The organism is Campylobacter sp. B0100352/1, assembly GCF_020135855.1.
In the GTDB taxonomy this organism is placed as follows: domain Bacteria; phylum Campylobacterota; class Campylobacteria; order Campylobacterales; family Campylobacteraceae; genus Campylobacter_D; species Campylobacter_D taeniopygiae.
Genome location: NZ_JACHTP010000009.1, coordinates 1 through 57671, shown reverse-complemented (window position 1 = coordinate 57671; position 57671 = coordinate 1). Strand labels below are relative to the sequence as shown.

Here is a 57671-nt window from a genome sequence, read left to right as displayed (position 1 = left end):
GCTAAATCACTTGGTGGTGTGCTTTGCCCCCAAAGATAATAAGATAAAATTTCTATTCCATAATCGCCTTTTAAATTTAACGATGCCATTCATCCCTCCATTGCATATCATGAAATAATTGATAATATAATCCAGGAGGATCAAAGTCATAACGCATTTCAACTTCGCCACAATTTGTAATAGGATAATAGATATATTCATGATTGTTTTTATTATCTTTATTTTTCCAATATTCTACAGTGCCTTTTTTAAATTTAAAGTCATGGTCGTTTTCAATAAAATATTTTTGTATCATAAAGCAAAAACAGAATAACCAAATTTTGAATAATAGCCAGTATCGCCACCAACGACAATAAATCTAATATCATAAGGGATAAAAGTAAAATCACCTAACCTGTCTTCTAAGAGTAAAGAATATTTAAGTTCTAAATCATCTGTTAAAATTTTTTCCTCCTCAAAAGGCCTTACAATGCTAAAACCTTGCATCATTTTTTGCATATTTTCTTCTTGGCTTTTATTAAGATCAATTTGTTTTGCAATATCATCGATACCAAATTGTTTGCCGTTGCTGTAAAATTGACAATTTAAACCTTTCTTTGCTTTTTCTTTGCTTGAATAATAGCAATTAGTGATATCAAGCCAATCTCCATCTGCATTCATAACTAGTGGATCATGTGCTTGATTATAAAGTTTTTCAAGCCAATCTTTAGTAGCTCTTTCAAATAATTCATTTTGGCTTAATCTTCTACCTTCTTTTATACAATAACCCTCTTGATTAAGTGTTACTATAGGACGTAAAGTCACTTTTACATAACCATTTTTAATTTCAGTATAAAAAAGTATTTTATATACTATAAATAATATAGCTATAATCCAAACTATTTTTTTTAATTTTGTATTAAATAAGTAATTAAATCTATAAAAAAGTTTTTTCATTTATGTTCCTAAAATCTAAGCTATTTTATAATAATCCTTATAAACAATTCCTTTCTTAAGTTCTAATTTAATATTTAAACTTTCTTCTATATCGTGTATTTAATAAAGCTTGATTGTTTTGATTTAAGCTAGTAAAATTTTCGCAAAAATATAAAGCTTTTAATAAATAAGGTTCTGAGTTGATATTAATATTGTCTATTGTATCTTTTGGGCTCAATACTTTGTAATTATTTTGCAATTCAGTATTTTTATTATTAAGTATAGGAGTTTTTTTAAAGTCATAAAAAGGAAAATAATAATGCTTTAAATCTTTGACAATTTTGCCATTATAATATAATTGAATTTTTTGCATATTTTTAATTTGTGTTTTATGACAATGCGCTAAATTATAATAATATCTTTCGTTGGAAGTTAAACCCAAAGATAAATGAGTTTCAAATTCCCTTATAAAATCAATAATTTAACCAAGATTCTATTTTAGAATTAATCCACCAAAGAGCTACCATTGCTGTGCTAACAATAGCAATGCCTGCTAAAATTCCAAGTGTTGCACTACCAGTAAAAATGGCTATTGCCACAAACTTGGCTCGAAGCGTTACAAAAATAATTGGGTGAATTAAACGCTTTTAAATAATACCTTGTTAATTTTTCCTAATATAAATTTTATAATATCTCTTTTCATAAGTGCATTTTAATTCTCTTTTATCGCCTTTTAAAAGATAAATGCGTTCTGTTGGATAAGTAGATTTTTCATCATCCTGAAATCTGCGATTATAAAGGGTAATATAATTTTTTCCTTTAAACTCCATAACTCCATAGTATAAATAGCCTAGCATAGGACTTCCAAATTCAAATTTTAGTGGTTGTGAAATTTTATTGCTTGGCAAGGCATATAAACCAAATACTACAGCAACATTACTGTCAAGACTTCCTTGAAGAATACCTCGAGTACCCGTTCCATAAAAATGCAAATCATCCCCATAGATTTTATCACTTGCTTTATCTAGCTTACCATTTTTATATATCCAAAGTGCTTCATAATAATCCCCTGATATAAAAATCAAATTTTCGGGCACTCCATCATTGTTAATATCAATTTTTCTTTTATACATTTTAGTATTATCGAGAAAATAAAATTTTTCACCACCTTTGTGTTTGAAAGCTTTTGCTATTTCTTCTTTTATAATCTCTCCCTTTTCTGTGCAAAAATCTGTAGTCATACCATATCTACTACTTGTTCCAAAAGTACAAAAGCCTATGCTATATGGAGGATTGACAGAAGGAGGAACTTCTTGCCATTTGCTCTCATCAAATTCATCATCATGCTGTCTTGCATATTCACATAATTCTTTATTGTTAGAATCTAGCACCTTACCTAGAAGTTTAAGCAAGTCTGTAATGCGGTTTTCATAAGATTCTTCCAAAAACCAAAAGCGAAATCTATAAGTATCTTCTTCATCATAATCATATTGTAGAAAATCAGCTCTATCAATTTTATTTAAATTTTTAATAAATGCCCTTTGTGAATCTAAAAGATCTTTTAGTCTTTGCTCCTTATCAGGAAACTTAGAGACTTTTAACTCTTTTCTTAATTGTGTATAGACTTCACCCATATAGCGATCTAAATTTTGTAACTGCCCGCTTTTATCATTGCATATCATCTTTTCAACATTGCTTTTTGCTTTAGCACAATCAAAACTAGGTTTAGCTTCACTTGGAGATTGGGCATTAGCACCAATACCTAACATTAAACATAATCCTAAAACTATTGAAAACTTTTGCATGGATACTCCTTTAAATGTTATTAAAGATATTTAAATACTGCAATTAATTTGCATATTATATAAAACAATAAGAAAAATAATAAATTTAAACCAAGTAAATAATACTTCTCTTTTTTCACTAAAGGAATTTTATGCTTTTTTAAAATAAAAATTTTAAATATTAAAAGATAAATAAGAGAGCAGATATAAAAATTAAGGTTGTAAAAAATATAAAATCAAGTTCAGCTTTTAAATGAATATTATCATAAGATATTGCAATTGAAAAAATGATTCCGGTGCTAACACAGCAAATAATTCCATAAAAAACCAATAGATAATACTTTTTTCTTTGGATAAAATTTGCCTGATCTTAGGAAAAAATAAAGCAATGATAAAAGGTGCTAACCCTTTTAAAATTTCTTGAGGAAATGAGACGCAAATGATGAATGCAGCCCATAGACAACTAAAAATATAATCTCCCAGAGTTGTCATAATTGAACCTTAATTTTAAATTTATATATTTTATAAAAAATACATAAACTAAAATGATTTTATTTTTTTATAGTGATTTTATAAAGATGAAAGCTTAATTTTTATGATAAATCTAAATGAATGTTTTTGAAGTTTAATGGTGCGCTCAAGAGGATTCGAACCTCTGGCCTTTTGAACCGCAATCAAATGCTCTATCCAGCTGAGCTATGAGCGCATTTTTAAAGACGCTATTATATAATATTTTTCTTAAAAATAGGTTATTTGTTTGATTTTTTAGTAATTTTATCATCGAATTCCAATTCTTTTTTTCTTTTTTTATAATAAACAATAAGTCCAAGCACTAAAATCAAGCATATAAGTGTAAAAATATACCAAGTAGCATTTTTATTGCCGTTTAAAAATAACCCATTTGTATTCATTCCAAAAAAACCTACGATTAAATTTAGAGGCAAAAATATCGCAGAAAGGACGCTTAAAAAATATAAACTTTGATTAATCCTTTCATTTTTGATCGCATTTATAAATAAATGTAATTCGTTAAGTCTTGTTAGAATTTCTTTGCTATTTTTCAAAGCTATATTAGCGCCAAAAATCAATGGTCTTAAGGCTTTTTTATGCGGACTTGATTCAGCAAGTAAATTTAAAGCTTCATTAAATAGAGAAAGGTTTTTTAAATTTTTATTTATTTTTTGCTTTAAAATGAAACTTTTTTTAAAAAAATTTTTAATCAAATTGCCCTTTAAAAGGATATTTTCTTTATGCTCTATAATATTTTCAAAATGTGTATTCATCGCTTTATATTCATCCAAGTTAGCACGGATAATGTTTAGAAAATCATTAAGGTTGAAAATTTTAAATTCTGTATTTTCTAACTTGAAAATATATTCTTCCTCAAATCCAAAAACATGAATCTTTTCTTTATCTGTTTTGGAGTTTAATGAGGATAAAATTAAAATTTTTTGCCCTAGAAAATCCATATATAAAGTGTTGGAATTTTTACTTAAAAATTTAGCTAAATTATCATCATACTGCATTGTTTAACCTTTTAGAATAAAAATCTTTTCTAAATTTATTAAATTCGTTTTTTTGAATCGCCTCTCTCATTTGTTTTACCAAATCAAGATAATAATGCAAATTATGCAAACTTGCTAAGCGAAAAAAAGTTAGCTCCTTAGCTTTAAAAAGATGATTTAAATAAGCACGTGAGAAGGTGCGGCAAGTGTAGCATTGACAAGTTTTATCTATAGGATCGTGATCGTTAATAAATTCTGCTTTTTTGATATTAAATTTGCCAAAGCTAGTGAAAAAAGTTCCATTTCTAGCATTTCTTGTTGGCATAACACAATCAAACATATCTACCCCACGTGCAACATTTTCTACTAGATCTTCAGGGGTGCCAACGCCCATTAAATATCTAGGACGATTTTCGTCTAAAAAAGGATTTAAATTCTCTACAGTTTCATACATAAGAGCATTTTCCTCTCCGACACTAAGCCCTCCTATAGCTAGTCCATCAAATTCCATTTCATTTAAAGCTAAGGCGCAACGTTTTCTTTCTTCATAATCAGTTCCGCCTTGGATGATTCCAAAAATATTTTGATCTAAACCTATGTTTTGTTTTTGCATTTTTTTATGATATTCTATGGCTTCTTTTGCCCATAAAATAGTCCTATCAACAGAAATTTTAACCCTTTCTTTGGTTGCAGGTAGAGCAACTAGATCATCTAAGATCATCATAATATCTGATTTAAAAGTATATTGGATATCCAAAACACTTTTAGGAGTAAAAAGATGCTTGCTTCCATCAATATGACTTTTAAATTCTATACCTTCATTAAAATGTTTTGAATTTTTACTTAAAGAAAAAGCTTGAAAACCACCACTATCGGTTAAAAAACTTCTATCAAATTGAGTAAAACCATGCAAGCCTTTAAAATTTCTAATCACCTCCAAACCAGGACGCAAATACATATGATAAGTATTAGCAAGAATGATTTTTGCATCGAGTTCTTTTTTAAGATCGTTAGCATCAAGGCTTTTAACCGCACCCACTGTTCCAACAGGCATAAAAATAGGAGTTTCAAAGGTGCTATGTTCTGTAGTGATTTCACATACTCTAGCCATGCCATCTTTATACTTTAATTTAAATTCCATTTGATATAATTCCTTTTTTTGGAGATAAACACAATGAATCATATTTTAATTATAATTGATGGAATTTTAGCAAAGCATTTCTTAGAAAGGCTTTGTTTTGAAAAAGGTTTAGGGTATTTTTTTACTATCGTTTGCCAAGAAGAACTTAATATAAAGAGTGATTCTTTAGAATTATATCGTTTTGATCCTACCAGTACAGCACGTCTTGAAACGATTATGGGTAAAAACTTTAAACAAGCTTTTATTTACATGCAAGATGAATTTGAGGCGAAAAAAACTTATGAGGCTTTGCGTTTATTAGATATCAATTTAGAAATTGAAATTATGGATTTTTGGGGATTAAGCATCAGCGATTCTCATGTAAATTTAATCGATGCGAGAATGACTTTGAGTCGTAGATTGATGAATTTTTTTCCAGATATCGCTCTTACTGCCCAATGCGTAGGACTCGGAGAAGGGGAGATTATGGAGGTGAAAATTCCTTCAGGATCTATTTTTGCCTACAGACATATTAGATCTATTCAACAAAAAAGATGGCGTATAGTATTGATTTATAGAAATTCAAAAATTTATTTTGTGAAACCTAGCTTTGTTTTAGAACCTAATGATAGCATTTTAATCGTAGGAGATCCTGTTGTTCTTCAAACTATTTTTCACAATATCAGAGATAAAGCAGGGCAGTTTCCTATTCCTTTTGGAAGTAATATTTTTACCCTTATTGATATGAAAAATATGAGTGAAAAAACTCAAGAGAATTTGATCAATACAACCTTATATCTTGAAGAAAAAAGCAATGCAAAGAAAAGTTTTATAAGAGTGATAAATCCTAAAATGAGTCCTATATTTCATAAATTAAAAGAATTATTTTATGAAAAAGAAGGGGTGTTTTTTGATTATTTTAATACAGATTTTACCCATTTAGATGCTTTTTTGCAAAATAACGATATAGGGATGCTCATTACAGATTATAAACATTTTCAAAAAGAGAAAAAGAAATTTTTTGATTTAAAAATTCCTATACTAAAAATAGGAGAGTGTGAATTTAAAAACTTAAAAGAATCGGTGATTTTAAGTGCTAATGAAAGCGAACTTGAAAATAATGCCAATGTGATCACTGATTTTAGCAAACAGCTTGATTTTAATCTAACGCTTTATTATTACAATCCTAATTCTCAAAATATCAGCGATATGAAAGAGTATTTTAGCAGTTTATCTAAACTTTATGATAAAAATATTCAAATCATTCACAAAAGAGACGATAATCCGCTTTTAAATTTACAATACCGCAATGATTTATTGCAATTTGTAAGTTTTGAAAAAGAGCTTTTGGGCGGAAATTTTAGCAAAAGTTTAAGTACAAATTTAAACAGACATTATGCTAAAATGAAGCAAAATTATCAGCTTTTTATACCGGTTGAATAAAGCAATTTTAAGCAATAATTAGTCCTAATTTGATAAAATAGATTTAAGAATAAAACAAAAGTGAAAAAATGCAAATAAAAGTCAATTTAAAAGAAAATGCGTATCAAGTTTATATCGATGAATTAGAGAATTTAGAATTTGACACTAAGGTTTTTATACTTTCAAATCCTAAAATTTCAGGACTTCATCTAAAAAAATTACTCGATAAAATTAAAGCTAAAGAGATTTTTATCGCTACGATAAAGGATGGAGAAGAATATAAAAACTTAAACACCATAGAAGAAATTTTAAATCAAATGTTTAATTCTAAGCTTGATAGAAAAAGTATCCTAATAAGCTTTGGTGGCGGAGTGATCAGCGATATGGGAGGATTTGCAGCAAGTATTTATAAAAGAGGCATTGATTTTATCAATATCCCTACGACGCTTTTAGCCTGTGTTGATGCTGCTGTTGGCGGAAAAACTGGAATCAATAACTCTTTTGGAAAAAATCTTATAGGAACTTTTTATCAGCCAAAAGCTGTGTATTGTGAGAGTGAATTTTTAAGAACTTTAGGCGAAAGAGAACTTGCTGCTGGCATGGCAGAATTTATAAAAATGGCAGTGATATTTGATGAAAATTTACTAGCTTTCATAGAAAGTATAGATGAAAAAGCTTTTTTAAGCGCAAAATGTGAAAATGAAATTTTTTCCAAAATTATCGCTAAAAGCATAGAGCTTAAGGCTAAAGTTGTAGAACAAGATGAAAAAGAAAGCCATCTTAGAATGCTTTTAAATTATGGTCATACCTTTGCTCATGTTATAGAAAATTTAACTAATTATAGCGTATATTTGCACGGTGAAGCTGTGGCTATAGGTATGAATATGGCAAATCGTTTAGCCTTAAATTTAAAGCTTTTAAGCGAAAAAGAATGCGATAGAATCGAAAGACTTTTAAGAAAATTTAAACTACCAACGCATTATAAAATCGATAATGTCGATGCTTTTTATGAAGCTTTTTTCATGGATAAGAAAAATTCTAATCAAAAATTAAATTTCATTCTTGCCAATTCTTTAGGCAAAGGCTTGATTAAAAGCGATATTGATCTAAAAGATATCATTAAAACCTTAAAAGAATTCTCATGAAAAAAATCATTTTTCTAGCTTTATTTTTTACCATAGCCTTTGCAGACACCAATAGCACGATCGCTAAAGGCATCCAAGAAAAAATCAACACTTTAAATACCATCATTAATGCAAGTATTTGGAATGTAAGATATGAAAATTTTATGAAATATCAAAATATCAATGATGAAATTCTCATTCTAAATTTAGATCTTAAAAAAACCACAGATATACTCGCACAAGAAGAATTAAAACGTAAAATCAGCAATTTAAAAGAACAGCTTAATTTGTTAAAAGAATACAAAGATTTAAATTTTGCTCAAATTCTTAGCGCTCCAAATCATGTTGAAATTTTGCCAAAACTTACCAATCCTTTAGCCATAATCGGGGCTTTTTCTCATATTAAAAAAATAAAAGGAGAAAAAGAGGAATATTTGTCTAAATTTAACGAGTTTAAAAATTTAGTCGATAAGATCAAGGAGAAAAATTCAGAGCTTAAAGAATTGGTTGATTTTGATCCAAGTCCTAAAAATATACAAGCTTTAAAAGAATCCAATCAAAAATTAGAAGAATTTGATCAAATTTTAAATTTCATCAGTGCTTCTTATTCGGTGTATGAAAAAAAGATTGATGAGGAAATTTCAAGGGTTAGTTCTGAAATTAAGATCCAAACCTTAAGAGCGATTAACATTATCATTTCTATCGTTTTTGTTATTGCTATTTCATTTTTGCTTAAATATATCGCTAAAAAATACATTAAAGACAGCGAAAGATACTATACAGCAACTAAAATCATCAATTTTATCAATATCAATATCATCTTACTTATCTTGCTTTTTGCCTATATAGAAAATATAAGCTATCTTGTAACCATACTAGGATTTGCTTCTGCGGGTTTGGCAATTGCCATGAAAGATATGTTTATGTCTATGCTTGGATGGTGCGTGATTGTCTTTGGGGGTAGTTTTAGAGTAGGTGATCGTATTAAAGTTTTTCAAAATGACACAACTTATGTAGGTGATATCATAGATATTTCTTTTTTAAGAATCACTCTTTATGAAGAGCTTACTCTAGAAACTTATATGAAAAATCGCCGCAGTGGCCGTATTATCTTTATACCAAATAATTATGTTTTTACAAATTTATTGGCTAATTATACCCATCATGGTATGAAAACCATCCTTGATGGAATCGATATTAATATAAGTTTTGATAGCAACATCGAAAAAGCACAAGAAATAGTAGAAAAAATCGTGACTCATCATTCAAAAAAATACACAGAGCTTGCAAGAAAAAACATGCATCGTTTAAAAGATGAATACAGCATTAAAAATTCTAAAGTAGAACCTAGATTTTTTGTATTTTTTGAGCATTGGGGGATGAGAATTTCTGCTTGGTATATGACAAGCTCTTATGCAGCTTTAGTGCTTAGAAGCACAATCAGTAAAGAAATTATTAAAGAGTTTAAAAAACACAGCGATATTAAAATCGCTTATCCAGCACAAAATTTGTATGTGGATAAAATGGACTTAAACCACAAATTTAAAGATTTTCCCATAAAGGAATAAAGATTGAAAGAAAAAGTTTTTTTTAAAACCTTTGGATGCAGAACAAATATTTATGATACAGAGCTTTTAAAACGCTATGTAAAAGATTTTGAAATTACGAATGATGAAAAAGAAGCACAAATTGTAGTTGTCAATTCTTGCACGGTTACAAATGGAGCCGATAGCGGGATAAAATCGTATATTAATACCATGAAAAAACAAGGGATTAAAGTCATACTTACAGGTTGTGGGGCTGTAAGCAAGGGAAAGGAGCTTTTAGAACAAAAGCAAATTTTTGGAGTGCTAGGAGCGTCCAATAAAGATAAAATCAATGAATTTTTAAACGCAAAAACAAGTTTTTATGAGCTTGGAAATTTAAATTTTATTGATAAAGATATCGTTTGCGAGTATGAAAACCACACTAAAGCCTTTGTTAAAATTCAAGAAGGATGCGATTTTGCCTGTTCGTATTGTATCATTCCTAGTGTAAGGGGTAAATCAAGAAGTGTAGTAGAAAAAGATCTTTTAAAACAAGTGGAAATTCTTGCACAAAATGGTTATTCTGAAATCGTTTTAACAGGAACTAACATAGGATCTTATGGTATAAAAAATGGCACAACACTAGGAAAACTTTTGCAAAAAATGGGAAAAATTTCAGGGATAAAGCGTATAAGGCTTGGCAGTTTAGAACCAGCACAAATTGATGAAAGCTTTTTAGAAATTTTAGATGAAGCTTGGATTGAGAAGCATTTACATATCGCTTTGCAACACACAAGCGAAAAAATGCTACGCATCATGAGAAGACGTTCACATACTGATAATGATCTAAAACTTTTTAATCATATAGCAAGTAAAGGTTTTGCTCTAGGGACTGACTTTATAGTGGGTCATCCTGGAGAAAATGAATCTATATGGAAAGAAGCTTTAGATCATTTTAAAAATTTTCCACTCACTCACATACATGCTTTTATTTTTAGTCCTAGAAACAATACTCACTCAGCTACCATGAAAGAAGATCTTGTTAGTGGTGATGTGGCTAAAGAAAGATTAAATCTTTTAAAAGACATCGTAGAAAAAAATAACTATGAATTTAGAAAGAAAAATAAAGTTTCACTTGAAATTTTAGTTGAAACTCAAAAAGATGGTGTTTTTGAAGGTTATGATCAATTTTTTAATAAAATAAAAATAAAAAGCGATCAAGATATAGCTAAAGAATGGTTGCTAATAAACCGATATGAAGTGCAAGAAAAATATAATTTTTCAAATTTTGCAAGGCTGAAAAATGAAAAATAAAAAAATCATACTCATATCTTTTGTGATTTTGTGTGTTCTTTTTGGAATTTTATACATCAAAAACGAACCAAAATACATCGATGAAAGTCTTTATCAAAGTCTTTTGGATCAAAATTTAATCCAAAAAGCCATTATAGATAGTGAAGAAGTTTTGTTAAAAACTAAAGAAGGAAATTATGCCGTTATTAAAGATGGAATCGATTTAAAAACCCTTTTAGCTAAAGTTCCAGTAGAGATAAAAAAAGACAATACTTTATGGCTTATAAGTGTTTTTGTTTTTTTAATCATTTTATTTTTTTTAATCCTTTCTTTTTTAAGAAAAAAAGAAATGGCAAAATACCCAATTTCTACTAATAAAGCATCTAGTGCAAATCAAAATCCCCAACTAGAAAGTTCCAATATCAAGCCTGTGATTTCAAACATAACCTTTAAAGATGTTGCAGGTGTTGATGAGGTTAAAATGGAATTAAGCGAATTAGTAGATTTTTTGCAAAATTCTAAGAAATACAAAGAATTTGGCGTAAAAATGCCTAAAGGCGTTTTGATGGTTGGGCCTCCAGGGGTAGGAAAAACTCTCATAGCTAAAGCCGTTGCCGGAGAGGCGGGAGTTCCTTTTTTTTATCAAAGTGGCTCTAGTTTTGTAGAAATTTATGTTGGAATGGGTGCCAAAAGAGTTAGAGAGCTTTTTTCTAAGGCTAAGATGATGGCACCAAGCATTATTTTTATTGATGAAATTGATGCAGTAGGCAAAGCAAGAGGTGAGATGTCCAACGTTGAAAGGGATAGCACCTTAAATCAGCTTTTAACTCAAATGGATGGCTTTGAGGACAATAACGGCGTTATTGTTATAGCCGCTACCAATAAAATAGAACTCATGGATCCAGCTTTATTGCGTTCAGGGCGTTTTGATAGAAGAATTTTTTTATCTTTGCCCGATTTTAGGGATAGACTTAGAATTTTAAAAATTTACATGAAAGATAAAAATAACAATGTCGATTTAAGCAAAATCGCTAAAGCAAGCGTTGGTTTTAGTGGGGCAGGGCTTGAAACTTTAGTCAATGAAGCGGCGATCAATGCTTTAAGAAGAAATAGCACTTTAGTTGAAGAAAATGACTTTTACGAAGTTTTAAATAAAGTACTTGTGGGCAAAAAGAAAATTTTAACTTTTAACGATGAAGAAAAGAAAATTCAAGCTACTTATCAAGCGGCTAAGGCATTAAGTGCGTATTATTTTGATATAGGGTTTGAAAAATTTACGCTTATTGAGGATCGCTTTAAAGAATATGAAAAAAATATCAGATCCAAATCTGAACTTATCAATCGCATTAAAGTTTATTTAGCCGGTTCTAGAGCTATGAATTTAATCTACAATGAAAGCTACACAAACTCACAAAATGACTTTTTAAAGATCAAAGAATTACTAGAATATATGGTTAATTTTGATATGATAGAAGAGCCTAATTTGGAAGAATATAAAAAAGAAGTGGATGAATTCTTAAGCTCTATGAAAGAAAAAATTTTAAAATTATCAGAACTCCTACTTGATCAAGAAAAAATCGAATACAAAGATATCAAACTTTTTATGCAAATTTAATCTTCAAAATTAACAACACATTGAAATTTCTATATTTTCAATGTGTCTTTACATTAGTTAATAAAATATATTGTATAATACTAACTCATAAAACTTTAGTTATATAGACTAAATTAAATTAAGTAAATTTTTTTATATATATACTTGACAAAATAACACTCAAAGTTGTATAATACTCTTAGCAATTAAAAAAGAGAGTGCTAATTTAAAGAAAGGAAGTCATGAGAAATCACGATAAAAAAGGTTTGATTTTAGATTCTATTATCGAAACTTATTTATTAGATAATGTTCCTATAGGTTCTAATGAGCTTAATTTAAATTTATGCATTCCAGCATCGACTATACGTGTTTATTTGAAAAGATTGAGCGATGAAGGATTGATCACTCAACTTCATATAAGCAGCGGTAGAATTCCAACCGTTTTAACGATGCAAAATTATTGGCAAAATTTTTGGAAAGAAAAACAAAGTGAAATTAATATCACGAACGAGGTTTTTTTAAAAGAATTAAGCAAAGAATTTGAAATTTATTGCTTGGTTTATGGAGGTAGAAATTTAATCTTAAAAGAAATTTTTAATCTTAATACCAAATTTATAGTTTTGGATTTTGAAGAAGAAGAGCTTGTGATAAAATACACCAAAGAAGCTTGGGAATTTTTAAAAACTTTGATAGGTTTTGATCTTTTCAGTATAGAAAATATAGCTTTGAAAGTTTCTTTCATGGAGCTTGTAGAAAAGATCACTTGTTTAAGACAGAATTTGATTTATTATAGAAGTAATGAAGAAAGGGCTTACCAAATTTATCAAAACGATGAATTTGTTAAGCTCTTAGATTGCGGTGTGCATCATTATTTTAAAGACAGCTTAGAATTTGAACCTTTATTTAAAGAAGGTTTTATGGGACTTAAAGTAGATGGGCAATTTTTGGGCGAAGATGTAAATATTATCTTAGCGGGTAGTGTTTATACGGATTATAAAAAAATACTAAAACAAATAAAGGAGGCAGCGTGAGCGAACAAAAGCAAGAAATCGAAAACGAAAATTCACAAGAATGCGAAAATTTGCAAGAAGAAAATACATGCAATGAAGAAAATGAACAAGATAAATTGCAAAAAGAATTCGATGAATTAAAAGATAAATATATGCGTGCAAACGCTGAATTTGAAAATATTAAAAAAAGAATGGAAAAGGAAAAAATAACCGCAATGCTTTATGCTAATGAAGGCTTTGCGAAAGATTTGCTTGATGTTTTAGACGCTTTAGAGGCGGCTTTAAACGTTGAAGCAAAAGATGAAATCAGTTTAAAAATCAAAGAAGGAGTGCAAAATACTTTAGATTTGTTTGTTAAAAAACTTGAAAAAAATGGTATTAAAACCATAGAGGAAGTAAAAGACTTTGATCCAAATTTACACGAAGCGATGTTTCATGTAGATAGCGCGGATCATGAAAGCGGAGGTATTGTGCAGGTTTTACAAAAAGGATATAAAATTAACGATCGCGTGATACGTCCAACAAAAGTAAGTGTAGCAAAATAAATTACAATCGAAAGGATAAAAAATGAGTAAAGTTATAGGTATAGATTTAGGAACAACCAATTCTTGTGTTTCTGTTTATGAACGCGGAGAAAATAAAGTAATCCCAAACAAAGAAGGTAAAAACACAACTCCTTCAGTGGTTGCTTTTACAGATAAGGGGGAAATTTTAGTTGGAGATAGTGCAAAGCGTCAAGCTGTGACCAATCCTGAAAAAACTATATATTCTATAAAAAGAATTATGGGTTTGATGATCAATGAAGAAGCGGCCAAAGAAGCTAAAAGCAGACTTCCTTACCACATCACTGAAAGAAATGGAGCTTGTGCGATCGAGATCGCAGGAAAAATTTATACTCCACAAGAAATTTCAGCGAAAGTTTTGATGAAATTAAAAGAAGATGCGGAAGCTTTCTTGGGTGAAACTGTAGTGGATGCAGTTATCACTGTTCCTGCTTATTTTAATGACGCGCAAAGAAAGGCAACTAAAGAAGCTGGAACTATCGCAGGGCTTAACGTTTTAAGGATTATCAATGAGCCAACAGCTGCAGCTTTAGCGTATGGACTTGATAAAAAAGATAGCGAAAAAATCGTTGTTTATGATCTAGGTGGTGGTACATTTGACGTTACTGTGCTTGAAACAGGCGATAACGTAGTGGAAGTTTTATCAACCGGTGGTAATGCTTTCTTAGGTGGAGATGATTTTGATAATAAATTAATCGATTTTCTTGCAAGTGAATTTAAAAATGAAACAGGAATCGATCTTAAAAATGATGTAATGGCTTTACAACGTTTAAAAGAAGCAGCTGAAAATGCTAAAAAAGAACTCAGCTCAGCTAATGAAACTAATATCAACTTGCCATTTATCACAGCGGATGCAAGCGGCCCAAAACACTTAACAAAAACCATCACTAGAGCTAAATTTGAAAGTATGATTGAAGGTTTAGTAGCTGAAACCATCACTAAAATCAATGAAGTGGTTGATGATGCGGGGCTTAAAAAAGATGAAATTAAAGAAATCGTTATGGTAGGGGGATCTACTCGTGTTCCTTTAGTGCAAGAAGAAGTTAAAAAAGCTTTTGGAAAAGATCTTAACAAATCTGTAAATCCTGATGAAGTTGTGGCTATCGGTGCAGCGATCCAAGGTGCGGTTATAAAAGGTGATGTTAAAGACGTGCTTTTGCTTGATGTAACTCCACTTTCTTTAGGTATTGAAACTTTAGGCGGTGTGATGACTAAGATCATAGAAAAAGGCACAACTATCCCAACCAAAAAAGAACAAGTTTTCTCAACTGCAGAAGACAATCAAAGTGCCGTAACCATCAATGTTTTACAAGGTGAAAGAGAATTCAGCCGTGATAATAAATCTTTAGGAAATTTCAACCTTGAAGGAATTCCACCAGCACCACGTGGTATGCCACAAATTGAAGTAACTTTTGATATCGATGCAAATGGTATTTTAACCGTTTCTGCTAAAGATAAAGCAACAGGCAAAGCACAAGAAATCAAAATCACAGGTTCAAGCGGCTTGAGTGAAGAAGAAATCGATAAAATGGTAAAAGACGCAGAACTTCACAAAGAAGAAGACAAAAAACGCAAAGAAGCTGTAGATGCAAGAAATGCAGCTGATAGCTTAGCACATCAAGTTGAAAAATCTTTAAGCGAACTTGGAGAAAAAGTTCCAGAAGATGAAAAAGCAAATATTCAAAAAGCTTTAGATGAGTTAAGAGAGACTTTGAAAAATGAAAATTCAAGTAAAGAAGAAATTGAAAGCAAAATGAAAGCTTTAAGCGAAGTTTCTCACAAATTAGCTGAAAATATGTATAAAAAAGACGACGCACAAGCTAACGATAAAAAGAAAAAAGACGACGATGTTATCGACGCTGAAGTAGAATAATTCCTCCTTTTATCTTGATGCCAAGCTATTTTTAGCTTGGCTTTTAAAATTTAAATATTTTTTAAATAACTTTTAGCAAAATTTTTCTATAATTCTTTTTATTTTTAAGGAAAAATTTTATGGATACGGCTCGTTTTCAACCAATCATAAATTTTATATGGGGAGTGGCAGACGATCTGCTTCGTGATGTTTATGTTAAAGGAAAATATCGCGATATTATCTTGCCTATGACTGTTTTAAGAAGAGTAGATGCGGTTTTAGAACCTACAAAAGATAAGATTTTGGATCTTTACGAACAATTTAAAGATAAAATAGATAATCTTGATTTTTTAGGTAAGAGCAAAGGCAATGGCTTAGGCTTTTATAATTATTCTAAATTCACCTTACAAACTCTTTTAAACGATCCTAAAAATATAAGAGTAAATTTTGAAAATTACCTTGATGGTTTTAGTGAAAATATCCAAGATATCATTTCCAAATTTGAATTTAAAAATCAGCTAGATAGATTAGAAAATGCCAATATTCTTTTTGGTGTTATAGAAAGATTTTGCTCGCCTAAGATAAATTTATCTATAGCGCCTATATTAGATGCTCAAGGCAATGTTATCCAAGAAGGCTTAAGTAACCTTGGTATGGGATATGTTTTTGAAGAACTCATTCGTAGATTTAACGAAGAAAACAACGAAGAAGCAGGAGAGCACTTTACCCCAAGAGAAATTATAGATCTTATGACACATCTTGTATTTTTACCCGTAAAAGAACAAATCAACAAACCAGACAAGATTTTTCTCATCTATGACAATGCCTGCGGAAGTGGCGGAATGCTAACCGAATCAAAAGAATTCATCACAGATCCTCAAGGCCTCATACAATCTAAAGCAAAAATTTATCTCTATGGACAAGAGATCAACCCAGAAACTTACGCTATATGTAAAGCCGATATGCTGATAAAAGGCGAAGATCCTGACCATATCAAATACGGCTCAACCTTAAGCGATGATCAGCACAAAAAAACAAAATTTGATTTTATGCTGACCAATCCACCTTATGGAAAATCTTGGGAAAATGATCAAAAAATTCTAAGGGTTGAAAAGAAAGGCTCAAATTCAACTTGCGATGATCCTAGATTTAGTGTAGGTATCACAAGTAAAAGTGATGGGCAAATGATGTTTTTGCTAAATATGCTTAGCAAAATGAAATTTGATACTTCTATGGGTTCACGTATCGCTAGCGTGCATAATGGCAGCTCGCTTTTTAATTCCGATAGCGGTATGGTGGCTATTAGAAAACATATCATTGAAAATGATTATCTAGAGGCTATAGTCGCACTGCCTACAAATATGTTTTACAATACAGGAATTCCGACTTTTATTTGGATCCTTGCCAATAAAAAACCAAAACACAAAAGAGGTAAAATTCAGCTTATCAACGCAACAAGCCAAAAGTATTATTCTAAGATGAAAAAATCTCTAGGTTTAAAACAAAATGAGATGACAAAAGAACACTTAGAAAAAATCACCGAGTTATTTTTGGAAAACATCAGCAATGAAGACAGCAAAATTTTAGACAATATCGAATTCGGTTATACCAAAATCACCATAGAAAAGCCAAAAAGTATCGAAAATTTAGAGCTTGATGAAAGATTTGCAAAACTCAAAGATAAAGACAAAATTTTAGAAAAACTAAAAGAATTGGAAAAAAATCCTAAAGAATTTCAAAGTAAAGAAGAATTTATAAAATTTCTAGGCGTAAAACTCAAAAAAAGTGAAGAAAATTGTCTTATAGATAACGATAAAACCAACAATACAGAAAAAATTCCACTCAAGCAAGATATACGCGAGTATTATGAAAATGAAGTGAAACCTTATGTAAAAAATTCTTGGATCGCTTGGGAAAGTGCAAGCGTAGGGTATGAAATACTTTTTAACAAATATTTTTACACCTATACACCACCAAGAAGTTTGGACGAGATAGACAACGAACTAAGAGCCTTAGAAAAAGAAGTTCAGGAACTTTTAGGCGAGATCATGCAATGAAAAATTTCAAAAACAGCGGCATAGAATGGCTTGGCGAAATTCCAGAGCACTGGGAGGTGGTGAAAATAAAGCATATTTTTAATATTGGAAGAGGTCGTGTAATTTCTCAAGAAGAATTGGATGAAAATGGAAATTTTCCAGTTTATTCTTCTCAAACAACTAACAATGGAATATTAGGATATATAAAAACTTATGATTTTGATTGCGAACAAATAACTTGGACAACTGATGGTGTTAATGCAGGCACAATTTTTCTTAGAAATGGAAAATATAATTGCACAAATGTATGTGGAATATTAAAACCACGAAATAATGAAAATATGTCTTTTTTGACTTATGCTCTTCAAAATGTTACTCCTTATTATAAGCGTCCTGACACCAATGGAGCAAAAATTATGAATAATGAAATGGCCAATATACAAATAGTTTATCCACCATTAAAAGAGCAAGAGCAAATCGCAAATTTCTTAGATGAAAAATGCGAAAAAATAGCAAATTTCATAGAGAAAAAAGAAAAACTCCTCTCGCTTTTGCAAGAGCAAAAACAAGCCTTGATAAATGAAACCATTACCAAAGGGCTTGATAAAAATGTAAAATTCAAAAACAGCGGCATAGAATGGCTTGGCGAAATTCCAGAACATTGGGAAATGGTTAGACTTGGATTAATATTGAAAACAGGGAGCGGTACAACTCCAAATAGTAATAACGATAAATACTACAAAGAAGGAGAAATAGTTTGGATTAATTCTGGGGATTTAAATGACAGTTGTTTAAGAGATAGTAAAAGAAAAATAACTTCAGAAGCTCTTAATGATTACCCGATTTTAAAAATTTTTGATAAAAATTCTTTAATTATTGCAATGTATGGAGCAACTATTGGAAAAATAGCTATATTGAAAGTTAATGCTTGTGTTAATCAGGCTTGTTGTGTATTAGAAAAAAGCACTTGGTATGCAACTTCATATTTGTTTTATTGGTTTAAAGGGTGTAAAAAAGAACTCATTTCAATGGGTAGCGGAGGAGGGCAGCCAAATATTAGCCAAGATATAATAAAAAATCTTAAAATTCCTATATTACCATTAAAAGAGCAAGAGCAAATCGCAAATTTCTTAGATGAAAAATGCGAAAAAATCGACTCTCTTATAACAAAAATCAAAAAGCAAATCGAACTCATAAAAGAATACAAAACCACACTCATAAACGAAGCCGTCTGCGGCAGAATGGGAAAAAGCTAAATTAACTATAACTTGGAGGATAAATTATGAATAAATACACTAAGCCATATTTTAAAGGAAATGCTTTTAATTGTCCCCATTGTGGAGTATATGCAAGTATGGAATGGAGTAATTTTTCAGGAACAGGTGCTTTTGGTGCTATCAATATAAAACAAGTAGAAGGATATTCTTTTTTTGAATCGGCTTGTTGTAATTGTGAAAGGAGTATTATTTGGTATTTGGAGAATGAAAATCCGAAGATGTTTTTTCCAAAGGAAGTTGCTATTCCTCCTGAAGAAAATATGCCTGAAAATGTTAAAGAAATTTATGAAGAAGCATCTTTAATTTTACGTGATTCTCCTAGGGCTTCATGTGCTTTATTACGTTTAGCATTGCAAGAATTGATGAAATATCTTAAAGAAAATATTGAAATATACAATGGATTAAAAAATAGAAATATTGATGAAGATATTAAAGAAATTATCAATATTGGAAATTTTTATCAAGAGCAAAAAGAAACGCTTAAAGAAGCTATGGATTCTGTTAGATTGGTTGGAAATAAAGCTTCTCATCCTTCAGAATTAGATATTAATGATAATCCAGAAATTGCAAATATTCTTTTTGAAATGATTAATTTTATTGTAGAAGAAATTATTACAAAACCAAAAGAAATGAAAGAAAAATTAAATAAAATAAAAAGTGCTATCGATAAAAAAATAAATTAAGGAAAGATTTTAAATATGGAAAATAAACTATTAATTTATGATGAAGTTTTGCAACAAATAAAACAAACAAGTATTTATGATCTTAAAAAAGTAAGAGGGGAAATTTTTAATGCTTTGAAAGAACAGTTCAAATTAGAAAATGGAGATTGTAATATTGGGAGTAATGCCGATGGTTTTTTAAAGTCGACATTATGTAAGTACATTACAGAAAATACTAAAATTTATAAAGAATTAGAAAATATTATTTTTGGGAACAACAATGACTAATTACCAAGAAAAAGATTTTGAAGAATTTATAGAATCATACCTGATAAACCAAAATGGCTATATAAAAAGAAGCTCTCAAGATTATGATAAAAATTTAAGTCTTGATGTAGAGCTTTTTGAAAAATTTTTACAAGCTACGCAAAATAAAGCATTAGAAGAGCTTAAAAAGCGTTTGGGTGAAGACTATAAAAAAGAAATTTATAAGCGTGTTTCTTCACAAATTCAAAATAAAGGCATGCTTAAAGCTTTGCAAACTTATGTAGAGATCAAAGGGGTAAAAATCCATCTAGCCTTTTCAAAGCCAAATACCGATGCAAATGAGCAAAGTTTGTATAATTATACGCAAAATATTTTTTCGGTTGTTCGTCAGTTGTATTATAGCAATTACAATAAAAACTCACTTGATATGGTGATATTTTTAAACGGCCTACCCATCATCACCTTAGAACTTAAAAATTACCTTACCGGACAAAATGTATATGATGCTATCAATCAATACAAAAAAGATAGGGATCCAAAAGAGCCTATATTTAGTCATTCTATCATACATTTTGCCTTAGATAGTGATCTTTGTTATATGAGTACTAAGCTACAAAAAAATGCTACGAAATTTTTACCTTTCAATCGCGGATTAAATAATTCAAGCGGTAAAATAGGACTGCCAAGCGGAGCTGGTAACCCACCAAGCGAGGGGATGAAAACGGCATATTTATGGGAAGAGATCTTTAAAAAAGATACTTTAATGGATTTGTTTTTTAATTTTGTGCAAATTTTAAAAGATAAAGATACAGTAATATTTCCTCGATATCATCAATTTGATCTTGTTAAAAAACTGCTTAAAGATCTTAAAGAAAATGGAGTAGGAAAACGCTACTTGATCCAACACAGTGCAGGAAGTGGAAAGAGTAATTCTATAGCTTGGCTTGCACACAATCTTGTAAGCTTGCATAGAATGCAAAATGAGAAATTAAAAAATGTTTTTGATACTACCATAGTAGTAACCGATAGAAAGATTCTTGATCGACAAATTCAAGACACGATCAAAGCTTTTGAAAATAAAGAAGGTGTGGTAGAGGCGATCACGCAAGGAAGCAAACAGCTTAAAAATGCTTTAGAAGAGGGTAAAAAGATCATCATCACTACTATTCAAAAATTTCCATATATCTTAGATGAAGTCAAAGATTTTAAAGATAAAAATTTTGCCATTATCATCGATGAAGCACATTCTAGCCAAGGTGGAAAAAATACAGAAAAAATGTCAGAGGTTATCAGAAGCAAAAGTGCTGAAGAAAATGAGAATTTAGAAGATGAGATTATCGAGCTTATCAAAAGTAAAAAATTTCAACCTAACGCATCGTATTTTGCATTTACAGCGACACCAAAATCGACAACTTTAGAAATGTTTGGAAATGCTTGTATGGTTGATGGCGTTAAGCAATTTATCCCTTTTCATCTTTATCCTATGAAGCAAGCTATAGAAGAGAAGTTTATACTTGATGTGCTTAAAGGATACACCACTTATAAAAGTTACTATAAAATCGTATCAAATACAAATGAAAATCCAAAATACGATAAAAAACGAGCCAACGCAAAATTAAAAGCCTATGTGCAAGGCAATATCGAAGCCATAGAAGAAAAGTCAAAAATCATGATCGAGCATTTCTTTCAAAATAGCTTTAAAAAGATCGCAGCAAAAGCAAAGGCTATGGTTGTTACTAGCTCAAGAGAAAATGCTGTGAAGTATTATTTGACTTTTAAAAGGTATTTAAGCCAATATTATCCTCAATTTAAAGCCATAGTGGCTTTTTCTGGGGATTTAAATTTTGAAGGTGAAACTTATAGTGAAAGTTCTTTAAATGGTTTTTCAGAATCTATTTTAAAAGAAGAATTTAAAAAAGATGAGTATCGTTTTTTGATCGTTGCGCAAAAGTATCAAACCGGATTTGATGAACCGCTTTTGCATACAATGTATGTTGATAAAGCCTTAAGTGGAATCAGTGCCGTTCAAACCTTATCAAGACTTAATAGAATTTGCCAAAATAAATTCGATACTTTCGTTTTAGATTTTGTCAATACTCATGAAGATATAGAAAAATCTTTTAGTGTTTTTTATGAACAAACTTATTTATTTAAAGATATAGATAGTGAGGATAAAATTTACGATCTTAAAGCAGAGCTTAATAGCTATGAAATTTATACTCAAATAGAAATTGACGATTTTGCTAGTGCTATTTTAAGACGAGAAAGAGAAAATATCATCCATGCTAAATTAGATCAAATGATAATGCGTTTTAACGCAAAAGATGAAGAAGTAAAAATAGATTTTTACAATAAAGCAAAAAAATACATCAATGCCTATTCTTTTCTTGCACAAATTTTGCCTTATGAGGATAGTGAATTAGAAAAACTCAATATCTTGCTTAAAAAACTTATTTCTAAGATCATCTTGCCAAAAGCACAAGCTATGGGTGAAATTTTAGATAATGTGAGCTTAGAGGCTTATCGTATAGAGCTTGAAGCAACTAAAGATATCGTTTTAAAAGGCAATGGAGAGCTAAAGCCTAACACCCTTGATACTTCCAATAAACCCCAAAGTCAATTAGAAGAACTTCTTAATATCATAAAAGAATTCAATACCAAGCAAGGCGGTATAAATTTTGAAGAAGAAAATGAAAGAGCGGAAATTCTTTATAATATCAAAAATGAAATTATAGAAAATGAAGAAGATCGCAATTCTTTAAAATCTGCAGATATTCAAAATGCTCATGTTAGATTTAAAGAAATTTTTAATGATAAATTTCAGGAAGTCTTGTTTTTAAATTCGGTTTTTTTCAATGAAATTAACAATAACTCCAATTTCAAAGACAAGATTATAAATAAAATGTTTAATATGATCCGCGAAGAAATCAAAGAACATGTATCATAAATTTGATCTTTGTGATGGCAAAGAAAAACTCAAAGCTAAAAGAGTACAAGGCAAATACGAAATATTTCTCAATGAAAATGAAGAAAGTTATAAGAATTTCAAAGTTCCTTTTAAAGAGGTTTTAAAGTATTACTACCTTTACCCTAAAAATGCCATTGCCCCTTTTAAACTTCCTTTTTATAAGCCTAACTTAAGCGATTTTGATACTCCGCATATTACTTGGCTGGGGCATTCTTCGCTTTTTGTGAGTTTTAAAAAATATAAAATCTTAATCGATCCGATTTTCAATACTCACGCTTCGCCTTTTTCTTTTATTAATCGTGCTTTTAAAAATGCTCCTGTTTATAGTGCGGATGATTTTGGCGACATTTTTGCAGTGATCATCACGCATTCTCATTTTGATCATTTGGACGCAAAAAGCGTAAAAGCTTTAAAGCATAGAGCGAAATTTTTCATCACGCCTTTAAAAGTGGGAAATTATCTTAAAAGTTATGGAGTGAGTGAAAAAAAGATCATAGAGCTTGATTGGTGGGATGGGATAGAATTTGATGATTTAAACATCATTGCAACGCCTTCACAGCATAGCTCTAGCCGTGGAGATGGTAAAAATAAAACCCTTTGGGCGTCTTTTGTGATGGAATTTAAAAGCGTGGGTAAAAAGGTATTTTTTAGCGGCGATGGTGGGTATTTTACGCATTTTAAAAAAATCGGAGAATATTTTAAAGAATTTGATCTTGTTTGCCTTGAAAGCGGTCAATTTAACAAAGCTTGGCCTTTTTCGCATTCTTTTCCGGATCAAATTTTGCAAGAAGCAAAAGATCTCAATGCAAAGGCTTTGATGCCTATACATTGGGGAAGATTTTTAGCGGGAACTCATGCTTGGAATGAGGTTGTAGAATTTTTGTATAAAAATCTCGATATCGCCTTCATAACGCCTAAAATGGGAGAGGGCTATAAAATAGGCGATGAATTCAAGCAGGATTTTTGGTGGAGATAAAGGAGAAATGATGAAAATAACTCAATGGAATACGACAAATTTTCTTTCAAAGGAAGTTAAAATCAATGTTTTAATCGATGATGAAAGAAGTAAAGAAATACAAATTTTACTCGCTAAAGATAGCATTATGAAAGAACATAAAGCTCCATTTGCAATACATGTTCAAGTTTTAAGCGGCAAAATTTGGTTTGAAGTTCAAGGGCAAAAGTTGGAATTAAATACCTTAGATATGATCAGTTTAGAGGCTAATATCCCTCATTCTTTAGGCGGATTGGAAGATTCTATAATAAGACTTAGTTTGAGTAAATCAGATAATATCCAAAGGATAAATGCTATTCTTAAAAAACCTAAAGTGCAAATTTAACAAAATAAATTTTTATTAAATTTGCAATGAATTTAATCAATTGTAATTTTTTATAAATTTAGCGATTCTTTCTAGGCCTTTTTTGATCAAATCTTCACTCGTAGCATAAGAAATTCTAAAATATCCATCCATACCAAAACCAACCCCTGGAACGACGGCTACTTTTTCTTCTTCGAGTAATTTTTTGCAAAATTTCATAGAATCTTTTTCGATTTTTTGGATATTGATAAAAAGATAAAAAGCACCTTCAGGCTTATAAAAACTGATATTTGGAATTTTTTCTAAGATCTCTAAGGCTACGTTGCGACGTTTTTCAAAGGCTTGACGCATGGTTTCTATATCTTGATCGCATTCTCCAGTAAGTGCAGGAATGGCGGCGTATTGTATAACCGAGCAAATATTTGAAGTACTTTGCCCTTGCAATCTTTTAACAGCAGAAATTAATTCTTTATTTTTGCTAGCCATGTAACCAAATCTCCAGCCAGGCATAGCACCGCATTTACTAAGCCCATTAATCGTTACAGTGCGTTTTAAGGTGTCTTCATTTAAACTTGCAAATGCTGTAATTTCGGTATTATCATAAGAAAGTTTTTCATAAATTTCATCACTTAAAACCATGATATTTGTATTTTTTAGAATTTCAGCGATCTCTAAAAGTTCTTTTTTGCTATAAATTGAACCTATGGGATTTGATGGAGAATTTAGCATTAAAACTTTTGTTTTTGGAGTGATGGCTTTTTGAAGTTGTTCAGCGGTGATTTTAAAGCCATTTTTCTCCAAACCCTCTATAAATACGGGTTTTCCTTCTGCAAATTTAACCATCTCCGGATAACTAACCCAATAAGGCGTAGGAATGATAACTTCATCATCTTTTTCAACTAAACATTCTATGCATTGAAAAAGGGAATGTTTAGCACCGACATTAACAACAATTTCACTTGTTTCATAGTCTAAAGCATTGTCTTTTTTTAATTTAGTTTGAACAGCTTTTAAAACTTCTTTAATGCCAGGAACTGCCGTATATTTTCCACAACCTTTTTCAATAGCAGCAATAGCAGCATTCTTTATAGCTTTAGGGGTATCAAAATCAGGCTCTCCGGCTGAAAAACTGATGATATCTTCGCCTTTAGCTTTTAGTTCGTTTGCAAGAGAAGCTATGGCTAGAGTGATTGACTCTTCTAAAACTTGCGATCTTTTAGTTAGCATATATTTTTCCTTTTTTTTGTTTTTTATTTTATTCTATCTAAAAAATGTATGGTTTAAGACAAGAAGATAAAAAAATAAACAAAAAAAATAAAAAGCGTGAAAAATGGTAATACTTGGAAAAGAAAATTAAAATTTAATCCTCTTTTCCATCGATGCTTTTTAAATAGCCATTATCATTTAAAAATAAGTAAAGTTCTCCTAGAATATGCTTTTTTTGCTTTTCATTGACTAATTTTGAATTACTAATTCTTTCGTTGAGTATATCCATAATTTCATGGATATCATAATCAAGATCTTCAAGCGTATCAAGTATGGATTGAGCTTCGATAATCCCTTCGATTTCATAGCCTTTTTCATTAATGCTAATAATTGCTTCAGTAGGATGGGTAAAAAGATTGTGTTTCATTCCAAGCACTTCTTGATAAGCTCCTACAAGAAAAAAGCCTAAGAAATAATTTTCCTTTTCTACATCAATATCATGTAAAAATAAAGGTTTGTCTTTAGAGTATGAAATTTCCCCATCACTATCGCAAGTGATATCCCATATACTCGCACTTCTTGTTGGCTCTTTATCCAAATGATCAAGAGGCATGATAGGAAAATTTTGTTCTAATCCCCAAAAATCAGGTAAACTTTGAAAAAGTGAAAAATTCACCAAATATCTTTCTTGAACTTCATCTTGTATAGCAAATAAATCAGCAGGATTTTGCTTATCTCCTAAAAGTAAAATAGCTTTTTTAATGATTAGATGTGTTAAAATTTCAGCGTTGGATCTGTCTTGCAAATCCACATATCCTAAATCAAAAAGCGTTAAAATACTTTCTAAATGATCAATACTATCGTGCAAATATTCCAAAGCATTTGAAGGCTTAATGCTTTTGAAAAGATCGTATAATTCATCAATAAGCTTTGGATTTTTTTCTTTGAGTAAAAGTTTATCTTCAGAATACTCTTGAGAGAAAAGTTCTAAAACAGGAGCGATTAAAACAGCGTGATTTGCTGCGATAAAACGACCACTTTCTATAAAGATATCAGGTTCTAAATCGCTTTTTTGTTCTGCGATATTTTTAAGGATAAATACAACATCATTTGCATATTCTCTAAGTGTATAGTTTCTACTATTTTCATTTTTAAATTGAGAATACTCAACAGCCAAACCACCGCCAAGATTGATTGACTTTAAGTTTTTTGCCCCCATTTTTCTAAGCTCAGTATAGATATTTCCAACTTCGTTTAAGGCTTTTTTTAAAGGATGAATTTCAGTAATTTGAGAACCTAGGTGAAAATGTATCATGGTAAATTGATCTAGCAATTTATTTTTCTTAAGTAAATTAACAGCTTCTATAAGCTCGGTTGAAGTGAGTCCAAATTTGGAATTTATACCTCCGCTTTTCGCCCAAATTCCAACACCAGCAGAATGCAAACGCACTCTTAAGCCTATATTTGGCTTAGGCTTAAAGCGTTCTTTAGCTATATCAATGATCGCTTCAAGTTCATTAAGTCCTTCTATGGTTAAAGTGATATTGTGTCCCATTTCTGCTGCGATAAAACCTATATTGATAAGTTCTCTATCTTTAAAGCCATTTACGGTTATTGGAGCATCTTCATTGTTAAAGGCCATAGCTAAAAGAAGTTCAGCTTTGCTACCAGCTTCGAGTCCGTAATTGTATTTTTTTCCAAGTCTGACAAGATTTTTAACAAAACCAGGGTATTGATTGACTTTTAAAGGATAAACCGCGTTAAATTTGCCCTTGTAATTAAATTCCTTACGAGCTTTATTGAAACTTCCATAAATACTTTCGATTTGTTTTTGGATTAAATGCGGAAATCTTAAAAGCAAAGGTCCTTTATAACCATCATTTCTTAAATCTTTTACGATATCAATAATAGCGGGCTTTTTTTCATGATTGATACAAACTTTACCATTTTTAATAATAAAATTTTCATTCCCCCAAATATTAATCCCATAATCCATCATAAAAACTGCTCCAAATCTGAAATTTTAATGGTTTTTTCATCTTTATTTTCTAAATTTTTATAAAACAAGCTTTCATTTTTAAATTCATTTTCACCCATGCAAAGAAAAATTTTAACTCCAGCTTTATTGGCATTTTCTAAGTGTTTTGCGAGTTTTTTTGCATCATAGCTTAAAAGAACTTTGTAGTTTTTTCTAAGTTTAGTTGCGATTTTAAAAATTTTTGAAATATAAATTTCATCCAAAGAACAAAGATAAATTCCTTCTCTTTGTAATTTTTCTTCCTTTTGTTCTAAAATAGCCATAATTCTTTCTATACCCATGGCAAAACCTATGCCAAAACCGCTTTTTCCTCCTAAATATTCTATAAGTCTATCGTATCTTCCTCCGCCAGCAATGGCTGATTGTGCGCCGATTTCATCGCTTATAAATTCAAAAGCTGTTTTAGAATAATAATCCAAGCCTCTAACAAGCTTAGAATCTAAAGTGAAATCAATTCCATTTTCTTTTAAAATGCTTTGCAAATGATTAAAATCATCTAAACAGCATTGACATAAATTTTTTTCTAAAAGTGGAGCTTGATGAAGTAAATTTTGACATTGTTCATTTTTACAATCTAAAACGCGTATAGGATTTAAGCTTTTGCGTCTTTTGCAATCTTCACAAAATCCTTCTTGATTATCAAGATAATGAATAAGTTTTTCTCGGTAAGGTGGAAGGCATTTTGAGCAGCCTAAAGAATTAATAATGAGCTTAAATTTAATATCAAGGCGTGAAAAAATTTCAGCTAACATTAAAATAATACTCGCATCTTCATAAACACTGCTTATACCAAAACTTTCTACACCAAATTGATGAAATTCTCTTAAGCGTCCCTTTTGCGGCCTTTCATAGCGAAACATAGAACCATGATAAAACCAACGTTTAATGCTTATGTTTTTATCAAATTTCTTCTCGATATACGCACGAACTGCTCCAGCAGTCCCTTCAGGACGCATGCAAACTTCATTACCCCCCTTGTCTATAAATTCATACATTTCTTTGCCCACTATATCAGAACTTTCACCCACACTTCTTTTAAAAAGGATGCTTTGCTCTAAATGTGGCGTATTGATAAATTCAAAACCGTAATTATTGGCAACATCTTCGCAAACTTCAATAATTTTTTTATAGTATTTAGCACTTTGATCGGTTAGATCTTTCATTCCTTTAAGAGCATTAATCATTGCAAAAATTCCTTTATTTTGGTGTGTAATTCTTCTATACTTTTGTTTGCATCAAGCTTTAAAATTTCTATTTGAATTTTATTTTTTAAGAAGAATAAAATATTTTCTAGCTTATTTTGGACATTTAAAAAGTATTCTATCCCACGTTGTTCTATAGCATCTTGTTTTTTTTCTCCTAAGCGTTGCTTGATTAGTTTTTCATCCGCTTTTAAAAATATGATTTTTTGTGGAAAAAAATGATCAAGCGCAAAAGAATTAAGAGAAAAAAGCAATTCATTATCAAAATCAACCGCATAAGCCATGCCCGATATAAAACTTCTATCACTGATGATAAGTTTATCTTTATTTGGATGGATAACTTCTTCGTAATGTTGTGCGCGATCAGCTAAAAAAAGTAAAACTTCAGCTCTTTTTTTAAGATTTAAATTTTGATAAAGCAAGATATCTCTTAAAGATTTTCCTAAATCAGTTCCACCTGGTTCTAAGGTAAAAATAGCTTCTTTATAAATTTCTTTTAAGAGTGAAATTTGCGTACTTTTGCCAACGCAATCAATCCCTTCAAATGCTACATACAAGTTTTATCCTTTAAAAATGGCAAAATTTCCTTTGGAACTAAAGAGCTTACATCGCCTCCATGCGTGACTATAGAACGCACTATAGAGCTTGAAATAAAAGCATGTTTTAAGCTTGGCATTAAATAAATCGTTTCTATCTCATCCCAAAGAGCATGATTTGCGTATCCAATTTGTAATTCATATTCAAAATCACTCACAGCCCTAAGTCCGCGTATGATGGTATTGATCTTAAATTCTTTAGCTAAATCTACAAGCAAATTATCAAAGGTGATGATCTCTACATTTGAAATATCTTTTATTGCAAGTTCTGCTAATTTTTTACGCTTTTCTAAACTATAATAAGGTTTTTTATGATCGCTCTTTGCAATAGCTATAATGATTTTATCAAAGATTTTAAGAGCGCGTCTTACTACATCTAAATGTCCATTTGTAATAGGATCAAAAGTTCCAGGATATAAACAGGTCATTACAACTCCAAAAATTCAAAATATAATGAATTTAGCCTTAAAAAATAGTAAAAATTCTTAGCTTATTTCCATCTTTGATATAGCTTGTGAGAAATTTCTAATAAATCAAGCCATTTGCCGATGATAAAATTTTCCATCTCTTTTAAGTTTTTAGCCTTTGAATAGCTTGCAATAACAGGCGGAGCTATAATAACACCCATTTGACTTAATTTTGCCATGTGTTCTAGATTGATGGTAGAAAAAGGCATCTCTCTAACGCCTAAAATGAGTTTTTTTCTTTCTTTAAGTGCTACAGCAGCACAGCGAGTTAAGAGAGTGTCTGCTAAACCTGCATGAATTTTTGCCAAAGTGGAAATAGAGCAGGGCGCAATGATCGTTTTTTCTATCCCAAAAGAACCACTAGCGACACCAGCACTTAGATCGCTATCTGATAAAAAATAGGTATTTTTAAATTTTTCATCGCATATTTTTTTTAAATCTTTTTTGCTTTCAGCATGAAAGCTTAATTTTGCTCCTTCGCTAATAATACAATAAAGTTCGCATTTTTTTTCTAAATTTTCTAGCAAACTCAAGCCCAATGAAACACTGCTTGATCCTGAAATTCCTAATAAAATTTTCATTGGATAATCATCCTATTTTTTCCTATGACTATACCTTGCATCACTTTACCTTCTTTATTTTTTGCACGAATTCTTTCTCCTATGTTGGCACTTTGTAAGGCTGTAAGTTCTATGGAAACATCTATATTTCCATCTCTTAGTATTCCTATTATAGGATCATTTCTGCGGATTAATGCGAGGGTTTTAAACATATTTTCTTTTAAAATAGTATTTTTATTGATATTGTTTTTAGCGATGAGATTATTTGTATCTTCAACATCTAAAGCATTAGGCGGTACTTTATCAAAATCAAGCAAAACACTTCTATAATCAAGCGGACTTAATTTTTGTCCTCTTTTTATAGCTCTTTCGCTTTTTAAAACTTGTAAATTTCCTTGGACAAAATAGCGAAAAAATAAATTTTTTTGCAAATTTTGCGGAGTATTAAATTCTGCTCTTAAAAAGCCTTGAGATTGTTCAAAACGTCCATTAGCTATTCTTAAAAATTGATATTGATTAAAATCTTTAGGCAAAGAAGTGCTTCTTAAGTCAATTTGAGTGATGATGATTTTTGGAAAATTATTGGTGATTTCTTTAGCAAGGGCGAGTTTGATTTCTTCCAAATTCGCTCCTTTGCTTAGACTAATAAAAACTATAAGTATAAAAAATAGATTTTTCATCATATATTTTTATTAAAAAGTAGGTAAAACAGATCCATTATATTTGTTTAAAATAAACTGTTTTACTTTATCGCTTTGCAAAGCTTTAATCAAAGCTTTTATTTTAGGATCGTTTTCATGTCCAGCTTTAACAACTAAAATATTTGCATAGGGGCTGTTTTTATCTTCCATAAATATACTATCCTTAATAGGATTTAAATTAGCCGATAAAGCGTAATTAGAATTAATAACAGCAAAATCTACATCCCCTAAAGATCTTGGCAATTGTGCTGCTTTAAGTTCGATAAATTTTATTTTTTTTGGATTTTCTATAATGTCAAGTGGAGTTTTTAAGCCATTGTTTTTAAATTTTAAAGAGCATTTCTGTGCAATGATATCTAAGGCTCTGCTTTCATTTGTAGGATCATTAGGTATAGCGATACTTGATCCTTCTTTGATATTGTCTAAACTTTTATATTTTTTAGAATAAACAGCCATAGGTTCAAGATGGATGCTAGCTACCTTGACAAGATTAGTGCCTTTATTTTTGTTAAATTCTTCCAAATAAGGCGTGTGTTGAAAAAAATTCGCATCAACTTCACCACTATCTACAGCTAAATTAGGCAAAATATAGTCTGTGAATTCTTTAATGACGAGTTTATAACCTTCTTTTTCAAGATCGGGCTTGATTTGTTCTAGTATTTCAGCTTGAGGTACCGGTGTAGCAGCAACGCTGATAGTTTCTAGGGCATTGAGATTTAAAAACAAACCTAGCAAACTTGATATCAATAAAATTCTAATTTTCATTATTTTTTTCCTTTTTAGATAAATTAGATAAATAATTCATTTTTATATCTAATTTTTATTCATACTTTGCTTAAAAGTTATGAAATAATTTTTTCTTTTTTATAAAAGTAAAAATAAACAATACAATTAAGAAAAAGCAGATTATAAATTGAAAAATGCAGCTTTCTTCATTGTTTAGACTTGATACTATGCTTATGGTAAATAAAACAATCAAAGAAAAAATAATATTTAAGCTTTTGTCATTTTTTGACCAAGAATAAAAAAGATTGCCTAAAATTTGTATGATTTGAACTAAGATTAGTAAAATAATAACAGTTTGTATCATAATTTCTTTATTAAATCGTTCATATCCATAGCGAATAGCAATATCACCAAGTCCGCCACCTCCAACCGTTCCGGCTAAAGCTGAAAAGCCTATGGTAAAGATTAGAATTAGGGTTAAGCCATTGATGATATTAGGCAAAGATTCTACAAAAATAACTTTAAAGATAATTTGTGCATTGCTTGCCCCATAACTTTTAGCAGCTTCAATGATCCCTTTATCAACTTCTTTAAAAGCACTTTCTAAAGTTTTAGCCAAATAAGGAGCCACGCCAATAGCCAAAGGCACAATTGCCGCATCAGTTCCTATGCTCGTTCCAACAATGATTCTAGAAAGAGGCAATAAAATAACAATAAGGATCAAGAAAGGAAAGGCTCTTAAAATATTAATAATAAAATCTAAAATAGAATAAGCAAATTTATTTTGCTTAATACCATTTTTATCCCAAATTGCAAGCAATATCGCAGGGATAATAGCCAAAATAAAGCCAAAAAATACAGACATTAAACTCATATAGATAGTTTCATTTAGTGCGGGTTTTAAGATAAGATCATAATTTTGAGGAAAAGTAAGAATAGAATCTGTCACAACTTCTTTTATATCTTTCCAAGAAATTTCAGAAACAAATTGCGATATTCTACCCAAAAAAGCATTCAAGAAATTTTCTTCATTCATGATGCAAACTCCCACAATACACCGTTTTTTTCTATATAGTTAAGCACTTTATCTTTATCTTTATGATCGATATTGATCACTAAATTTCCTAAGGCTTTGCCGTTTAATTTTTCTATTTTTCCCCAAACTATATTAAAATCTATATTCAAAGTTCTAGCCATATGAGTAATGATTGTATTTTCAACCACTTCTTTAGGAAAGTATAATTTTATATTTAACCCATGTGAAGGTAAAAAGTCGCTTTCGCCTAAAAATTCTTTCATTTTTTGATTGGGTTTTAAGAAAAGCTCATCAATAGCGCCACTTCCTATAATCTTACCTTGTTCTAGTAAAAGCGCCTTTTGTGCTATATCTTTTACCACATCCATTTCATGAGTTACCAAAACCACAGTAATTCCAAATTCAGCATTGATTTTGCTGATAAGCTCTAAGATATTTTTAGTGGTATTAGGATCTAAAGCCGAAGTTGCTTCATCGCTGAGTAGAATTTTTGGATTTAAGGTTAAAGCTCTAGCAATGGCTACTCTTTGTTTTTGCCCTCCGCTTAATTCTTTTGGATAAGCGTTAAATTTATGCTTAAGACCTACAATTTCAAGCAAAGAATGCACTTTTTCATTGATTTCTTTTTCGCTCATGTATTCTTTGTTGAAAATTTTAGAATGAATTTTACATTGAGAAAAATGTGTTCTAAGTGGCATAGCGATATTTTCAAATATATTTTTTCTTTCCATGAGAGCAAAATTTTGAAATATCATTCCTATATCTTTTCTTAGCATTCTAAGTTTTTTAGGATCTTTTTGCTTTAAATCTTTAATCTCTTCACCTAAGACTTTTAAATTTCCTTTTTGATAATCTTCAAGTCCGTTGATGCATCTTAAAAGAGTTGATTTTCCAGCTCCACTATGCCCAACGATGGCATAAATTTCACCTTTGTTGATTTCTAGGGAAACATTATTGATGACAAGTTCTTTTCCGTAATATTTTTTTAAATTTTTTATCTTTATCAAATTTTAACCTCTTAAATTAGCAAGTTCGGCGGATATTTTTTCAAGTTGTATTTGCAAATTTGATAAAGAATTTTTATTTTGCTCTACGACTTCTTTAGGGGCGTTGGCTACAAATTTTTCATTACTAAGCATTGAATTTATCTTAGCGCTTTCTTTTTCAAGTTTGGCTTTTTGGTTTTCAAGTCTTGATATAATCCCGCTAAGATCGACATTATCAAGTGTGATAAAAATTTCTAAATTATCGCTGACATCGCAAATTGCTTTTTCTAATTTCTGATTTGTAAATTCTATATTTTCACATTTTGCTAAAGTTTTTATAAATACAATAGATGAGTTTAATTCTTTTTCAAAAATAGGATTGTTAAGCTTGATATAGGCTTTTTCTATTTTGGAATTTCCTAAATCAATAAGGCTTTTAGCTCTTCGTATGCTTACAATGCTTTCGATCAATAAAGAAAAGGTGTTTTCTATATCATTTTCATTTTGTAAAACGATTTTAGGATATTGCGCGATCATGATGGAAGGGCTAGTTTCTAAGCTTGTATTGCTAAGCTCGTGATATAAAAATTCGCTGATAAAAGGCATAAAAGGATTTAAGAGTTTTAACGCTTCTTTAAAAATACTTCCAAGCTCTTTTACGCTTGATTTTTCAGCTTTGCTAAGTTCTATTCCCCAATCGCAAAAATCATCCCAGAAAAATTTATAAATTGTATTTGCGGCATCATTAAAGCGATAATTGTCCAAATTTTCTCTAACATTTTTAACGCAATTTTGAAATTTTGAAAAAATGTATTTTGCAAGTTTTGATTCTAAACTAATGTGTTCTAAATCCTCAAATTTGCTTTCATTTAAAAGTAAATAATTTGCTGCATTTACGATTTTGTTAGTAAAGTTTCTAACTTGCAAAAGTTTATCGTTACTAAGTTTGATATCCCTTCCTTGTATGGCAAGTAAAGCTAAGGTAAAACGCAAAATATCCGCACTATATTCTTTAATGCTTTCATTAGGATCGATCACATTTCCAAGGCTTTTACTCATTTTTCTACCTTGTTCATCCTTAACAAGAGCATGCAAATAAATATCTTTAAAAGGTAAAGCGTTTAAAGCATTTGTGCTTTGAAACATCATTCTTGCTACCCAGAAAAACAAAATATCAAAGCCAGTTATCAATAAAGAATTAGGATAAAATTCTTTCAAATCTTCCTCAAACCAAATTTGATCTTTGCCCCAGTTTCCATTACCCCAGCCTAAAGTGCTCATAGCCCAAAGTCCAGAAGAAAACCAAGTGTCTAAAACATCCTCATCTTGTTTGAAATTTTTACTTTGGCATTTTGGGCAAATTTCAGGAGTATCTTCGCTCGCCCATTCATGCGTGCATTCGCAATAATACACAGGAATTTGATGTCCCCACCAAAGTTGTCTTGAAATGCACCAATCTTTTAAATCTTTCATCCAAGCGTTAAAGCTATTGATCCAATGATTTGGATAAAATTTACTTTCACCTAAAGCAACTTTTTCTATACTTTCTTTGGCGATTTCTTTTTTAACAAACCATTGTTTTGAAATATAAGGTTCAACGACATTGTTACAGCGATAACAATATCCTACTTGATTATTGTATTCTTCTATTTTTTCTATAAAGCCTAGTTCTTCAAGTTTAGCAACGATTTTCTCTCTTGCATCTAAACGCTCTAAACCTTGAAATTCTAAACAATGTTCGTTTAAGATACCTTTTTCATCAAAAACGGTTATAAAATCTAATTGATGTCTTAAACCAACTTCATAGTCGTTTATATCGTGTGCGGGAGTAACCTTGACCACTCCCGTTCCAAATTCTTTATCAACGTGAGTATCTGCTATAATCTTGATAGCTTTTTGAGTGAGCGGTAAAACCACTTCTTTTCCTATAAGTTTATTGTAGCGTTCATCCTCTGGATGGATCATAACCGCTGTATCACCAAAAAAGGTTTCTGGACGAGTGGTAGCTACGACTAAGTATTTATCACTATCTTTTAAAAAATATTTAATATGATAGAGTTTTCCTTTGTTTTCTTTGTATTCGACTTCAATATCGCTTAAAGCTCCATCATGAGTACACCAATTGATCATATAATTTCCACGAACGATAAGCTTTTTATTGTAAAGCTCAACAAAGGCTTTTTTAACGGCATTAACTAAACCTTCATCCATGGTAAAGCGTAAGCGACTCCAAGCTGGAGTTATGCCTAAAGTTCTCATTTGATCTAAAATTTTACCACCACTTTGTTCTTTCCACTGCCAAACTTTTTCTATAAATTTTTCTCTACCTAATTCTTCTTTTTTAAGTCCTTGTGCAAGAAGTTGCTTTTCGACTACGTTTTGAGTGGCAATACCCGCATGATCGAGTCCTGGCTGATAAAGAACTCTATAACCATCCATTCTTTTATAACGAGTCATTATATCTTGCAAAGTGAAAGTTAAAGCATGTCCGATATGAAGTACCCCAGTTACATTTGGAGGAGGCATCATGATGCAAAAATTTTTATTTTTTTCTTGTATGGATTTATTTCCGTCTATTTCAAAATATCCACGTTCTTTGCAAATTTTATAGTATTTTTCTTCGACTTCTTTATTATATACCATTATAAATATAACCTTTATTTTATAAAAAATTATTTAGATGAAATTTCTACCATTTCACAGAATGGGAAGAAATATTGTGCGAAATTAGCACCCGTTTTTAAACTTTTGATGTGCTTAGAAAATTCGCTACCTTTTCCTTCTTTTTTGATTTGGATACTGATTTTTTTGATTTTTTCTTCACGTGCGATGTGACTATCAATTTCTTGAGGATTATCCATATAAGGTTTGATTCTATCTACGCTTATATATTTATAAGCTTTTCTCATATCTGAAAATATAATATCTTTATTATAAACAGTTAGTTTCATTTCGCCTTTTGGAAGCATTTTTACAAAAATAGCTAGATTGTAATCTTTAGCATTAGTTTGTATAGGCTCTAATATCTCTTTTAACAAGTTAATTCTATAATCACTTAAAAATTTTCCATCTAAAATATATACTTGCATACCTTCGGTGCTTAATTGAGGTTCTAAGCGACTATCTTTTCCGATGGTTAAATATTCTTCAGCGACGCTAAGCTTGTGTTTTTTAGCATTTTTACCTGTTTTATTTTTTAAAGCTTTTTCTTGTTCTAGAAGTTTTCTTTGTCTTTCTATTTCTTTATTTAAAGCTTCTATTTTTGCTTTTTTCTCTTCTTCTGTGATCTCTTTTTTACTTTCAACTTTTTTTTCTGTTTTTTCTGCTACTTTGCTTGATTCTGTTTTATTTGCCACACTTGTATTTTGTTCTTTGATTTCGCTTGATTTTTTTTCAACTTCTTTGCTTATGTTTTGCTCTTGTTGATTGTTTAAAGCAGTACTATTATCTATTTTGCTTTCTACTTTACTTTCTTGTTTTTGATTATAGCTTGGATAAGATGGGGTGTTATAAGCATTGTTTGAATAATTATTATTTATTTGATTAGAATATGAATTTTGCTCATATGTATTTGATTGTGTATTAGTTTCATAATTGTTTGTTGGGGTGTAAGAATAATTTGGTTTTGAGTATTCAAAAAGGTAATAATACATTCCTCCAAGTATTAAAATTACGGCGATTAGTATTCCAGCAATGACAGAAAAAACTTTAAAATTCATTTTTAATTTCCTTTTTTTATTTTAAAAATATTGTTTTATTTTACTACAATCAAATATAAAGAATATTTAAATTTTGTATTTTTAAGTAATTTTTTTTATAATTTTAACTTTTTTCAAGGAGTATAATGCCACTTTCTAGATTAAATGAGGAACAGTATCAAGCTGCGACCGCTGATTTTGGACACAATTTAATAATCGCAAGTGCGGGTACAGGAAAGACTTCTACTATCGTTGCAAGAATATCCTATCTTTTAAGCAAGGGCGTTGATCCGCAAAAAATAATGCTTTTAACTTTTACTAATAAAGCTAGTAAGGAAATGATCAGTCGTTTAAATATTTTTTTTGATAAAAGCATTACAAATAAAATTCTTGCAGGAACTTTTCATAGCACGGCTTATACTTTATTAAAAAATGCAAATAAAGATATTATTTTAAAACAAGCTAGCGAGTTAAAAACTTTGCTTAGAAGCGTTTATGAAAAAAGAACTTTTAGGCATTTAAGTGATATAAAACCTTATCAAGCAAGTTATTTATATGATGTGTATTCTTTGTTTCAAAATAAAGCACATGATCAAGATTTTTTTACTTGGTTTTGTAAAAATTATGAAGAACAAAGTATATATGCTGAAATTTATGAAGATATTTTTAAAGAATACGAAAATGAAAAAAAACGTTTTAATTATGTTGATTTTAACGACTTACTTTTAAATTTAAAAGAACTTTTAAAAGAAAAACAATATGAATTTGATGAAATTTTAGTGGATGAATATCAAGACACAAACACTTTACAAAGCTCCTTAATCGAATCTTTTAAAAGCAAAAGTTTATTTTGTGTGGGTGATTATGATCAAAGTATTTATGCTTTTAATGGAGCAGATATTAATATTATCGGGAGTTTTAAAGAGCGTTTTAAGGATGCAAAAATATTTTCTCTAAATAAAAACTATCGTTCTTCAAGAAGCATTTTAGCTTTGGCGAACAAAGTGATTTTAAACAACGAAAGACTTTATCCTAAAGAATTGGTTGTTACAAGAAAAGATGAATTTAAAGCACCAACTTTATTGACTTTTGAAGAATTGTTTGATCAATATAAAAATATTGCTAAAATGATATTTACAAGTGGAGTAAATTTAGAAGAAATTGCAGTTATTTTTAGAAATAATTCAAGCGCTGATGGGATTGAGGTGGCTTTAAGAGAGCAAGGGATTGCTAGTACTAGAAAAGGTAGTGGAAGTTTTTTTGAAAGTTTAGAGGTTAAAGCTTTTAATGCTATTTTAGCCTTGGCGATTAATCCAAAAGATATCATGGCTTTTATCCATCTTATCCAATACACAAAAGGAGTTGGCGGGGTATTAGCAAAAGAAATTTTTGATGCACTTTTGAAATTAGGACATGGAAATTTAATCAAAGGTTTTTTAGAACCTGATAAAAACGTGAATTTGCAAAATCATCAAAAAAGAAATTATCAACTCGGTCTTTTTGGAGATTTGGATGAATTATTAGATGAAAAACGTTTTAATTTACAGAGTGAATTTAATACTCATCCTATTTTAAAAATTTCAAAAATCAATGATCTGTGTGCTAAAAATTTAGAAAAAATTTATTTTTTTTTAAAAGAAGCTATGGAGATTAAACACTCTTTAGCTTTGGTAAAATTAATTTGTCAAAATTCTTTTTATAGAGAAATTTGCGAAGAACTCGCTATTAAAAGAGCAACAAATAAAGCAGGGCAGGTTGATTTAACAAGAAAAGCTGAAAATTTAGAAAAAATAGAAGGCAAATTAAACGTCTTAAGAGAGCTTGCTAAAAACTATAGTGATATTTATAAATATTACAATTTTTTAACCTTAGGTGCTAGTGAAATGGGCAGCGAAAAAGGGGTTAGCTTATTGAGTGTTCATGCAAGCAAAGGTTTAGAATTTGATCTTGTTTTTGTGGTGGATCTTGCACAAGGTCGTTTTCCTAATCAAAAACTTATGGGGATGGGTGGAAGCTTAGAAGAAGAAAGAAGACTTTTTTATGTTGCAGTCACTAGAGCAAGAAATATACTTTATCTTAGTTATGCAAAATATGATAAAAATAAAAAAACCTCTTTTGCTCCTTCATGTTTCTTAATAGAAGCTGGACTTTGCAAAGCGGAGAAACTTTGATTTTAAAAAAATATTAGTATTCATAAGATATAATTACTCTTAAAACATAATTTCAATGTTTTAAACTATAAATAAAAGGAGAATATTATGAGTTCAGTTAATTTTAAAGGAAGTCCAGTAAAGCTTAAAGGAAATGCTTTAGAAGTTGGAGATCAAGCACCGAAATTAAGCTTAAAAGCAAAAGATTTAAGTTTAGTTGAAATCGGTGCAGCTGGAAAAACTCAAATTATTTTAAGCGTACCAAGCCTTGATACTCCAGTATGTGCTACAGAGGCTAGAGATTTTAATAAAAAAGTAGCAAGTTATAACGGAGCAGAAGTTATTATAGTGAGCATGGATTTACCTTTTGCTATGGGAAGATTTTGCAGCACAGAAGGTATAGAAAATTTAACCGTAGCTAGTGATTTTGTTTCTAAAGAATTTGGTGAAAAATATGGAGTTTTAATCGAAGATACCGCATTAGAAGGTCTTTTAGCTCGTGCTGTATTTGTGATTAAAGATGGAAAAATCGCTTATAAAGAATTAGTCAATGAAATCACAGAAATGCCTGATATATCTAAACTTGATTCTTTTTTCAATAGCTGCGGTTGCGGTGGTTGTGGCTGCCATTAATCTAAATATTTTGGTCACAAGCTTTTGTGACCATTTATAAACAACTAATCTTTTAAAATATATTTTTTCTTTTTTGGTACAGATGTAACCTTTAGGGTATTTTTTATTGTTTTATATTATTTCTTTTTTGTAAAAATTTCTTTTAAAAATGCTATAAAATAGATATTTAAAATTATTATCTTTGCTTGAAAAAATAAAACAAAATTTACATTTAACTGCTATAATTAGCCGACTTTTTATTTTTTTAAAAGGAGAATAGTATATGAATAGAAGGGATTTTATTAAAAATACCGCTATTGCAAGTGCTGCTAGTGTAGCAGGATTAAGTGTGCCAAGTTCTATGCTTGCTAAGCAAGAAGAGAATTGGAAATGGGATAAAGCCGTTTGTAGATTTTGCGGAACAGGCTGTGGAATTATGATAGCTAGAAAAGATGGCAAAATAGTCGCTACAAAGGGAGATCCAGAAGCCCCAGTTAATCGTGGTCTTAACTGTATCAAAGGATATTTTAATGCTAAAATTATGTACGGAGAAGATCGCCTTGTTATGCCTTTAATGCGTGTCAATGATAAAGGTGAATTTGATAAAAAAGGTAAATTTCAACAAGTTTCCTGGAAAAGAGCCTTTGATGAAATGGAAAAACAATTTAAAAAAGCTTATAATGAATTAGGCGTAAGTGGCGTAGGTATTTTTGGTAGTGGTCAATATACTATTCAGGAAGGTTATGCAGCTTTAAAACTTGCAAAAGCTGGTTTTAGAACAAATAATATCGATCCAAATGCAAGACATTGTATGGCTTCAGCGGTTGTAGGTTTTATGCAAACTTTTGGCGTGGATGAGCCATCAGGGTGCTATGATGATATAGAGCTTACAGATACTATCGTTACTTGGGGTGCTAATATGGCAGAAATGCATCCTATTTTGTGGTCTAGGGTAAGTGATAGAAAATTAAGCAATCTTGATAAAGTTAAGGTTGTTAATTTAAGTACCTATTCAAATAGAACTTCAAATATTGCTGATATAGAAATTATTTTTAAACCAAATACCGATTTAGCAATATGGAACTATATCGCAAGAGAAATCGTTTATAATCATCCAGAAGCAATGGATAAAGAATTTATTAACAAGCATTGTGTTTTTGCAACAGGCTATGCTGATATCGGCTATGGTATGAGAAATAATCCAAATCACCCTAAATTTAAAGCCAGTGAAAAAGATACAGTTGAAAAAGAAAATGTAATCACTTTAGATGATGAGGAGGCGACTTCCTTAGCATATCTTGGAGCAAAAAAGGGTGATAAATTCCATATGAAACATCAAGGTGTAGCGGATAAGAACTGGGAAATCTCTTTTGAAGAATTTAAAAAAGGTTTAGCTCCTTATACACTTGAATATACAGCAAAAGTTGCTAAAGGCGATGATGATGAATCTTTAGAAGACTTTAAGAAGAAACTTGAGCAATTAGCAAAATTATACATAGAAAAAAATCGCAAGATAGTAAGTTTTTGGACTATGGGCTTTAACCAACACACTCGTGGTTCTTGGGTTAATGAACAAGCTTATATGGTACATTTATTACTTGGAAAACAGGCAAAACCAGGTTCTGGAGCCTTTTCTTTAACTGGACAACCAAGTGCTTGTGGAACAGCAAGAGAAGTGGGAACTTTTTCACATCGTTTGCCTGCGGATATGGTTGTGGCAAATCCAAAACATAGAGAAATTTCAGAAAAAATATGGAAAGTTCCAGCTAAAACGATCAATCCAAAACCAGGTTCTCCTTTTGTTGGAATTATGAGAGATTTAGAGGATGGTAAAATTAAATTTATTTGGGTTCAAGTAAATAATCCATGGCAAAATACTGCTAATGCAAATCACTGGATTAAAGCTGCTAGAGATATGGATAATTTCATCGTTGTGAGTGATTGTTATCCAGGAATTTCAGCAAAAGTAGCCGATCTTATTTTACCAAGTGCTATGATTTATGAAAAATGGGGTGCTTATGGAAATGCTGAAAGAAGAACTCAACATTGGAGACAACAAGTTTTACCAGTAGGTGCTGCTATGAGTGATACTTGGCAAATTTTTGAATTTGCAAAAAGATTTAAACTTAAAGAAGTTTGGAAAGAGCAAAAAGTTGATGATAAACTCACTTTACCAAGCGTCTTAGAAGAAGCAAAAGCTATGGGATATAACGAAGATAATACTTTATTTGATGTATTATTTGCCAATAAAGAAGCAAGAAGCTTTAAAACAAATGATCCAATCGCTAAAGGTTTTGATAATACCGATGCTAACGGAGATGAAAGAAAAATCGAAGGCAGCGATGGAAAAGAATTTAAAGGTTATGGCTTCTTTGTTCAAAAATATCTTTGGGAAGAGTATAGAAAATTTGGTTTAGGTCACGGACATGATTTGGCTGAATTTGATACTTACCATAAAGTAAGGGGTTTAAGATGGCCAGTTGTTAATGGTAAAGAAACTCAATGGAGATTTAATACCAAATTTGATTATTATGCTAAAAAAGCTTCTCCAAATTCTGATTTTGCTTTCTATGGTGGATTTGATAAAATGTTAGCAAATGGTGATCTAAAAGCTCCGATTGATGAAAAACCACATAGTATTAAAAATAAAGCAAAAATTTTCTTTAGACCATTTATGAAAGCTCCAGAAAGACCTGATAAAGAGTATCCATTCTGGTTAGCAACGGGTAGGGTTTTAGAGCATTGGCATAGTGGAACGATGACTATGCGTGTTCCAGAGCTTTATAGAGCTGTTCCTGAAGCACTTTGTTATATGAGTGAAAAAGATGGAGAAAAATTAGGTTTAAAACAAGATGATTTGGTTTGGATAGAGTCACGTCGTGGTAAAGTAAAAGCAAGAGTTGATATGAGAGGAAGAAATAAACCGCCAGTAGGTCTTGTATATGTTCCTTGGTTTGATGAAAATGTGTACATCAATAAAGTTACTTTAGATGCTACTTGCCCACTTTCAAAACAAACCGATTATAAAAAATGTGCGGTAAAAATTTACAAGGCTTAATCTAAGGGTTGATAAAAATGAAGGGACGAAGAGAGTTTTTTAGCTTTATTTTTAAGGGTGCTTGTCTTTGCACAGCGGGAGGATTTTTAGCTAATATAAAATTAAAGGCTAGAGATGATTTTTATTTACTTCCACCTGGAGCTGAAAATAAAGAAAGATTTTTAAGCAAATGTATCCGTTGTGGGCTTTGTGTTAAAGCCTGTCCTTGGGATACTTTAAAACTTGCTGATTTATTAGATGAACCAAAGACTGGCACACCTTTTTTTAAAGCTAGAGAAATTCCTTGTCATCTTTGCGAGGACATTCCTTGTATAAAGGAATGTCCAACGGATGCCTTAGATAAAAAACATTTAGATCAAGGGATAGAGTCTTTAAAAATGGGTGTTGCGGTTGTGGATTCTTCAGCTTGTATTGCTTTTTGGGGTTTGCAATGTGACGCTTGTCAAAGGGCTTGTCCTTTGATCGATAAGGCTTTAAAATTAGAGTATAAAAGAAACGAAAGGACAGCAAAACATGCCTTTTTAATCCCTGTTGTTGATAATGATGTTTGCGTGGGTTGTGGAATTTGTGAAAAGGTTTGTGTTACTCAAACGCCTTCTATCCGTGTATTACCGCGTGAATTTATCTTAGGAAAAGATTCAAGTCATTATGTAAAGGGCTGGGATAAAGATGATGAAAAACGTTTAAAAAATGCTAACTCTTCTAAACATTTTGACGCTAAAAAAGCACAAGATTATCTTAATGAAGGAGATAATTTATGAAATATTTGATTGCTAGACGCATAGTTCAAATAGGAATTTTATCTCTTTTTAGTTTTAAGGCAACGGATTTTATCTTAAAAGGGGATTTAAGCTCTTCTAAACTTTTTAGCACTATACCTTTAAGTGATCCTTTTGCCATTTTGCAAATCTTTTTAGCGAGTTTGAGTGTTGATTTGACTGCATTATTTGGCGCTATAATCATTGCAATTCTTTATGGAATTTTTTTAGGCAGGGCTTTTTGTTCTTGGGTGTGTCCTATAAATTTAATCACAGATTTTGCTGCTTTTATTCGTTCTAAATTTGGATTTAAGAATAGTAAATTTTTAATTTTAAATAAAAAATTTCGCTATTATGTTTTATTTTTGGTTTTAATTCTTTCTTTTGCATTGTCTTTGCCTATCTTTGAAAGTTTTTCTTATATAGGGATTGTACATAGAGGAATTATTTTTGGTACTACTTCTTGGATATTTATCGCTTTTGTAATTTTTTGCATAGATGCTTTTTTAAGTCCTAGGGCGATTTGTTCTCATATTTGCCCTTTGGGTGCTTTTTATGCTTTAATCTCTCGTTTTGCTTTGCTAAAAATTCAGCATAAAAGTCAAAATTGTACGAAATGTTATCATTGTGTTGGAATTTGTCCAGAAAAACAAGTTTTATGGATGATTGGAAGAGAAGATGCGAAAGTAACTTCGGGAGAATGTATAAGATGCGGTAGGTGTATAGAAGTTTGTAATGATAATGCTTTAAATTTTAATATTTTTGATTTAAGGAAAAATTGATGAAAAAGAAAATTATTTTACTTTCAGCTGCGGCAACTCTTTTTTTGGTTGCATGCGGGGTTAATAATGGATTGAGTTCTGAACAAATTGGACTTAGAAAAGTAAGTTTGGAAAATGAAAATAAAGTTTCCTTAGTGGAAGCAAATTATACCAATTTGCAACCTGGAGAATCGACTCGTTTTGAAAGATCTTATGAAAATGCTCCACCTCTTATTCCACATGCGATTGCAGATATGCTTCCTATTACAAAGGATAATAATACCTGCTTAAGCTGTCATGATAAATCTATCGCTAAAGATGTGGGTGCAACTCCACTTCCAGCAAGTCATTATTATGATTTTAGACACAATAAAAGCACTAAAGATAACATCAGCGATGCGCGTTTTAATTGTACTCAATGTCATGTGCCACAAAGCGATGCTAAACCTTTAGTGGGTAATAGTTTTAAACCTGAATTTAAAAATGAAAAATTGAAAAGTCATTCAAATTTGATCGATGTGATTAATGAGGGTGTAAAATAAAACAATAAAATGAAAAAATTTCTTTTTATTTTGTGTCTTTTTTGTGTTTCGTCTTATGCTTATGAGCTGAAAATAAATTCAAATATAACAGCTTTAAAACTTGATAAGCAAAACTTATATATAGGCACTGATAAAGGTGAAATTTTACTATATGATATTAAAGATAAAAGTTTGAAAGAGCTTTTATCTTTTCCAAAAATTAAAAATTATTATGGCGATGAATTTGCCAAAATTTATAATATTGATATTTTAAAAAACAAACTTTTAATACTTAGCGAGGGTGATTTTGGCTCTAAAAATTTAAGTTTTTACAAAGAGAGTTTGCAAACAAAGAAACTTGAAGAAAGTAGCATAATAAAAGTATTTTTTATCGATGAGGATACTTACCTTTTAATCTCCATTGGTTCTGAAATAGAATTGATTGATAAAAATTTAAATCATATAAAAAATTTTAATTTTTCTTATTCTAGTCTTAATGATGTGATGTTAAGCGAAGACAAAAATAAACTAGTTGCAGGTTTTGAGAGTGGAGAAGTCAAGCTTTTTGATTTGAAAAATTGGAAAATACTGAAAAACTATGATAAAATACATAAAGATAATATTTATCAAGTAGATTTTAAAAATAATGTTATTTTAAGTTGTGGAACGGATAGGCGTGTAGGGATTATAAAAAACAAAGAGCAAAGATTTTTACAAAAAGATTTTTTAATTTATGCTTGCGCTTTAAGTCCTAATGGAGAATTAGCAGTTTATAGCGACAATGAAGCTGGAATTAGCGAAGTTTTTAACACGGATGATTTTAAAACTATTGAAACTTTTAATAATAAAAATTTGATGAGTGAATTTATTATTTTTTTAAATAATAAAGATTTTATCATTTCAGGTTTTGGGGATACCATAATATTTAGGAGTATTGATGAATAATCTTTCTAGTGTTTTAATTACAGCAAAAGAAGAATATATAAATGATCTAAAAAAAGCTATTTCTGAAATTCCTTTTTGTTCAGTAGAGCTTTGTGAAAATGAAAAAATTATAGTTGTGATTGAAAGTGAAAAATTAGAAGATGAATTAAATTCTTATAAAATGCTAGAACAATTGCCAAATATAATCAGCATTAATATGGTTTTTTCTTATCAGGATTTGGATGAGGACATGCAAAAAGCTATAGATAGTGGCGCGATAGAAACAATAGAAAAAAATGAAAAAGCTGAAAATATAAAATATTACGGTAGTATTTTTAATAAAATTTAAAAAAGGTGAAAAATGATATTTTTAATCCCTTTGTTGATCATCGTAGGTGTTATTTTTGGAATAGACTATTTATATTTTAGTGATGAAAATAGTAAAATCGAAACACAAAAGGAAATCAAACAAGAAATGAATTCTAGTTTGAAAGATGAAAGAAGTAAGTATATAGAAGAGCTTTTTGATTCTAAAACAAAACAATAAAATGGATTATTTGTTATTTATCTTTACTTTTGCGAGTGTTTCTTTACTCCCAGGTTTATGCATGAACCTTGCTTTTTCTCTAGGCCTTTCTTTGGGTTATAAAAATGTTTTATGGATGATGATTGGGGAATTATTCGGCTTGGCTATTATTGTTATTTGCTGTGCTTTTGGTGCAAATTTTATTTCTCAACATGCCAATTTATTTAAAATTTTTAAAATATTTGGAGCCTTGTATCTTTTTTATGTGGCTTTTAATTTGATTAAATCTCATGCTAAAATTCATGAAACTAAAATCACCAAAAAGGCTAAATTTTCTCTAGTTTTTCAAGGTTTTATTACTTCGATTACAAATCCAAAAACTTGGATTTTTATTTTATCAATATTGCCTTCATTTTTAAGATTTCATACCAGTGTGCTGTTTTTAACTAGCATGATTTTATTGATCGAATTTTGTTCATTAAATTTATATGCTTTAGGTGGAAGTTTTTTTAAAATTTTTATGAATAAACATTTAAATAAATTAAATAAAATAAGTGCTTTGTGTATTATTATTTTAGCAATTGGCATTATGTTTGATTAAAGGCTAGGTTAAATTGCTTTTTGCTAAAATAAATAAAAAACTACTAGGAAAAATTGATGAAAAATACAATTACTGAAGCGTCTATTTATGAAGCACAAGGGCTTAAGGAAGAAGCTTTAGAAATTTATAAAAATATTTTAAAAAAGGATCCTAGTAATCAAAATGCTATTGATGCTGTTCGCAGACTTAGTGGATTTAGATCCAAACATAAAGATTTAAATGCTCAAATGCTTGATTTTTTTATTAATATGAAAAGCGATACTGAAATCAATGAATTTAAAAGATGGTTGGTAAAAATATGAATTTAGAAGATTTAGCAAAAAAAACAATCAGTGAAGTTAGTTCCATCATGGAAGAGCAAAGAAGACAAAGTGAAATTTTAAAGCAGCAAGAAGAAGACATCGTAAAAACTAATGAAAAAAATGAAGAACCTATTGTAGAAGAGATTTCTCAAGATTTGCAAGATGAAATTATTACGATAAAAGAGCAAGAAATTGAAATTCCAATGCAAAGCAAGGAGAGTGAAAATTTATCGTATGCTTTAGAGGAAAACTCTCATTTTGTTTCTCAAGAACCTCAAAGCTTTAATGAAGAGATATTTTTTAGCAATCTCAGAGAGCGAATTTTAGTTCTTTTTGAGGGCTTAAATAGTGTTAAAAAAGAGGATCTAGAATCAAGACTTAATCTCACAACTAATTTTTTAGAGTTTTTACTTGCAAATATCGAAGATCGACTTAAAAAATAACTCCGATTTAGCTTTTATTGCAAATTTCTTAAAACCTTACACCCAAAGAGCTTATTTAGTAGGCGGTAGCGTCAGAGATATGCTTTTGGGTTTAGAACTTTTTGATTATGATATCGAAATTTATGATATCGATGCAAAACAATTTGATGCTATTATGCAAAAATTAGGTGCAAAAGGTTTTGGTAAAAGTTTTTTTGTGTATAAATTTCGCAATTTTGATTTAGCACTCGCTAGAACAGAAAATAAAATATCCTATGGACATACAGGCTTTGAAGTAAAAATTTGCAATGATGAAAAACTAGGTGCAAAAAGACGAGATTTTACTATAAATGCTTTGATGATCAATATTTTTAGCGGAGATTTTTTAGATTTTTATAATGGCTTGCAAGATTTAAAAGATGGCATTTTAAGACACATTGATGAGCAAAGTTTTCAAGAAGATAGTTTGAGAATTTTAAGAGCTATTGTTTTTGCTTCAAGATTTGATTTTACAATAGCCAATGAAACTTTAAATTTAATGCGAAATATGGATATTAAAGATCTTAGTAAAGATAGAATTAATGCCGAGCTTTATAAATTTTTTAAAAGTTTAAAACTTGAAGTTGGATATAAATACTTACAAGAACTTCATTTGGAAAAAGAAATTTTTAACTTCGAGAGTGATTTTAAAAGCCTAGAATTTCAAAATTTGCTTAAAGAAGCTAGAAAGATCATTAAAGATGAGGCTTTATTTTTATATTTGTATCTTAATTTTTTTAAGTTAGATAAAGAAGTATTTTTTAAAAAAACTAAACTAAAAAAAGAATATTTTAAAAAAGCAAATCAAGCTTTTTATTTGAATGATGTAAATGATTTTGAATTAGCAAAGATCGCTTTTGATATGCCTTTAAAAGAATGGCTAGGGCTTTGGGATGAAAAAAGGGTAGAGCAGGCTAAAAAACTTAAACTTCATGAAAATAAATTTGAGAGTAAAATTGTCACGCAAGATCTTATAAATATTGGATTTTTTGGAAAAGCATTGGGTGAAAAACTTCAAGAATTAAAAGAAAATGAACTTAAAGAATATATCAAACTAAATAAAAACATTTAAAATAAAACGTTTTTTTAGAAATTTTTAAAATAATGATAAAAATTCATAGTAAAAACTTTATTATTTTATAGTTATTTTAATTATTTTTTTCGTGGCTTAAGTTTTTGAAATTTAAGAAAATATGTTTAAAATAAAACAAAAATTGAAAATATAGTTTTGGCTAATTGAACCAAAACTATTATATTTAATCCTCAATTCGAAATTTAAATGCGATAAGATTCCATAATCCAAGATCTTTTTTCAAGCTTTCGCAACCCTCAAACATATTTTCCATCTTTTTGACCTTGCATACATCCTAATTACTGATATCTGCATTAAATTCTTTACAACCATAAAACATCTAACTCATATTTGTAACCTTACTCACATCCCAAGTTTCTATACCACTAAAATCTTTACGCTTATTCCCTCTAAACAAATCTTTAAAACTTTTAATTTTACTCGTATCAAGATCGCCTAAATAAACATTTATATCTTTGATGAGTTTTTTTAATTCGGGTTTTGATTTTGGTGTGTATTTGCAATTTTCATTTAAAAATTTCGATTTATCTTCTGCTTTACTAAGATTAAGAAGTATATGGTAGCGGTTATACTCATCGTTATTTTTTGCATTTTTTTTATTACCGAATTTTTTTCCTAGATCATCAATAACTTGTTGTGGTATTATTGCACCTTGATCAAAAAGATTTAAAACCTTCTCTCTTTTAGCCCTTAATTCTGTTATTGATGCCTTTCTTAATTCTTCTATTGCATCTAAAAGTTGCATATCTAGATCTTGTATCATTTTTTTCCTTTGTTTGTAAATTTTAAATATTTTATCAAAAAAATAAAAAAATTAGATTGATTTTAAGATGAAAGAGTATTTATTATGAAAGTAAGAAATAAAGAGAATAATAAATTTCTCTTTATTAATAAGTTTTTGTTTTTAAATTAAACTTTTCGCTAATTCTTTGGCTCCTTTTAGATCTACTTTTCCAGAACCAAGCAGAGGAATTTTTTCTACTTTAAAATAGCGACTCGGTTTAAAGATGGCAGGCATGTTAGAATTTTTAATCGCTTCGCAAATTCCTTCAAAAAATTCATCATCACATTCAATAAGTAAAGCGATTTGCTCTCCTTTTTTTTCATCTTCTAAAGCTACGGCACAGAATTTAACCACATCAGTATTTATAAATTTAGCTATTTCTTCTTCTAAAGTTCCAAGAGAAATCATTTCACCACCGATTTTTGCAAAACGAGAATAGCGATCAACAATATACAAGAAGCCCTCTTCATCAAGATGCCCTTTATCGCCTGTATTGTACCATCTAATGCCATCAATTTCCTTAATCACTTCATCGGTTTTTTCTTTATTGTTAAGATAGCCCACCATAACTTGATGACCACCTATGAGTATGAGTCCGTCTTCATTTGTTTTAAGGTTTTCATAAGTATTTGGATCGACGATTCTAATCGCTGTTCCTGGTAAAGGCATGCCCACACTTCCTTCTTTGTTTGCACGATGTATGATCCAATAATTCGCATCAAAACGATTTGGAAGATTTACACTTGCTACAGGCGTGGTTTCAGTAGCTCCATATCCTTCGAAAATAGTTTTTTTAAATTTCATTTCAAAAGCACTTCTAACTTCATTTTTGAGTTTTTCAGCTCCTGATACTACAATTCTTAAACTTTCAAACATTAAAGCATCTAATTTTTTATTTCTTGCATAAATTCCTAAAAATGTAGATGTTCCACACATGATGGTTACATTGTTTTTAGCTATGGCTTTAGCTACACCTAGAGCATCGGTTGGATCTGCAAAAGTGACACTTTTAATCCCTTCAAGTAAAGGTAAAAATGTCGTAACGGTTAAGCCAAAAGCGTGAAAAGGTGGTAGGGATGAAAGTATAACATCGCTATTTCTTGTGCATAAAACATCAGAAATTTGAGCAATATTGCTTAAAATATTTCTATTATTAAGCATGATACCTTTTGGTGCGCCTTCGCTACCACTACTAAAAAGTATAGCCGCTATGGCGAGATTGTTTTTAGAAGGAGTGAATATAGCTTTTAAAATACAAGATGGTAAAATACTTACCATTAGCATTGTTCTTAAGATTTTAGCTTTTTGTTTTTTGAAATTATCCACAATATCTTCCATAAAAATCAGATGAATATTTTCATCAAAATTTAATTTTAAGCCTTTATTTTCTAATTTTTCCAAGAATTTTCTTGAGGTATAAATTTGTGAAATTTGTGCGTTTTCTACAGCAGCTTTTAAAGCCTTTTCTCCAGCTGTAAAATTAAGATTGACAACAACTTTTTGAGCAATTAACACTGAAAGATTGACTAAAGAACTTGCAAAGGATGCGGGAAGTAAAACACCCACGCATTCTTCTTTAGGTGCGTAGCTTCCTCTTTGAGTTTGGATATTTAATTTTTGAGTATTTTCTTTTATGAAAGCACTTAAAATCAAACTAAGACTAAGCATTTTTCTATAAGTGATCGCACCGGCTATAGTATCTATAATAGCTATATCGTTAAGATTTCTTTTTGCATTATCAATCCATAATCTAGCGATAGTATGCATAGCTTCACATTGAGATTTCCAAGCCATAAAAGAAAGCTCAAAAACCTTAGCCTTGACTTCATCTTTTTTTGAATGCAAAGACATTGCTTTACCAAAGGCTATAGCTACATTTCTTTTGCTTAAAGTTTTATTTCTAGCAGAAAATTCTTCATCACTCCTAGAAAAAGAGCTTCCCCAAAGTCCTCTTATATAAAAAGGTAGGATAATTCCATCATTTTCCTCTAAATTAGAACAAACGTGTTCAAATCCGGCTCTAAATTCGTTTAATTGCCCATGTCTTGACAATACACCTTCAGGAAATAAGCAAACAAGATTGCCATTTTTAATATATTCTGCGATGAGTTCTAAACTAGCTTTACTTCCTCCGCTTGAAACAGGGATTACACCAAATTTATCCAAAAAGAATTTAATATACCATTTAGAATAAATGCTTCTTTCCATTACAAAATAAACTTTTCTTGGTATAGCCATTTGCACAATGGCCCAATCTATAAAAGAGATATGATTGCCTAAAAGTAGGGCGCCTCCTTTTTCAGGGATATTTTCAAATCCTTCCACAAGCAAACGATATCTTCCTAAAAATGCAATATTTAAAAGAATTCTTATCAGAGAAAATGGGAGTTTATATATAACATAAAGTGCGCCTAAAAGTGAAACAAACATAATAAAATAAAAAAGATAAATCACATCAAGCTTTAAATTTGCAAATAAAGTAGCCAAAACAAGAAAGGCTAACATGGTTATATTTTGTATAAAATTATTTCCAGCTAAAATTTTTCCAAGCTCATTTTCTTTAGCGTGAAATTGTATAAGTGAATTTAAAGGTATGATAAACATTGCTCCACAAAAACCAAATAAAAAGAATAAAAAACTATAAGTGATCAAGCTTGTAAAATAGGGGATGCATAAAGTGATAGCAAAAACACCTATTGCACCTAAAGGAATGAGTCCTAATTCTATATAATTTTTAGAAAATTTTCCAGCCATTAAAGAACCTAAAATCACGCCTATACCAGAAAATCCTAAAGAAATTTGTACAAAAAAGGTATTATCGATTAAAAGTTCATTTTTGCTAAAAACAGGAAAAGTAACAAGATAAAGTTGAGAAATAGCCCAAAATATAGAAATTCCAACGATGCACAACCAAATGATTTTATTTTTAAAAATAAGCTTTAAATTTTTAATCAACAATTGGGCGCTAAGATATTCTTTTTTATTGAATTTCAATTCTTTATCTTCGGTTTTTAATTCCGGTAAGCGACAAGCTAGGTAAAATTCCACCAATGAAAAAAATATAAGTACAAATCCTAAAGGAGCTACTTGTTTTAAAACATCCGAAGGATCATTGCTACTTGTAGGCTGATAGAGATTTTCAAAACTCAATGAAAATACAGCCATTCCAGCTAAAATAGCAACTATGCTAACAGCATTAACCGCACCATTTCCCATAGCAAGAAAATCTTTTCCTACTAGTTCTTTTATAAAGCCGTATTTGCTAGGAGAATAAAGCGCTGCTTGAATTCCTAAAATAAACGTAAAAACAAAGGCAGTCCAAAAAGCTCCATTATAATAACAAGCACAAATAATAATGGTTAAAATCACACTAAAGCCAGCTGAAATTTTCATAATCCAGTTTTTAGGATATTTATCCGCTAAAAATCCCGAAGGGGAAAGCATTAATATAAAAGGGAGTAGTATAAGTGCATTAACAATGGCTGTTAATAAAAGTTGAGTATCTTCTTCATAAATTTTATAAATAGTATTTTGAATAATAATTTTATGCCCCAAATCAACAAAAGCATTGATAAAAGCTACAAGCAAAAAGGGTAGAATACCATTGATTTTCAAAAAAGATTTTTTTTGCATTTTTAATCCTTGATTGTTTTTACAAAAAATATTTTAACATATTTTTCAATACCATAATAAATTTATTATTTTTTAAAATGCACAATAGATTTATTAAAAAAGAATTGTTTATAGAAAATTAAATATAATTAAAATAATATTATTTTATTTTTTTTAATAATTATTTTTTATAAAAGAAGGTTTAATGCAGGATTTAGATGTATTTTATTAAATTAATATTTTACTTATATTTTAGGAGTAAATTTGCAAATTCCTATTTATTCTAAATTCAAAGTAAAACTAGAAAGCAAAGGTTTAGATAGTATAATAAGTGGTCAAATTGCTTGGTTTGTGTGTAGTATAGGTATTTTTATCATTCCCATGATATATTTTTATATCAGTAATAATTATGATCAATTCACTATTTTATTTATTATGCTATTTATTTTTATATTAAATATGCTTTATGGAAAAAATTTTTTGCATTATTATTACTTGTGATATTGGTATTTATATATATGAAATATTATGAATTTATTCATAATTTTAAAATTTTGTTTATGATTTTTATACCTATGATTCTTGTTTTTTAAAAGGCTTGGAGAATTTTAATAACTTTTTTATTCGGATATATTTTTTTAGTAACTATGGTATATATATTTGAGTTATTAGGAGGATTTTATAAATGAGATATTATGCAACGATTTATATCGATCCATTAGTGGAATGTTTTTTAGATTTTCAAAATCAATGCTACTGACAAAGAGAAGACTTTACCCACGCCTTTTTAGGGCTTACCAAAGGCAAAAGTCCTGATGGGTTAGATAAAATTATGGAAGTAAAAATTTTTTAAGAGAATTTAGCTTAGAATAGAGATTTTATTTTGAAATAAAAATTATTGCAAAATTTAGAAAACTAAGGAATTAAAATGGCATTTACTCAAAAATGTGAAGAATGTGGCGAAGATATAAATAAAACTGAAAGTTTATCGATATTTCAGTCTTTTTTAGAAGGCGGGATTATTGAGTGTAAAAAATGCAAAACGCGTTATAAGTCTAAATACAAAACTGCAGTTTTGGATGGAATGATACCTATATTCGCCATTGTTGTTATTGCAATTATGGTGGTAGATCTTTTGCTTTTTTTTGTTGGGGTTACATTAAAGGGTATGATAATACCGACTTTGGTGCTTTTTGTGCTTTATAATATTTTGGGGACTTATTTGATGCCATTAAAGAAAATTGATAAAAAAGATGAGCTGTTTTTTGACATTAAAGATGAATTTTAGCATTTTGATAATTTATAATCAGATTTTTTATATGTTTTAGAGCGATAGACATTTTACTATATAGTCACTTATGATTATAGTTTTTAGGTGGAAAAATATTATAAATTTAAATTTTATAAAATAAGGATTCTTTATGAAGTATTTTGTAACAATTTAATCCATCCTATGAATTGGAACATTCCCCACGCCTTCTTAGGGCTTACCAAAGGTAAAAGTCCTGATGAGCTGGATAAAACAGATGAAACATTAAAACAAGAATATCTTAAAAACAAAGAAATTAAATTAATAAAAAATATTAAGCAAATTAGTTATAATAAAACAATTTATCTATATTAGGAGTAAATTTGCAATTTCCTATTTATTCTAAATTCAAAGCAAAACTAGAAAGCAAAGGTTTAGATAGTGTAATAAGTGGTCAAATTGCTTGGTTTGTTTGTAGTTTGGTTATTGCTTTTATAGGCTGTGTTTTTATATTTTTTAAAACTATATATGAAAATGATGAAAATTTATTTTCAGCAATCTCGAATTTAAGTATATTAAAAATCTTTGTTCTTATCATATACTTTTGTATTCCTTTTAATTTATTATATATTTATAATGCTGTTCCTTTGGTTTTGTCCGTAGTGTTCATATCTTTGATAATTTATTTTTCTAGCTTAAGCTTATTTGTTATTAGTTTGTGCGGTATAGGAGTATTTTTCTTAATATCCATTTTTAAAACAAAGCTTATGTTTAGTGTTTTGTTATTTGTTATGAGTTATGTCTGCTCATCGTTTCTGCTTCAAGCGATTGCATTGTTTGGAGGATTTTATAAATGAAGTATTTTGTAATAATTTATATCCATCCAATGAATTTTACATCCCTCATGCATTCATCTCATACTCATCTAGATGAAAAGGATAAACAATGAAAGGTGTGATATTTAAAAAAAAGAACTAGACTTTTGGAAAAAATTTTACGAAAAACATGCAAAAGATGCTTTAAATTTTACAAAATACGATTCAGATAAAGAAGCTTGGCTAAAAGAGATGCACAAAACCATCACTTCTTACAAACAAGCTCCTAGTAATGGTATAGTATGGACTAAAGAAGAAAAAGAACTTTTTGAAAGTCTTTCTTTAAACGAACAAAGAAAAATGATAGTCAAAAAATCAGAATTAAAATCTGTTTTATTCCCTTATGTTAATGTAGATTATAAAGCTTATGAGTATTCTACAAGAAGTAAAGAAAGTGGAAAAGAAAGCTTTGAAAAAGCAAAAGCATTATTAAATAAAAATAAGGATAAAGTTTTTAGTAGGCTTGATAAAACAACAAGTGAAAATATACTGCATTTTTTTAGAATTGCTTATAAAAGTGGAAATTTAGAAGCAGGGGTGAATTTAGCTAAACTTTTATTTAAAAAAGCAAAATCAAGTGATTATGAGGGAGTATTTGATGATATTAGAGAAAGTGTAAAAATCACTAAAGATTTATTAAATCACAATATCCCAGAAAATGCTTATCATTATTATACACTTTATAAATGGAGTGATGATACAAGTCGTTTTTATCATAAAGAACTTACAAGTTCTATTTTAGGTTTAATCAGAGAAGAAGCAAAGGATTGCTACAACTATGCACTAGAATGTGTGGTGTGGGAAGCTATCGATGAAGAAGCACAAAGAAATGATAGAGATCTTTTAGGGGCTGAGCTTTACTTAGCGGCTGCTATTAAATATCAAAGTCCTATTGCCTTTTTTAAAGCAGCACAATTTTATGCTCCTTCAGGCTTAACTAGAGAAGTATTAGATTATGCTTTGATCCCTTATAATGCCTCTTTAAGGTGTGCCATTGCTTTAGGAAGCAAAGAAGCTTTGGAAACTCTAATTTCTAATTATAAAAATGGCTTAAGAATGATGAGAAAAAATCCTTTACAGGCACAACTTTTAACCACTCATCAAGAACAAAGAAAACTTATCAATGGGCTTGATCCTTATTTTGATGAGAGGTTTAAACCTGAATATATTATTGATTATGGTTCTCTGATTTCTTTGGGCTATGGTGGAACCATAGTTTATCCAGGCATTTCAAGATTGGTATCACAAGGAAGAATTAAAGATCCAAGAGATAGTGATGCTACTAAAGAGAGTATTAAAGAATATTATTTAACAGTATGGGAGATGTTGGTTTCTTTATTAGGACTTTTAAAATTCGTACCAATAGAAGAAGATGTTTTTTATTATATAGGTACCCAAATCTACTCCAAACTTATTTATGGTTATCCTTCCGCAAGGCCTTATGTCTTTCCTAAAGAAATACTGGATTTACCAATAGATTTTAGTAAAGGATTAGAAGGCTATGGTATAGATCCTAATAAAAATAATAATGAAAACACAGAGGATTAAAAATGCAAAGTATTAATTTAGATAGAAGAAAAGCTTTAAAGAATTTAAATCAAATAGCACTTTTAGGCTTTGGTGGATATATACTTCTAAAACAAAATTTTATGGATTTGTCTTTAACAAATGAAGTTTGTTATAATGATATAAAGTTAAGCTCTTTAGAGGATTTAAAAAGCTATATTAAGCTAGATATTAATTTAAATCAAATTTGCAAAGAAGCTTTTATTTATAAAGACTATGAACTTTTAAAAGAATATTTTTTAAATCCTAGCCTTTATTATAATAAAAATAAAAAATTATCCTTTAAAGAATTAAAACTTGAAAATAAAAGTTTATTTATCAAAGCTCCTAAAAGTTTTATAAAAGCCTTAGAAAACCTTATAAAA

The 57671-nt window shown here is 29.8% G+C and carries 52 protein-coding genes and 1 tRNA gene; 32 read left to right on the top strand and 21 right to left on the bottom strand.

What is annotated here, in order from left to right; genetic code table 11:
• Window positions 1-291: 291 nt before the first annotated feature.
• The 7 genes from H2279_RS04140 to tgt all read right to left on the bottom strand — a co-directional run bounded on the left by H2279_RS04140 (window position 292) and on the right by tgt (window position 5345).
• The gene (locus H2279_RS04140; protein ID WP_337195706.1) at window positions 292-936 is read right to left on the bottom strand and encodes a hypothetical protein; all 645 of its coding nucleotides are present in this window, start codon (window positions 934-936) and stop codon (window positions 292-294) included.
• 67 nt (window positions 937-1003) lie between these two features.
• Complete coding sequence (locus H2279_RS04135) at window positions 1004-1288, bottom strand: hypothetical protein (protein WP_337195705.1); 285 nt, start codon at window positions 1286-1288, stop codon at window positions 1004-1006.
• Window positions 1289-1388: 100 nt separating this feature from the next.
• Window positions 1389-1514, bottom strand: coding sequence for a hypothetical protein (locus H2279_RS04130; RefSeq protein WP_337195704.1), 126 nt, complete (start codon window positions 1512-1514; stop codon window positions 1389-1391).
• Between the two features lie 63 nt (window positions 1515-1577).
• Window positions 1578-2720, bottom strand: coding sequence for a lysozyme inhibitor LprI family protein (locus tag H2279_RS04125; RefSeq protein WP_337195703.1), 1143 nt, complete (start codon window positions 2718-2720; stop codon window positions 1578-1580).
• A 608-nt stretch (window positions 2721-3328) separates the two neighbouring features.
• Window positions 3329-3405, bottom strand: a tRNA-Arg gene (locus H2279_RS04120).
• Window positions 3406-3448: 43 nt separating this feature from the next.
• Window positions 3449-4225 carry a CorA family divalent cation transporter gene (locus H2279_RS04115; RefSeq protein WP_137624279.1) on the bottom strand — a complete coding sequence of 259 codons (777 nt, stop codon included), beginning with the start codon at window positions 4223-4225 and terminating at the stop codon, window positions 3449-3451.
• Window positions 4215-5345 (bottom strand): tRNA guanosine(34) transglycosylase Tgt, encoded by a 1131-nt coding sequence (gene tgt, locus H2279_RS04110; RefSeq protein WP_337195702.1) that lies wholly within the window; start codon window positions 5343-5345, stop codon window positions 4215-4217. The genes H2279_RS04115 and tgt overlap by 11 nt, the downstream gene beginning before the upstream one ends.
• Window positions 5346-5378: 33 nt before the next feature.
• Here tgt and H2279_RS04105 point away from each other — a divergent pair, with 33 nt between their 5' ends.
• From H2279_RS04105 to H2279_RS04035, 15 genes are all read left to right on the top strand, one after another.
• Window positions 5379-6767, top strand: coding sequence for a COG3400 family protein (locus tag H2279_RS04105; protein ID WP_337195701.1), 1389 nt, complete (start codon window positions 5379-5381; stop codon window positions 6765-6767).
• 68 nt (window positions 6768-6835) lie between these two features.
• Window positions 6836-7891 (top strand): 3-dehydroquinate synthase, encoded by a 1056-nt coding sequence (aroB, locus tag H2279_RS04100; RefSeq protein WP_337195700.1) that lies wholly within the window; start codon window positions 6836-6838, stop codon window positions 7889-7891.
• Window positions 7888-9438: a mechanosensitive ion channel domain-containing protein gene (locus H2279_RS04095; protein ID WP_337195699.1), complete on the top strand. Its 1551-nt coding sequence runs from the start codon at window positions 7888-7890 to the stop codon at window positions 9436-9438. The genes aroB and H2279_RS04095 overlap by 4 nt, the downstream gene beginning before the upstream one ends.
• Window positions 9439-9441: 3 nt before the next feature.
• Window positions 9442-10710 (top strand): tRNA (N(6)-L-threonylcarbamoyladenosine(37)-C(2))-methylthiotransferase MtaB, encoded by a 1269-nt coding sequence (mtaB, locus tag H2279_RS04090; RefSeq protein WP_337195698.1) that lies wholly within the window; start codon window positions 9442-9444, stop codon window positions 10708-10710.
• Complete coding sequence (locus H2279_RS04085; protein WP_337195697.1) at window positions 10700-12304, top strand: ATP-dependent metallopeptidase FtsH/Yme1/Tma family protein; 1605 nt, start codon at window positions 10700-10702, stop codon at window positions 12302-12304. Before mtaB ends, H2279_RS04085 begins: the two co-directional genes overlap by 11 nt.
• Before the next feature lie 221 nt (window positions 12305-12525).
• Complete coding sequence (locus tag H2279_RS04080) at window positions 12526-13314, top strand: HrcA family transcriptional regulator (RefSeq protein ID WP_337195696.1); 789 nt, start codon at window positions 12526-12528, stop codon at window positions 13312-13314.
• Window positions 13311-13838, top strand: a complete 528-nt coding sequence (gene grpE, locus H2279_RS04075) for a nucleotide exchange factor GrpE (RefSeq protein ID WP_137624271.1) — start codon at window positions 13311-13313, stop codon at window positions 13836-13838. Before H2279_RS04080 ends, grpE begins: the two co-directional genes overlap by 4 nt.
• A 22-nt stretch (window positions 13839-13860) precedes the next feature.
• Entirely contained in the window at window positions 13861-15729 is a 1869-nt protein-coding gene (gene dnaK, locus H2279_RS04070) for a molecular chaperone DnaK (RefSeq protein ID WP_337195695.1), read from the top strand.
• Window positions 15730-15848: 119 nt separating this feature from the next.
• On the top strand, window positions 15849-17765 hold the full coding sequence (locus H2279_RS04065; protein ID WP_337195694.1) for a class I SAM-dependent DNA methyltransferase: 1917 nt from the start codon (window positions 15849-15851) through the stop codon (window positions 17763-17765).
• A complete protein-coding gene (locus tag H2279_RS04060) occupies window positions 17762-19000 on the top strand; it encodes a restriction endonuclease subunit S (RefSeq protein ID WP_337195693.1) in 1239 nt (412 codons plus the stop codon). The genes H2279_RS04065 and H2279_RS04060 overlap by 4 nt, the downstream gene beginning before the upstream one ends.
• A 26-nt stretch (window positions 19001-19026) precedes the next feature.
• Window positions 19027-19704, top strand: a complete 678-nt coding sequence (locus H2279_RS04055) for a DUF4145 domain-containing protein (protein ID WP_337195692.1) — start codon at window positions 19027-19029, stop codon at window positions 19702-19704.
• A gap of 15 nt (window positions 19705-19719) precedes the next feature.
• The gene (locus H2279_RS04050) at window positions 19720-19971 is read left to right on the top strand and encodes a hypothetical protein (protein WP_337195691.1); all 252 of its coding nucleotides are present in this window, start codon (window positions 19720-19722) and stop codon (window positions 19969-19971) included.
• Window positions 19964-22897: a type I restriction endonuclease subunit R gene (locus tag H2279_RS04045; protein WP_337195690.1), complete on the top strand. Its 2934-nt coding sequence runs from the start codon at window positions 19964-19966 to the stop codon at window positions 22895-22897. Before H2279_RS04050 ends, H2279_RS04045 begins: the two co-directional genes overlap by 8 nt.
• Entirely contained in the window at window positions 22887-23894 is a 1008-nt protein-coding gene (locus H2279_RS04040; RefSeq protein WP_337195689.1) for an MBL fold metallo-hydrolase, read from the top strand. The genes H2279_RS04045 and H2279_RS04040 overlap by 11 nt, the downstream gene beginning before the upstream one ends.
• A 10-nt stretch (window positions 23895-23904) precedes the next feature.
• Window positions 23905-24258, top strand: coding sequence for a cupin domain-containing protein (locus H2279_RS04035; protein WP_137624268.1), 354 nt, complete (start codon window positions 23905-23907; stop codon window positions 24256-24258).
• 36 nt (window positions 24259-24294) lie between these two features.
• Here the strand turns inward: H2279_RS04035 and H2279_RS04030 are convergent, their stop codons facing one another.
• The 12 genes from H2279_RS04030 to H2279_RS03975 form a co-directional block, all read right to left on the bottom strand.
• Entirely contained in the window at window positions 24295-25464 is a 1170-nt protein-coding gene (locus H2279_RS04030) for a pyridoxal phosphate-dependent aminotransferase (RefSeq protein ID WP_337195688.1), read from the bottom strand.
• Window positions 25465-25597: 133 nt separating this feature from the next.
• The gene (speA, locus tag H2279_RS04025) at window positions 25598-27442 is read right to left on the bottom strand and encodes a biosynthetic arginine decarboxylase (RefSeq protein ID WP_337195687.1); all 1845 of its coding nucleotides are present in this window, start codon (window positions 27440-27442) and stop codon (window positions 25598-25600) included.
• Window positions 27439-28665 carry a histidine--tRNA ligase gene (hisS, locus tag H2279_RS04020; RefSeq protein WP_337195686.1) on the bottom strand — a complete coding sequence of 409 codons (1227 nt, stop codon included), beginning with the start codon at window positions 28663-28665 and terminating at the stop codon, window positions 27439-27441. Before hisS ends, speA begins: the two co-directional genes overlap by 4 nt.
• Window positions 28662-29240: a dTMP kinase gene (gene tmk / locus H2279_RS04015; protein ID WP_337195685.1), complete on the bottom strand. Its 579-nt coding sequence runs from the start codon at window positions 29238-29240 to the stop codon at window positions 28662-28664. Before tmk ends, hisS begins: the two co-directional genes overlap by 4 nt.
• Window positions 29231-29707 (bottom strand): pantetheine-phosphate adenylyltransferase, encoded by a 477-nt coding sequence (gene coaD / locus H2279_RS04010; protein WP_137624263.1) that lies wholly within the window; start codon window positions 29705-29707, stop codon window positions 29231-29233. Before coaD ends, tmk begins: the two co-directional genes overlap by 10 nt.
• Window positions 29708-29769: 62 nt before the next feature.
• Complete coding sequence (locus tag H2279_RS04005) at window positions 29770-30327, bottom strand: UbiX family flavin prenyltransferase (RefSeq protein ID WP_137624262.1); 558 nt, start codon at window positions 30325-30327, stop codon at window positions 29770-29772.
• Entirely contained in the window at window positions 30324-30986 is a 663-nt protein-coding gene (flgA, locus tag H2279_RS04000; protein ID WP_337195684.1) for a flagellar basal body P-ring formation chaperone FlgA, read from the bottom strand. Before flgA ends, H2279_RS04005 begins: the two co-directional genes overlap by 4 nt.
• A 12-nt stretch (window positions 30987-30998) precedes the next feature.
• Complete coding sequence (locus H2279_RS03995) at window positions 30999-31772, bottom strand: MetQ/NlpA family ABC transporter substrate-binding protein (RefSeq protein WP_337195683.1); 774 nt, start codon at window positions 31770-31772, stop codon at window positions 30999-31001.
• A 70-nt stretch (window positions 31773-31842) separates the two neighbouring features.
• The gene (locus H2279_RS03990; RefSeq protein WP_337195682.1) at window positions 31843-32769 is read right to left on the bottom strand and encodes a methionine ABC transporter permease; all 927 of its coding nucleotides are present in this window, start codon (window positions 32767-32769) and stop codon (window positions 31843-31845) included.
• Window positions 32766-33776, bottom strand: a complete 1011-nt coding sequence (locus tag H2279_RS03985; protein WP_337195681.1) for a methionine ABC transporter ATP-binding protein — start codon at window positions 33774-33776, stop codon at window positions 32766-32768. The genes H2279_RS03990 and H2279_RS03985 overlap by 4 nt, the downstream gene beginning before the upstream one ends.
• 3 nt (window positions 33777-33779) lie before the next feature.
• On the bottom strand, window positions 33780-36398 hold the full coding sequence (locus tag H2279_RS03980) for a valine--tRNA ligase (RefSeq protein ID WP_337195680.1): 2619 nt from the start codon (window positions 36396-36398) through the stop codon (window positions 33780-33782).
• Between the two features lie 29 nt (window positions 36399-36427).
• Entirely contained in the window at window positions 36428-37474 is a 1047-nt protein-coding gene (locus H2279_RS03975; RefSeq protein ID WP_337195679.1) for a hypothetical protein, read from the bottom strand.
• Window positions 37475-37599: 125 nt separating this feature from the next.
• Between H2279_RS03975 and H2279_RS03970 the strand changes: the two genes are divergently transcribed.
• The 13 genes from H2279_RS03970 to H2279_RS03910 all read left to right on the top strand — a co-directional run bounded on the left by H2279_RS03970 (window position 37600) and on the right by H2279_RS03910 (window position 49199).
• Complete coding sequence (locus H2279_RS03970; protein ID WP_337195678.1) at window positions 37600-39624, top strand: ATP-dependent helicase; 2025 nt, start codon at window positions 37600-37602, stop codon at window positions 39622-39624.
• 87 nt (window positions 39625-39711) lie between these two features.
• Window positions 39712-40236, top strand: a complete 525-nt coding sequence (gene tpx / locus H2279_RS03965) for a thiol peroxidase (RefSeq protein ID WP_137624254.1) — start codon at window positions 39712-39714, stop codon at window positions 40234-40236.
• Between the two features lie 262 nt (window positions 40237-40498).
• On the top strand, window positions 40499-43273 hold the full coding sequence (gene napA, locus H2279_RS03960) for a periplasmic nitrate reductase subunit alpha (RefSeq protein WP_337195677.1): 2775 nt from the start codon (window positions 40499-40501) through the stop codon (window positions 43271-43273).
• Between the two features lie 17 nt (window positions 43274-43290).
• The gene (gene napG / locus H2279_RS03955; protein WP_337195676.1) at window positions 43291-44034 is read left to right on the top strand and encodes a ferredoxin-type protein NapG; all 744 of its coding nucleotides are present in this window, start codon (window positions 43291-43293) and stop codon (window positions 44032-44034) included.
• On the top strand, window positions 44031-44813 hold the full coding sequence (gene napH, locus H2279_RS03950; protein WP_337195675.1) for a quinol dehydrogenase ferredoxin subunit NapH: 783 nt from the start codon (window positions 44031-44033) through the stop codon (window positions 44811-44813). Before napG ends, napH begins: the two co-directional genes overlap by 4 nt.
• Window positions 44810-45334, top strand: a complete 525-nt coding sequence (locus tag H2279_RS03945; RefSeq protein WP_337195674.1) for a nitrate reductase cytochrome c-type subunit — start codon at window positions 44810-44812, stop codon at window positions 45332-45334. The genes napH and H2279_RS03945 overlap by 4 nt, the downstream gene beginning before the upstream one ends.
• 9 nt (window positions 45335-45343) lie before the next feature.
• On the top strand, window positions 45344-46258 hold the full coding sequence (locus H2279_RS03940) for a WD40 repeat domain-containing protein (RefSeq protein WP_337195673.1): 915 nt from the start codon (window positions 45344-45346) through the stop codon (window positions 46256-46258).
• A complete protein-coding gene (locus H2279_RS03935) occupies window positions 46251-46586 on the top strand; it encodes a chaperone NapD (protein ID WP_337195672.1) in 336 nt (111 codons plus the stop codon). The genes H2279_RS03940 and H2279_RS03935 overlap by 8 nt, the downstream gene beginning before the upstream one ends.
• A gap of 12 nt (window positions 46587-46598) precedes the next feature.
• The gene (locus H2279_RS03930; protein WP_137624247.1) at window positions 46599-46784 is read left to right on the top strand and encodes a hypothetical protein; all 186 of its coding nucleotides are present in this window, start codon (window positions 46599-46601) and stop codon (window positions 46782-46784) included.
• A 1-nt stretch (window position 46785) separates the two neighbouring features.
• Window positions 46786-47364: a LysE family translocator gene (locus H2279_RS03925; RefSeq protein WP_337195671.1), complete on the top strand. Its 579-nt coding sequence runs from the start codon at window positions 46786-46788 to the stop codon at window positions 47362-47364.
• Window positions 47365-47417: 53 nt separating this feature from the next.
• On the top strand, window positions 47418-47666 hold the full coding sequence (locus H2279_RS03920) for a tetratricopeptide repeat protein (RefSeq protein ID WP_137624245.1): 249 nt from the start codon (window positions 47418-47420) through the stop codon (window positions 47664-47666).
• The gene (ciaD, locus tag H2279_RS03915) at window positions 47663-48109 is read left to right on the top strand and encodes an effector protein CiaD (protein WP_337195670.1); all 447 of its coding nucleotides are present in this window, start codon (window positions 47663-47665) and stop codon (window positions 48107-48109) included. The genes H2279_RS03920 and ciaD overlap by 4 nt, the downstream gene beginning before the upstream one ends.
• Entirely contained in the window at window positions 48078-49199 is a 1122-nt protein-coding gene (locus H2279_RS03910) for a CCA tRNA nucleotidyltransferase (RefSeq protein ID WP_337195669.1), read from the top strand. The genes ciaD and H2279_RS03910 overlap by 32 nt, the downstream gene beginning before the upstream one ends.
• Before the next feature lie 340 nt (window positions 49200-49539).
• Here the strand turns inward: H2279_RS03910 and H2279_RS03905 are convergent, their stop codons facing one another.
• Together H2279_RS03905 and H2279_RS03900 are read right to left on the bottom strand one after the other, a co-directional pair.
• Window positions 49540-49983, bottom strand: a complete 444-nt coding sequence (locus tag H2279_RS03905; RefSeq protein ID WP_337195668.1) for a BspA family leucine-rich repeat surface protein — start codon at window positions 49981-49983, stop codon at window positions 49540-49542.
• Between the two features lie 141 nt (window positions 49984-50124).
• Complete coding sequence (locus H2279_RS03900; RefSeq protein WP_337195667.1) at window positions 50125-53637, bottom strand: acyl-[ACP]--phospholipid O-acyltransferase; 3513 nt, start codon at window positions 53635-53637, stop codon at window positions 50125-50127.
• 907 nt (window positions 53638-54544) lie between these two features.
• Here H2279_RS03900 and H2279_RS03895 point away from each other — a divergent pair.
• From H2279_RS03895 to H2279_RS03880, 4 genes are all read left to right on the top strand, one after another.
• On the top strand, window positions 54545-54904 hold the full coding sequence (locus H2279_RS03895; protein WP_337195666.1) for a hypothetical protein: 360 nt from the start codon (window positions 54545-54547) through the stop codon (window positions 54902-54904).
• Window positions 54905-55248: 344 nt separating this feature from the next.
• The gene (locus tag H2279_RS03890; RefSeq protein ID WP_337195665.1) at window positions 55249-55722 is read left to right on the top strand and encodes a hypothetical protein; all 474 of its coding nucleotides are present in this window, start codon (window positions 55249-55251) and stop codon (window positions 55720-55722) included.
• 210 nt (window positions 55723-55932) lie between these two features.
• Window positions 55933-57288, top strand: a complete 1356-nt coding sequence (locus H2279_RS03885; protein ID WP_337195664.1) for a hypothetical protein — start codon at window positions 55933-55935, stop codon at window positions 57286-57288.
• Window positions 57289-57290: 2 nt separating this feature from the next.
• Window positions 57291-57671, top strand: a 381-nt coding sequence (locus H2279_RS03880; RefSeq protein ID WP_337195663.1) for a hypothetical protein, incomplete at its 3' end; no start/stop codon positions are given.

Bases quoted from the DNA above. Each gene is read 5' to 3' on its own strand.
- H2279_RS04125 (WP_337195703.1), bottom strand. From the start codon at position 2,720: ATGCAAAAGTTTTCAATAGTTTTAGGATTATGTTTAATGTTAGGTATT.
- dnaK (WP_337195695.1), top strand. From the start codon at position 13,861: ATGAGTAAAGTTATAGGTATAGATTTAGGAACAACCAATTCTTGTGTT.
- H2279_RS04140 (WP_337195706.1), bottom strand. From the start codon at position 936: ATGAAAAAACTTTTTTATAGATTTAATTACTTATTTAATACAAAATTA.
- H2279_RS04060 (WP_337195693.1), top strand. From the start codon at position 17,762: ATGAAAAATTTCAAAAACAGCGGCATAGAATGGCTTGGCGAAATTCCA.
- H2279_RS04055 (WP_337195692.1), top strand. From the start codon at position 19,027: ATGAATAAATACACTAAGCCATATTTTAAAGGAAATGCTTTTAATTGT.
- H2279_RS04095 (WP_337195699.1), top strand. From the start codon at position 7,888: ATGAAAAAAATCATTTTTCTAGCTTTATTTTTTACCATAGCCTTTGCA.
- H2279_RS03900 (WP_337195667.1), bottom strand. From the start codon at position 53,637: ATGCAAAAAAAATCTTTTTTGAAAATCAATGGTATTCTACCCTTTTTG.
- H2279_RS03935 (WP_337195672.1), top strand. From the start codon at position 46,251: ATGAATAATCTTTCTAGTGTTTTAATTACAGCAAAAGAAGAATATATA.
- speA (WP_337195687.1), bottom strand. From the start codon at position 27,442: ATGATGGATTATGGGATTAATATTTGGGGGAATGAAAATTTTATTATT.
- H2279_RS03975 (WP_337195679.1), bottom strand. From the start codon at position 37,474: ATGAATTTTAAAGTTTTTTCTGTCATTGCTGGAATACTAATCGCCGTA.
- H2279_RS03905 (WP_337195668.1), bottom strand. From the start codon at position 49,983: ATGATACAAGATCTAGATATGCAACTTTTAGATGCAATAGAAGAATTA.
- H2279_RS04040 (WP_337195689.1), top strand. From the start codon at position 22,887: ATGTATCATAAATTTGATCTTTGTGATGGCAAAGAAAAACTCAAAGCT.
- H2279_RS03895 (WP_337195666.1), top strand. From the start codon at position 54,545: ATGGCATTTACTCAAAAATGTGAAGAATGTGGCGAAGATATAAATAAA.
- H2279_RS04080 (WP_337195696.1), top strand. From the start codon at position 12,526: ATGAGAAATCACGATAAAAAAGGTTTGATTTTAGATTCTATTATCGAA.
- tgt (WP_337195702.1), bottom strand. From the start codon at position 5,345: ATGGAATTTAAATTAAAGTATAAAGATGGCATGGCTAGAGTATGTGAA.
- H2279_RS04050 (WP_337195691.1), top strand. From the start codon at position 19,720: ATGGAAAATAAACTATTAATTTATGATGAAGTTTTGCAACAAATAAAA.
- H2279_RS03885 (WP_337195664.1), top strand. From the start codon at position 55,933: ATGCACAAAACCATCACTTCTTACAAACAAGCTCCTAGTAATGGTATA.
- H2279_RS04135 (WP_337195705.1), bottom strand. From the start codon at position 1,288: ATGCAAAAAATTCAATTATATTATAATGGCAAAATTGTCAAAGATTTA.
- H2279_RS03930 (WP_137624247.1), top strand. From the start codon at position 46,599: ATGATATTTTTAATCCCTTTGTTGATCATCGTAGGTGTTATTTTTGGA.
- H2279_RS04085 (WP_337195697.1), top strand. From the start codon at position 10,700: ATGAAAAATAAAAAAATCATACTCATATCTTTTGTGATTTTGTGTGTT.
- H2279_RS04035 (WP_137624268.1), top strand. From the start codon at position 23,905: ATGAAAATAACTCAATGGAATACGACAAATTTTCTTTCAAAGGAAGTT.
- H2279_RS04005 (WP_137624262.1), bottom strand. From the start codon at position 30,327: ATGAAAATTTTATTAGGAATTTCAGGATCAAGCAGTGTTTCATTGGGC.
- ciaD (WP_337195670.1), top strand. From the start codon at position 47,663: ATGAATTTAGAAGATTTAGCAAAAAAAACAATCAGTGAAGTTAGTTCC.
- aroB (WP_337195700.1), top strand. From the start codon at position 6,836: ATGCAAATAAAAGTCAATTTAAAAGAAAATGCGTATCAAGTTTATATC.
- H2279_RS03925 (WP_337195671.1), top strand. From the start codon at position 46,786: ATGGATTATTTGTTATTTATCTTTACTTTTGCGAGTGTTTCTTTACTC.
- H2279_RS04065 (WP_337195694.1), top strand. From the start codon at position 15,849: ATGGATACGGCTCGTTTTCAACCAATCATAAATTTTATATGGGGAGTG.
- napG (WP_337195676.1), top strand. From the start codon at position 43,291: ATGAAGGGACGAAGAGAGTTTTTTAGCTTTATTTTTAAGGGTGCTTGT.
- H2279_RS03980 (WP_337195680.1), bottom strand. From the start codon at position 36,398: ATGGTATATAATAAAGAAGTCGAAGAAAAATACTATAAAATTTGCAAA.
- H2279_RS03990 (WP_337195682.1), bottom strand. From the start codon at position 32,769: ATGAATGAAGAAAATTTCTTGAATGCTTTTTTGGGTAGAATATCGCAA.
- H2279_RS04045 (WP_337195690.1), top strand. From the start codon at position 19,964: ATGACTAATTACCAAGAAAAAGATTTTGAAGAATTTATAGAATCATAC.
- coaD (WP_137624263.1), bottom strand. From the start codon at position 29,707: ATGACCTGTTTATATCCTGGAACTTTTGATCCTATTACAAATGGACAT.
- hisS (WP_337195686.1), bottom strand. From the start codon at position 28,665: ATGATTAATGCTCTTAAAGGAATGAAAGATCTAACCGATCAAAGTGCT.
- flgA (WP_337195684.1), bottom strand. From the start codon at position 30,986: ATGAAAAATCTATTTTTTATACTTATAGTTTTTATTAGTCTAAGCAAA.
- H2279_RS04115 (WP_137624279.1), bottom strand. From the start codon at position 4,225: ATGCAGTATGATGATAATTTAGCTAAATTTTTAAGTAAAAATTCCAAC.
- tpx (WP_137624254.1), top strand. From the start codon at position 39,712: ATGAGTTCAGTTAATTTTAAAGGAAGTCCAGTAAAGCTTAAAGGAAAT.
- napH (WP_337195675.1), top strand. From the start codon at position 44,031: ATGAAATATTTGATTGCTAGACGCATAGTTCAAATAGGAATTTTATCT.
- H2279_RS04105 (WP_337195701.1), top strand. From the start codon at position 5,379: ATGAATCATATTTTAATTATAATTGATGGAATTTTAGCAAAGCATTTC.
- H2279_RS03940 (WP_337195673.1), top strand. From the start codon at position 45,344: ATGAAAAAATTTCTTTTTATTTTGTGTCTTTTTTGTGTTTCGTCTTAT.
- H2279_RS03995 (WP_337195683.1), bottom strand. From the start codon at position 31,772: ATGAAAATTAGAATTTTATTGATATCAAGTTTGCTAGGTTTGTTTTTA.
- H2279_RS03970 (WP_337195678.1), top strand. From the start codon at position 37,600: ATGCCACTTTCTAGATTAAATGAGGAACAGTATCAAGCTGCGACCGCT.
- napA (WP_337195677.1), top strand. From the start codon at position 40,499: ATGAATAGAAGGGATTTTATTAAAAATACCGCTATTGCAAGTGCTGCT.
- H2279_RS04030 (WP_337195688.1), bottom strand. From the start codon at position 25,464: ATGCTAACTAAAAGATCGCAAGTTTTAGAAGAGTCAATCACTCTAGCC.